The sequence below is a fragment of the Pantoea sp. S62 genome, from assembly GCF_016658625.1.
Classification (GTDB): domain Bacteria; phylum Pseudomonadota; class Gammaproteobacteria; order Enterobacterales; family Enterobacteriaceae; genus Pantoea; species Pantoea vagans.
On sequence record NZ_JACVVI010000001.1, the window covers coordinates 1 to 56,257 of the forward strand.

Annotated in this window: 55 protein-coding genes and 1 riboswitch (1 of these 56 cut by a window edge); of the genes, 30 read left to right on the top strand and 25 right to left on the bottom strand. The window is 52.6% G+C overall.

Features of this window, described 5'->3' with window-relative positions; all coding sequences use genetic code 11:
- Nucleotides 1-288 precede the first annotated feature (288 nt).
- On the top strand, nucleotides 289-603 hold the full coding sequence (locus IBT54_RS00005; RefSeq protein WP_095708039.1) for a glucose PTS transporter subunit EIIB: 315 nt from the start codon (nucleotides 289-291) through the stop codon (nucleotides 601-603).
- A gap of 106 nt (nucleotides 604-709) precedes the next feature.
- Here the strand turns inward: IBT54_RS00005 and IBT54_RS00010 are convergent, their stop codons facing one another.
- Entirely contained in the window at nucleotides 710-1,972 is a 1,263-nt protein-coding gene (locus IBT54_RS00010) for a maltoporin (RefSeq protein ID WP_095708040.1), read from the bottom strand.
- Between the two features lie 265 nt (nucleotides 1,973-2,237).
- Between IBT54_RS00010 and IBT54_RS00015 the strand changes: the two genes are divergently transcribed.
- Both IBT54_RS00015 and IBT54_RS00020 read left to right on the top strand, forming a co-directional pair.
- On the top strand, nucleotides 2,238-3,308 hold the full coding sequence (locus IBT54_RS00015; protein WP_095708041.1) for a LacI family DNA-binding transcriptional regulator: 1,071 nt from the start codon (nucleotides 2,238-2,240) through the stop codon (nucleotides 3,306-3,308).
- Between the two features lie 183 nt (nucleotides 3,309-3,491).
- Nucleotides 3,492-3,818, top strand: coding sequence for a hypothetical protein (locus tag IBT54_RS00020; RefSeq protein WP_013196093.1), 327 nt, complete (start codon nucleotides 3,492-3,494; stop codon nucleotides 3,816-3,818).
- A 113-nt stretch (nucleotides 3,819-3,931) separates the two neighbouring features.
- Here IBT54_RS00020 and IBT54_RS00025 read toward each other — a convergent pair whose 3' ends face one another.
- On the bottom strand, nucleotides 3,932-4,705 hold the full coding sequence (locus tag IBT54_RS00025; protein ID WP_095708042.1) for a hypothetical protein: 774 nt from the start codon (nucleotides 4,703-4,705) through the stop codon (nucleotides 3,932-3,934).
- Nucleotides 4,706-5,465: 760 nt separating this feature from the next.
- Here IBT54_RS00025 and IBT54_RS00030 point away from each other — a divergent pair.
- On the top strand, nucleotides 5,466-6,713 hold the full coding sequence (locus IBT54_RS00030) for a sensor domain-containing diguanylate cyclase (RefSeq protein WP_013196097.1): 1,248 nt from the start codon (nucleotides 5,466-5,468) through the stop codon (nucleotides 6,711-6,713).
- Between the two features lie 107 nt (nucleotides 6,714-6,820).
- On the opposite strand, the gene IBT54_RS00035 is transcribed toward IBT54_RS00030, so the two are convergent.
- Complete coding sequence (locus tag IBT54_RS00035; protein ID WP_033784966.1) at nucleotides 6,821-7,204, bottom strand: helix-turn-helix domain-containing protein; 384 nt, start codon at nucleotides 7,202-7,204, stop codon at nucleotides 6,821-6,823.
- Between the two features lie 98 nt (nucleotides 7,205-7,302).
- Here IBT54_RS00035 and IBT54_RS00040 point away from each other — a divergent pair, with 98 nt between their 5' ends.
- Entirely contained in the window at nucleotides 7,303-8,031 is a 729-nt protein-coding gene (locus IBT54_RS00040) for an SDR family NAD(P)-dependent oxidoreductase (RefSeq protein WP_013196099.1), read from the top strand.
- Between the two features lie 620 nt (nucleotides 8,032-8,651).
- Here the strand turns inward: IBT54_RS00040 and IBT54_RS00045 are convergent.
- From IBT54_RS00045 to IBT54_RS00065, 5 genes are all read right to left on the bottom strand, one after another.
- Nucleotides 8,652-9,038 carry a hypothetical protein gene (locus IBT54_RS00045; protein ID WP_201251245.1) on the bottom strand — a complete coding sequence of 129 codons (387 nt, stop codon included), beginning with the start codon at nucleotides 9,036-9,038 and terminating at the stop codon, nucleotides 8,652-8,654.
- Between the two features lie 210 nt (nucleotides 9,039-9,248).
- Nucleotides 9,249-9,470, bottom strand: coding sequence for a hypothetical protein (locus IBT54_RS00050; protein ID WP_201251246.1), 222 nt, complete (start codon nucleotides 9,468-9,470; stop codon nucleotides 9,249-9,251).
- A gap of 261 nt (nucleotides 9,471-9,731) precedes the next feature.
- Nucleotides 9,732-10,208, bottom strand: a complete 477-nt coding sequence (locus IBT54_RS00055) for a glutathione peroxidase (protein ID WP_033784969.1) — start codon at nucleotides 10,206-10,208, stop codon at nucleotides 9,732-9,734.
- Nucleotides 10,209-10,376: 168 nt separating this feature from the next.
- The gene (locus IBT54_RS00060; RefSeq protein WP_236262739.1) at nucleotides 10,377-11,399 is read right to left on the bottom strand and encodes an NADP-dependent oxidoreductase; all 1,023 of its coding nucleotides are present in this window, start codon (nucleotides 11,397-11,399) and stop codon (nucleotides 10,377-10,379) included.
- Between the two features lie 55 nt (nucleotides 11,400-11,454).
- Nucleotides 11,455-12,273, bottom strand: a complete 819-nt coding sequence (locus IBT54_RS00065) for an oxidoreductase (RefSeq protein WP_201251247.1) — start codon at nucleotides 12,271-12,273, stop codon at nucleotides 11,455-11,457.
- A 133-nt stretch (nucleotides 12,274-12,406) separates the two neighbouring features.
- Here IBT54_RS00065 and IBT54_RS00070 point away from each other — a divergent pair, with 133 nt between their 5' ends.
- On the top strand, nucleotides 12,407-12,955 hold the full coding sequence (locus IBT54_RS00070) for a TetR/AcrR family transcriptional regulator (protein ID WP_033784972.1): 549 nt from the start codon (nucleotides 12,407-12,409) through the stop codon (nucleotides 12,953-12,955).
- 178 nt (nucleotides 12,956-13,133) lie between these two features.
- Here the strand turns inward: IBT54_RS00070 and IBT54_RS00075 are convergent, their stop codons facing one another.
- Nucleotides 13,134-13,934: an SDR family oxidoreductase gene (locus IBT54_RS00075; RefSeq protein ID WP_013196107.1), complete on the bottom strand. Its 801-nt coding sequence runs from the start codon at nucleotides 13,932-13,934 to the stop codon at nucleotides 13,134-13,136.
- Nucleotides 13,935-14,089: 155 nt separating this feature from the next.
- Nucleotides 14,090-14,716 (bottom strand): LysE family translocator, encoded by a 627-nt coding sequence (locus tag IBT54_RS00080; protein WP_201251248.1) that lies wholly within the window; start codon nucleotides 14,714-14,716, stop codon nucleotides 14,090-14,092.
- Nucleotides 14,717-14,985: 269 nt separating this feature from the next.
- On the opposite strand from IBT54_RS00080, the gene IBT54_RS00085 reads away from it, so the two are divergent.
- On the top strand, nucleotides 14,986-15,459 hold the full coding sequence (locus IBT54_RS00085; protein ID WP_013196109.1) for an Lrp/AsnC family transcriptional regulator: 474 nt from the start codon (nucleotides 14,986-14,988) through the stop codon (nucleotides 15,457-15,459).
- Nucleotides 15,460-15,656: 197 nt separating this feature from the next.
- Entirely contained in the window at nucleotides 15,657-17,240 is a 1,584-nt protein-coding gene (locus IBT54_RS00090) for a methyl-accepting chemotaxis protein (RefSeq protein ID WP_201251249.1), read from the top strand.
- Between the two features lie 80 nt (nucleotides 17,241-17,320).
- On the opposite strand, the gene IBT54_RS00095 is transcribed toward IBT54_RS00090, so the two are convergent.
- Nucleotides 17,321-17,791, bottom strand: coding sequence for a DUF1203 domain-containing protein (locus tag IBT54_RS00095; protein WP_013196111.1), 471 nt, complete (start codon nucleotides 17,789-17,791; stop codon nucleotides 17,321-17,323).
- 471 nt (nucleotides 17,792-18,262) lie between these two features.
- On the opposite strand from IBT54_RS00095, the gene IBT54_RS00100 reads away from it, so the two are divergent.
- Complete coding sequence (locus IBT54_RS00100) at nucleotides 18,263-19,603, top strand: MFS transporter (RefSeq protein ID WP_095708052.1); 1,341 nt, start codon at nucleotides 18,263-18,265, stop codon at nucleotides 19,601-19,603.
- 1,223 nt (nucleotides 19,604-20,826) lie between these two features.
- Nucleotides 20,827-21,519, top strand: coding sequence for a LuxR family transcriptional regulator (locus tag IBT54_RS00105; RefSeq protein WP_013196114.1), 693 nt, complete (start codon nucleotides 20,827-20,829; stop codon nucleotides 21,517-21,519).
- Nucleotides 21,520-21,532: 13 nt separating this feature from the next.
- Here the strand turns inward: IBT54_RS00105 and IBT54_RS00110 are convergent, their stop codons facing one another.
- On the bottom strand, nucleotides 21,533-22,171 hold the full coding sequence (locus IBT54_RS00110) for an acyl-homoserine-lactone synthase (protein WP_013196115.1): 639 nt from the start codon (nucleotides 22,169-22,171) through the stop codon (nucleotides 21,533-21,535).
- 1,027 nt (nucleotides 22,172-23,198) lie between these two features.
- Between IBT54_RS00110 and IBT54_RS00115 the strand changes: the two genes are divergently transcribed.
- Nucleotides 23,199-23,435, top strand: coding sequence for a hypothetical protein (locus IBT54_RS00115; protein WP_201251522.1), 237 nt, complete (start codon nucleotides 23,199-23,201; stop codon nucleotides 23,433-23,435).
- Between the two features lie 219 nt (nucleotides 23,436-23,654).
- Here IBT54_RS00115 and IBT54_RS00120 read toward each other — a convergent pair whose 3' ends face one another.
- The gene (locus IBT54_RS00120; protein WP_201251250.1) at nucleotides 23,655-24,602 is read right to left on the bottom strand and encodes a hydroxyacid dehydrogenase; all 948 of its coding nucleotides are present in this window, start codon (nucleotides 24,600-24,602) and stop codon (nucleotides 23,655-23,657) included.
- Nucleotides 24,602-25,294 carry an RraA family protein gene (locus IBT54_RS00125; RefSeq protein ID WP_013196118.1) on the bottom strand — a complete coding sequence of 231 codons (693 nt, stop codon included), beginning with the start codon at nucleotides 25,292-25,294 and terminating at the stop codon, nucleotides 24,602-24,604. The genes IBT54_RS00120 and IBT54_RS00125 overlap by 1 nt, the downstream gene beginning before the upstream one ends.
- Nucleotides 25,295-25,467: 173 nt before the next feature.
- Here IBT54_RS00125 and IBT54_RS00130 point away from each other — a divergent pair, with 173 nt between their 5' ends.
- The 3 genes from IBT54_RS00130 to IBT54_RS00140 all read left to right on the top strand — a co-directional run bounded on the left by IBT54_RS00130 (nucleotide 25,468) and on the right by IBT54_RS00140 (nucleotide 28,674).
- Nucleotides 25,468-26,178, top strand: a complete 711-nt coding sequence (locus IBT54_RS00130; RefSeq protein WP_013196119.1) for an IclR family transcriptional regulator — start codon at nucleotides 25,468-25,470, stop codon at nucleotides 26,176-26,178.
- Nucleotides 26,179-26,634: 456 nt separating this feature from the next.
- On the top strand, nucleotides 26,635-27,615 hold the full coding sequence (locus IBT54_RS00135; RefSeq protein ID WP_201251251.1) for a DUF1852 domain-containing protein: 981 nt from the start codon (nucleotides 26,635-26,637) through the stop codon (nucleotides 27,613-27,615).
- Nucleotides 27,616-27,642: 27 nt separating this feature from the next.
- Entirely contained in the window at nucleotides 27,643-28,674 is a 1,032-nt protein-coding gene (locus IBT54_RS00140; RefSeq protein WP_033735535.1) for a methionine synthase, read from the top strand.
- 221 nt (nucleotides 28,675-28,895) lie between these two features.
- Here IBT54_RS00140 and IBT54_RS00145 read toward each other — a convergent pair whose 3' ends face one another.
- The gene (locus tag IBT54_RS00145; RefSeq protein ID WP_201251252.1) at nucleotides 28,896-31,982 is read right to left on the bottom strand and encodes an efflux RND transporter permease subunit; all 3,087 of its coding nucleotides are present in this window, start codon (nucleotides 31,980-31,982) and stop codon (nucleotides 28,896-28,898) included.
- On the bottom strand, nucleotides 31,979-33,088 hold the full coding sequence (locus tag IBT54_RS00150) for an efflux RND transporter periplasmic adaptor subunit (RefSeq protein ID WP_095708058.1): 1,110 nt from the start codon (nucleotides 33,086-33,088) through the stop codon (nucleotides 31,979-31,981). Before IBT54_RS00150 ends, IBT54_RS00145 begins: the two co-directional genes overlap by 4 nt.
- A gap of 557 nt (nucleotides 33,089-33,645) precedes the next feature.
- On the opposite strand from IBT54_RS00150, the gene IBT54_RS00155 reads away from it, so the two are divergent.
- Nucleotides 33,646-34,275, top strand: a complete 630-nt coding sequence (locus IBT54_RS00155; RefSeq protein WP_201251253.1) for a LysE family translocator — start codon at nucleotides 33,646-33,648, stop codon at nucleotides 34,273-34,275.
- A gap of 135 nt (nucleotides 34,276-34,410) precedes the next feature.
- Nucleotides 34,411-34,839, top strand: a complete 429-nt coding sequence (locus tag IBT54_RS00160) for a GFA family protein (RefSeq protein WP_095708060.1) — start codon at nucleotides 34,411-34,413, stop codon at nucleotides 34,837-34,839.
- 15 nt (nucleotides 34,840-34,854) lie between these two features.
- Here the strand turns inward: IBT54_RS00160 and IBT54_RS25050 are convergent, their stop codons facing one another.
- Nucleotides 34,855-35,403 (bottom strand): AAA family ATPase, encoded by a 549-nt coding sequence (locus tag IBT54_RS25050; protein ID WP_370585050.1) that lies wholly within the window; start codon nucleotides 35,401-35,403, stop codon nucleotides 34,855-34,857.
- 281 nt (nucleotides 35,404-35,684) lie between these two features.
- Between IBT54_RS25050 and IBT54_RS00170 the strand changes: the two genes are divergently transcribed.
- The 7 genes from IBT54_RS00170 (at nucleotide 35,685) to IBT54_RS00200 (ending at nucleotide 41,484) form a co-directional block, all read left to right on the top strand.
- On the top strand, nucleotides 35,685-36,569 hold the full coding sequence (locus IBT54_RS00170) for a hypothetical protein (protein WP_201251254.1): 885 nt from the start codon (nucleotides 35,685-35,687) through the stop codon (nucleotides 36,567-36,569).
- A 206-nt stretch (nucleotides 36,570-36,775) separates the two neighbouring features.
- Nucleotides 36,776-37,894: an alkene reductase gene (locus IBT54_RS00175; protein WP_201251255.1), complete on the top strand. Its 1,119-nt coding sequence runs from the start codon at nucleotides 36,776-36,778 to the stop codon at nucleotides 37,892-37,894.
- A 16-nt stretch (nucleotides 37,895-37,910) separates the two neighbouring features.
- Nucleotides 37,911-38,225, top strand: a complete 315-nt coding sequence (locus tag IBT54_RS00180; RefSeq protein WP_201251256.1) for a helix-turn-helix transcriptional regulator — start codon at nucleotides 37,911-37,913, stop codon at nucleotides 38,223-38,225.
- 146 nt (nucleotides 38,226-38,371) lie between these two features.
- Nucleotides 38,372-38,491, top strand: a riboswitch (TPP riboswitch).
- A 131-nt stretch (nucleotides 38,492-38,622) separates the two neighbouring features.
- On the top strand, nucleotides 38,623-39,567 hold the full coding sequence (locus IBT54_RS00185) for an FAD-dependent oxidoreductase (RefSeq protein ID WP_201251257.1): 945 nt from the start codon (nucleotides 38,623-38,625) through the stop codon (nucleotides 39,565-39,567).
- Nucleotides 39,551-39,748, top strand: coding sequence for a sulfur carrier protein ThiS (gene thiS, locus IBT54_RS00190; protein ID WP_061060877.1), 198 nt, complete (start codon nucleotides 39,551-39,553; stop codon nucleotides 39,746-39,748). Before IBT54_RS00185 ends, thiS begins: the two co-directional genes overlap by 17 nt.
- Nucleotides 39,749-39,750: 2 nt before the next feature.
- A complete protein-coding gene (locus IBT54_RS00195) occupies nucleotides 39,751-40,506 on the top strand; it encodes a thiazole synthase (protein WP_061060876.1) in 756 nt (251 codons plus the stop codon).
- A 9-nt stretch (nucleotides 40,507-40,515) separates the two neighbouring features.
- On the top strand, nucleotides 40,516-41,484 hold the full coding sequence (locus tag IBT54_RS00200; RefSeq protein ID WP_201251258.1) for a HesA/MoeB/ThiF family protein: 969 nt from the start codon (nucleotides 40,516-40,518) through the stop codon (nucleotides 41,482-41,484).
- 9 nt (nucleotides 41,485-41,493) lie between these two features.
- Here the strand turns inward: IBT54_RS00200 and IBT54_RS00205 are convergent, their stop codons facing one another.
- Both IBT54_RS00205 and IBT54_RS00210 read right to left on the bottom strand, forming a co-directional pair.
- The gene (locus tag IBT54_RS00205; protein ID WP_201251259.1) at nucleotides 41,494-41,907 is read right to left on the bottom strand and encodes an ASCH domain-containing protein; all 414 of its coding nucleotides are present in this window, start codon (nucleotides 41,905-41,907) and stop codon (nucleotides 41,494-41,496) included.
- A 223-nt stretch (nucleotides 41,908-42,130) separates the two neighbouring features.
- Entirely contained in the window at nucleotides 42,131-42,673 is a 543-nt protein-coding gene (locus tag IBT54_RS00210) for a thioredoxin domain-containing protein (RefSeq protein WP_013196136.1), read from the bottom strand.
- 317 nt (nucleotides 42,674-42,990) lie between these two features.
- Here IBT54_RS00210 and IBT54_RS00215 point away from each other — a divergent pair, with 317 nt between their 5' ends.
- From IBT54_RS00215 to IBT54_RS00240, 6 genes are all read left to right on the top strand, one after another.
- Nucleotides 42,991-43,260 (top strand): hypothetical protein, encoded by a 270-nt coding sequence (locus IBT54_RS00215; RefSeq protein ID WP_013196137.1) that lies wholly within the window; start codon nucleotides 42,991-42,993, stop codon nucleotides 43,258-43,260.
- A 463-nt stretch (nucleotides 43,261-43,723) separates the two neighbouring features.
- Nucleotides 43,724-44,317, top strand: a complete 594-nt coding sequence (locus IBT54_RS00220) for a fimbrial protein (protein ID WP_013196138.1) — start codon at nucleotides 43,724-43,726, stop codon at nucleotides 44,315-44,317.
- A gap of 55 nt (nucleotides 44,318-44,372) precedes the next feature.
- Nucleotides 44,373-45,041: a molecular chaperone gene (locus tag IBT54_RS00225; protein ID WP_041456560.1), complete on the top strand. Its 669-nt coding sequence runs from the start codon at nucleotides 44,373-44,375 to the stop codon at nucleotides 45,039-45,041.
- Nucleotides 45,042-45,074: 33 nt separating this feature from the next.
- Complete coding sequence (locus IBT54_RS00230; protein ID WP_370585051.1) at nucleotides 45,075-47,615, top strand: fimbria/pilus outer membrane usher protein; 2,541 nt, start codon at nucleotides 45,075-45,077, stop codon at nucleotides 47,613-47,615.
- Nucleotides 47,616-47,631: 16 nt separating this feature from the next.
- Nucleotides 47,632-48,741 carry a fimbrial protein gene (locus IBT54_RS00235; protein ID WP_201251260.1) on the top strand — a complete coding sequence of 370 codons (1,110 nt, stop codon included), beginning with the start codon at nucleotides 47,632-47,634 and terminating at the stop codon, nucleotides 48,739-48,741.
- A 209-nt stretch (nucleotides 48,742-48,950) separates the two neighbouring features.
- A complete protein-coding gene (locus IBT54_RS00240; protein ID WP_201251261.1) occupies nucleotides 48,951-49,478 on the top strand; it encodes a sterol desaturase family protein in 528 nt (175 codons plus the stop codon).
- Here the strand turns inward: IBT54_RS00240 and crtB are convergent.
- From crtB to IBT54_RS00270, 6 genes are all read right to left on the bottom strand, one after another.
- The gene (gene crtB / locus IBT54_RS00245) at nucleotides 49,417-50,346 is read right to left on the bottom strand and encodes a 15-cis-phytoene synthase CrtB (RefSeq protein WP_201251262.1); all 930 of its coding nucleotides are present in this window, start codon (nucleotides 50,344-50,346) and stop codon (nucleotides 49,417-49,419) included. The two genes, IBT54_RS00240 and crtB, sit on opposite strands and share 62 nt — an antisense overlap.
- Nucleotides 50,343-51,821, bottom strand: a complete 1,479-nt coding sequence (locus tag IBT54_RS00250; RefSeq protein ID WP_201251263.1) for a phytoene desaturase — start codon at nucleotides 51,819-51,821, stop codon at nucleotides 50,343-50,345. Before IBT54_RS00250 ends, crtB begins: the two co-directional genes overlap by 4 nt.
- On the bottom strand, nucleotides 51,818-52,978 hold the full coding sequence (crtY, locus tag IBT54_RS00255; protein WP_201251264.1) for a lycopene beta-cyclase CrtY: 1,161 nt from the start codon (nucleotides 52,976-52,978) through the stop codon (nucleotides 51,818-51,820). The genes IBT54_RS00250 and crtY overlap by 4 nt, the downstream gene beginning before the upstream one ends.
- A complete protein-coding gene (locus IBT54_RS00260; RefSeq protein WP_095708069.1) occupies nucleotides 52,965-54,260 on the bottom strand; it encodes a glycosyltransferase in 1,296 nt (431 codons plus the stop codon). The genes crtY and IBT54_RS00260 overlap by 14 nt, the downstream gene beginning before the upstream one ends.
- A 9-nt stretch (nucleotides 54,261-54,269) precedes the next feature.
- Complete coding sequence (locus tag IBT54_RS00265; protein WP_041456480.1) at nucleotides 54,270-55,178, bottom strand: polyprenyl synthetase family protein; 909 nt, start codon at nucleotides 55,176-55,178, stop codon at nucleotides 54,270-54,272.
- A 219-nt stretch (nucleotides 55,179-55,397) separates the two neighbouring features.
- Nucleotides 55,398-55,928: a YtfJ family protein gene (locus IBT54_RS00270; RefSeq protein ID WP_041456481.1), complete on the bottom strand. Its 531-nt coding sequence runs from the start codon at nucleotides 55,926-55,928 to the stop codon at nucleotides 55,398-55,400.
- A gap of 171 nt (nucleotides 55,929-56,099) precedes the next feature.
- On the opposite strand from IBT54_RS00270, the gene IBT54_RS00275 reads away from it, so the two are divergent.
- Nucleotides 56,100-56,257 carry the 5' portion of a hypothetical protein gene (locus IBT54_RS00275; protein ID WP_033735577.1) on the top strand. 70 nt of this gene lie beyond the right edge of the window, so only the first 158 of its 228 coding nucleotides appear in the window; the start codon lies at nucleotides 56,100-56,102; its stop codon lies off the right edge, out of view.

Below are 56,257 nucleotides of genomic sequence, written 5' to 3' on the forward strand. Positions count from 1 at the left end.
GGCCAACGCTTTGCGTTGTTCAAAAACGCTCCCGGCGTTTTTGTCCCTGGCCCGTGATGCTTTGCTACAGGCATATGCCCCCATCGCTTCTGAGACCGGGCATTGTCTGTAGGAATAGCTGGGTTTTACTGTTGATGTAGGGCAGGTTTTTTTTGAGCCTGATTGCAGGATGGGTGCAGGAAGCGTGTATATTCAGTGAGCAGTCCCGGGCATGTATCCCGCGTTTTCGTTTATCAGTGGTGAGTGGCGGGCAGCAGCCCGCCTTTTTATTATCTGAAGGAGAACAACATGGTGAGTCTGAAATCATTTAAGCAATATTTCAGTCGGCAGCCGCTGACGGTGGAAGAGCTTGAGGTAGACAGCGCGCTACTGGAGCGTCTGGTGAACTGTTTTGGCGGGCGTGACAATATTCAGCAGGTGGATGCCTGTTTAACGCGGCTGCGGGTAAAGGTGACGTCGCTGAAGGCGGTAGATACGGCGGGATTACAGAAGGCGGGCGCGATTGGCGTGGTGATCCTGGGGCATGAGGTGCATGCGATCTTTGGTAAGCAGTCTGACCAGCTGCGTCAGCTGCTGGAAGAACGTTTCTTTAAACCGGAGTAACAGCCGCCAGTGAAATACGAATAAAAAAATGGATAACCGTCGCCGGTTATCCAAGTAAGCCCCTGCATAAGAGCTTAGCAACGATCACAATGAGGAGACTGCTCGATTACCACCAGGCTTCGACCTGTACGCCGAAGTTCCAGGTGTTATTACTGGTGTTGTCTTTGAAGCTGTGTCCATCTTCTGAGTCATTCAGGTAAGAGGCAAACAGACGCAGTTCCGGACGTGACATAAATTCAGGACCGGCTGCCAGGCCCAGGGCCAGCGTATATTTCTGACCCGCCTGTTTGTAGTCGCTGCCCACCTTATTCTCATCTTTCTGCCAGAAGCTGCCGACTTCGCCGATGCCGCGAACATACTGCGTAAACTGATACTGACCACGACCCACCAGCGACAGCAGGGTGCTTTTGCTGGTCTGCGCGGTGATATCGTCCGCCGATCCCCAGGTAAAGACCTGATTCAGGGAGAACTTATCGGTGATTGGGAGCAGACCGGTGTTAATCACGCGGTAGCCAGTGGCGTTTTGAGTATCATTCCACATGTCATACCAGCCGCCGCCCTGCGAAATCATGTTCTGCGCCAGACCTTTGTTGGCGTACTGGAACACCAGCTTCTGGTAGCCGCCCCACATGTCCTGACTGATTTCACTGGTGAGCATGACGCCGTTATCTGCGTCATACAGGCCACCATATTCTTTCTGTTTGTTGGTGGTGTTTGGCATGGCGTAATCGATACCAAATTCGGTCCAGGCACCGTTCCAGGGTTTCCAGCCGGCATAGCGAAGATCGAGGTAGTTAATGTTGACGTCGTTGTCGCCATCGACACGGTAATCCACGTCATTCGCATCGCCACGAATCCAGGCAAAGGAGATAGCGCCCGGACCGAGCGTGTAGTTTTCGATACCGGCACCTGACCCCGAGATGTTCCAGTACTTGGTATCAATGATGTGCAGATCGTGACGCTGGTAGTAGCGTTTACCGCCCCAGATCACCGCATCTTTATCACCCGGCACCAGTCCTTTGATCTGCAGGTTGAGCTGACGCAGGCCAAACTGCGCATCATCGCCGAAGGTGGTTTCGTTATCGTTTGAGCCGTCGGAGAACATACTGACCATGGTGTCGACGTAAAAACTGACATCATCCTTTTTGTAGACTTCGCTGCCCAGCTCAACCTCGCCATAAGTGTCGGCTTCATTGCCGAGACGGCCAACCTTGTTCTTTTGATACTCCTCAATACCGCCATCCTGTGAGACGCCCACGCCACCACGCAGATAGCCATGGAAATCGATGTTGTCGATGGCGGCATAGAGCGTCGGGGAGGTCAGGGCCGCAGCAAGCGCCACAGCAGCAGTACGTAACCTTGTTTCCATGTTATCCTCAATTTTATTTGTAATACGTTCACATGACAGCGGCAGTAAACGCCTTTTGTCGGATGAGTGACAAATAAAATCGCGATAATGTGTGATGCACTGCAAATAAAGTGACGCAATATGTAACGATTAGTGAATCAGATCACCAAATTTCACAATGTGAAGGTATTACTTTTGCTTTTTATTCGCGCAATGTGACTGCAGTAGTCTGGCTGACATCAGGGCTGTGATAACATTCCGCCATCGGTAATCAGGGATGCGAATTATGAAATCAAAAAATGCCACCTTAGAGGATGTCGCCCGTCATGCTGGCGTGTCGTATCAGACGGTATCAAGGGTTCTGAATAAGTCGGCAAACGTCTCGGAATCAACGCGTCGCAAGGTGGAACACGCAATTGAGACGCTGCGCTACGTGCCTAACCGGCTGGCGCAGCAGCTGGTGGGCAAGCAGAGCACAACACTGGGTCTGGTAACGACGTCGCTGGCATTGCATGCGCCCTCCCAGGTGGCCGCTGCGGTTAAACGTTATGCGAATGCTGCGGACTACCAGGTGCTGATCGCGATGATTGATGAGAACGTCAATCAAAGTTTGCAGGATTGCATCAATGAGCTGAAGTCTCAGCGGGTGGATAAAGTGATCATCAATGTCCCGCTGGAGAGCAGCGCTGCTGAGCAGGTTGTGCAGGAGAACGACGATATTCTCTGTCTGTTCCTTGATGTTGATCCCTACAGCGCAGTGTTTAACGTTTCGTTTAACCCGGCTGATGGCACGCGTGCCAGCGTTAAATATCTCTATGAGCAGGGGCATCGCGAGTTTGCACTACTGGCGGGTCCTGAGCAGTCGGTCTCCGCCAGGCTGCGCTTAAAGAGCTGGCTCGACACGCTGGAAAGCTACCGTCTGAAGCCGGTCAGCATCAGCCACGGTAACTGGGATGCGCAGAGTGGTTATAATGGCGTGCTGCAACTGCTGCGTGAAGCGCCGGAGTTCAGTGCACTGCTGGTGGGCAACGATCAGATGGCGCTGGGTGTGCTGAGTGCGCTGCATCAGCGCGGTGTGGCGGTGCCTGGGCAGATTTCGGTGATTGGCTACGATGACACCTATGAAAGTGCCTTTTTCCATCCGGCGCTGACCACGGTGTCGCTGGATCTCGATTTGCAGGGCAAAGAGGCGGTTGCGCGTCTGTTACTGGCCAGTGAGCAGGATGAGCAGCGTTCCTCCTCAATTCTGCCGGCAAAGCTGGTGGTGCGCAGCTCGACCGGTATCGCCGGACAACAGCAGCGAGATTTAAAGCAGATTGCAGAACAACTACGGCTGATTGCCAGCCGGCTTGAGTAGCAGGGGCCAGACAAAGATAAAAAAGCATAACAACACACCGCTGCTATGCTCAGATCAGGATAACGCTTCTGAATGTCAGAAAAATTACCCATTGCCTGAGCTGGTCGGTAAACGGGCATTTTTATTACCTGTAAGCCAGCCGGCATGCTCAGCCCGATTCCTCTCCATCCAGGATGTGACACTATGCTGTGGCTTGAACAGGGACTTTACCTTAGGATCGAAGAATTAGCGCATGGCCCCCGGCCGCTGCCGCTTTCCAGTGGCTTTACCCCGCAGACCGCTTATCGCGCGCTGGGCTGCTTTAACCCCTCTGAAACCTCGGATGCTTATTACATTCTTTCAAATGACCGCGACGAAATCTGGTTTATCTGCAACCGGCATCTTAGAACCGTTTTTCTTGATGCCAGCAACACGGCATTTCGGGTGAAAATGCAGGAGCCAGCAGAAAGTCTGCCCGTCCTCTCTGCTGCACATGAAGGGCGTATCGTTTCCATCGAGCGGCCAGCCTGATTTAACAGCCTGCGCGGACGATGACAGATCAGATAATAAAAAAGCCGCCATCACTGGCGGCCCTGACTACGTTTAAAAAGAAGCGTGACCTGTAAATCTTCCGGTAGCGCTTTTTAATTCGCGGGGGCGGTCTTCATTGCCGGGCGCTGTGGCAGGACCACCAGAAAAGCGATGATGATCAGTGCCAGCGTCAGCGAGGCGCCATAGCGGCTCAGTGCGAGTCCGCCCGAAGCAAGGGGTTTATCCAGGAAGTCACCGACAACCGCACCCAGTGGCCGGGTCAGGATAAAGGCTGCCCAGAACAGCGCGGTGCGTGACAGGGAGGTAAAGCGACTTGCCGCCCAGATGATCGCCAGCGCGCCGACAAACAGCAGGATCCCGCCATCATAACCCAGGCCTTCGCTGTCTGCCGTCCAGTCACCCAATGCGGTGCCCAGTGTCTGAGAAAACATAATGGTGACCCAGTAAAAACTCTCAGTAACACCGTTGCTTACCGAACTCACTGCAACCGTTCCACAGGTCATTTTCCAGAGGAAAAGAGAGAGGATCAGCAGAGTGCTCAGCAGCAGCGTACCGCCCAGATAACCAATGTTCAGTGAGCGATCGGCAAAGTCTGCCATCGTTGTACCGACGGTGGTCGTTGCCACGACGGTGAACCAGTAGATCCATTTATTGAAGCTGTTGCGATTGATCTGCACCACGACAGCGACCAGAAAGATGATGGCGAAAATCAGTGTTCCGGTCAGGTAACCGAGATTCATCGACATCGTCACCGCATCGCCGCCGGTTTCACCCAGGGTAGTCGCAGCGATTTTGGTCAACCAGAACGCCGCGGTAACGGCCGGCACTTTACTCAGAGCGTGAGAAGCTGTGTTGTTATTTTGCATAGGGTGATACTCCGGAAAAGCCCAACATGGGCTAATACAGCGGGGATGTTATAGGATTATTCTTAAGGAAAGATTAAGCTGGAGGCGAGTCGAGAGAAATTTTTGATGGGCTTTTTACTGCTGCTCTGAGAATAGAAATGCGCCACGATGTGCAGTTTTTTTACAGGCTAAGCGCCATTATTATTCTGTTTTAAAGGCGTTTTTATACATCTTTCCTGCTATTAAATCGTCACAGCCCTGAAGGAATTTTCAGAATGGCTCAGATGGCTCTCTCTGTCAGCACATCATCTATGAGTAAAAAAATTAACAAATTGTGAGGCGCAATTAATTGCCAGCATCATAGCCTTTTTCGGCCCGGCTATCTTTTCCCCCGTCATTCAGCCAGCGGGAATGTTATCACTGAGCGCCCCCCAAAACCCGCAGGGCTTTACTGAAGCAGCGATGTTCAGCCGGTTTCATGGTTCACAGCCCTCAGACAATATGCTGTGATTAAAGATTATGCCCCGATGAGCCGATATAAACAGGCTAATACTTCTGATACTGCAGCCTGATAGCTTTGCGTAATGTCACAGGAGAGGGCACCTCAGAAACCGCTGCCGGAAAGGCCTCAGTTTCCGCCAGCATTTATCACGGCCCGCAATACTGAACCTTTATGCATAGCCTCACTCAGCTACAGGCAGGCATTAACGGTTATAATCAGGTCTGTAGCGACGTGTATTGAACTTATTTAAAATCGTCAGCAACGTCGGAGCCGGCCGCCATGAACCCAATGATCAAACCTTCTTTTACCGCTGTTTGGTCTACGGATGCCCAGGGGATCTGCATCGCCAGTCAGGAAACTCCTGCGGGTCTGATGCCTGAACTTAAGGGCGTGACGCTGAGTTCATGGCTAAGTCTGGCGCAGGCTGACGACGATGCAAAGATCGCGCTGCAGCTGACTGCAGCCCTGGAATTGCTGACGCCTTTCCATATTGAAGTGCCGATCCATTGTCTGGATGGCAAGACGCGTCGGGTCCTTGTTTCCGGCCTGCCGGATTGCCAGCCTGGCACCTCCCATCTGCAGTACAACGGCTTTATTCTGGATGTGACCGGGCAGCGTAAAGCCCTGGAAGATGCGCTGCGCACGGCGGCGGAATATCGCCTTCTGATTGAAAACAGTACCGATCTGATTGCCCATTGTGACGCGGAAGGCAGATACGTATCAATTTCTCCCTCTTACAGCGAAATCATAGGCTGGACCACCGAAGAGGTTGTGGGGCAACTGGTGGTGGATTTCCTGCACCCGGATGACCGCGAATTAGCCACCGAAGCGCTGGGATGTATCTTCAGCGGCGGGGTACTGCCGGATGTTGTTGAGGTGCGCAAACTGCATCGCGACGGCCATTACATCTCACTGGGTACCAAAGCCTGTGGCGTCATCAATCCTAATTCAGGAAAAAATATTGGTGCCGTGCTGGTATCGCGCGATATCACGCGGGACAAAGAACGGATGCGTAATCTTGAGAAGCTGGCAACCCTGGACACGCTGACCGGGCTGCACAATCGTGCCTGGATTAACGAGAAGGTGGGATTCATGCTGGCGCAGGCAGACGATCAGGCCTATACCACTGTGATGTTTATCGATTTGAATGGGTTCAAGGCGGTGAACGATTTGATGGGTCACGCGACCGGCGATGCCCTGCTGCAACAGGTCAGTGAACGGCTGCGACACTGTATGCGTCCGGGCGATTCAGTGGCGCGTCTGGGTGGCGATGAGTTTGTCGTGGCTGCTAAATGCAGCAATCACGAAGCCGCATCCGCGATTGCCCTGCGGATTATTGACAGTCTGCAGGCACCTTTCGCCATCGATAATATGGATGTTCGTATTGGTGCGGCGATTGGTATCAGCCTTGCCCGCTTCGGGACAGCAACGGCCAAAATGTTATTCGAAAACGCAGATAAGGCGATGTACCAGGCTAAAGCACGACGTGATGGTTCTTATCAGTTTTTTGAGCCAGCAGCGGAGTAGCCGTTGTATATGATGGCGGGTCTCCGCTTTCACTCCTGTCAGGCTTATCCTGAACTTATCTGCTCATCACTCTGCGCTATCATGCAGGAACGGTGCTCAGGCTAAGTTCATGCAGATTCTTCGTCATCCCGCCCTTCATCATAACCCGCCTGTGCCTGTTCCATGGCGCCTCCATGTTGCTTTGCCCAGTTCACCAGCGCGACAAAAGGCTCCTGCAATGTCCGGCCCAGCGGCGTAATCGCATATTCGACCGCCACTGGCGATGAAGCAATCACGCGGCGGCTCACCAGTCCGTTGCGTTCCAGCCGGCGTAATGCCTCTGTCAGAGATTTATGGGTGATGGGGTCGAGCCTGCGCTTGATGGCATTAAAACGCGAGGGCTGAGAGCACAATACGGTGAGGATTAAAACCGACCACTTATTCGCTACCTGTTCCAGGACAGGGCGGGTGCTGTTGATCTCGGCCAGTAGCTGAGTGATGTCAGTAGCCATGAGGTTTCCTTGAGGATATCTGGTGTACATCAGGTGCGTAATTGACACTAAATATAATAAATATACCATCAGGTGTCTAACCTCTATCCGGAGTCGCAATGATGAAACTGAGTGGAAAAGTCGCCCTTGTCACCGGGGGTAATAGCGGTATCGGCCTTGCTGTCGCTCGTCGTTTTGCAGAGGAAGGTGCACGCGTGTTTATCACCGGCCGGCGGGAAGCACAGCTGGCTGAGGCAGTCGCACTGATCGGCGGTCAGGTCGAGGCCATTCAGGGCGATATCACCCGCACAGACGACCTTGCGCGTCTGTTCGAAACCCTTGGCACCCAAGCGGGTCGCCTCGATATCCTCGTTAACTCTTCAGGTGTGTCTGAACCGGCCAGCCTGGAGGAAACCACGGAAGAACACATCGATCGCGCTTTTAATCTGAATGTGCGAGCCATGGTGCTGACGGTGCAGCATGCGGTGCGATTGATGGGTGAGGGCGGCAGTATCGTGCTGGTGGGTTCCGTTGCAGGCGCGATAGCGAATCCCGGTTATGGCAGCTATTCCGCCAGCAAGGCTGCGGTACGGTCTTATGCACGCACCTGGAATAGCGAGCTGGCACCGCGCGGCATCAGGGTTAATACGCTGAGTCCTGGTCCTACCAACACGCCGATGTTTGACCGGGCCAGCGATGAAGTCAGGCAGACGCTGACCGCCCGGATCCCGGCAAAGCGGCTGGGACACCCTGAGGAAGTAGCGGCTGCGGCACTGTTTCTGGCTTCAGATGAAAGCAGCTATATCAGTGGCACCGAGCTGGTCATTGATGGCGGGATGATTGCTTAGGAGATTTTCGTCGAGTGATGGGGGATGGCTTAATGGCATGGCAGGGAGGGTTTGGACTCATTAAGACGCTCCCCCGATAAGAATGTGTCTAAGACTGATATTTATACCCTTAGATTTGTTCTGGTCCGTCTTTACTGTTCAGAGTCAGAAGTCAGTCCGCAGCGTAAAATCATATTGCGTCAGTTTATTATTTCTGCAGGTTTTTCACTTTCGGGAGACCAGTAACCCCCACTGCCATGATAGGTTTCAGCTCCCAGCACGAACGTGGTTCCGCAATGATTACAGGCGAAATGGTAATCAACGATATCCCCCCAAATCATCTGTTCAGCACATTCTGTAAAGGTAAACTGATTACAGTTTTTGGTGGTTGTAACTTCGGAAATTATCTCCTCTTTAAGCGCGTTATGTGCAATACGTATAGCTCGGCTCAACTGGCGAGGTTCTCGAATAATGTATTTAACACAGAGATCCTGACAGTACTTACAACTCATTCTGTAAAACCTCCTTTTTACCTGAATGTTCAGGTGAAGCGCTATCGCCGGGCGCTGACTATCTCTTCTGAAGAGGCAGTCGCTATCTCTTCGGAAAACTATAAATGTGTTCTATGCAATGATGTGTATTCATTGTGAAGCAGAACGTCGGTCCATAATCTCTTTCACGTAATGCTCAATACCAATGTGATGTTCACGGTTTATTGCAGAAATAAATGTCTGCAGGAAATCTGATGCTGAGTGAAGTGTATTTACAATCAGTTTATCGAAGTCTTTCTGGGTAAATCGGTCATAGCCTTTGAGCGTCGAGCGCTGAAGCAAGGTATGCGCAGTAATTTCGAAAACCGCGCGTCTGTAATCATCGGAAAGCAGAATATCAAGATCGTCCCGGCTGATCTCAAAGTCAAAGTTATAGCTCATAAAACCAGAATCGACAGGCAGTGAGTAGGTCAGCTTCCCATCCTCCCGTGTCACATGAGGCTCATATCCCTCACCCATAATGTGTACTGACTGCATATTCATCTCCTATATTTTACTGGCGCTGGTTATTGCTAAAACGATTTCATTAATTGAAATCATTAATCAGACAGATTGAAGAGGGTTCTTAATCCCTGATGACTGCATGAATATCTCAGCCTTCCCTGACAGTTATCGAACCCGTTCCCCAGAACAGCATGACTGACTTAAACGACTAAGCGCTGCTTATCCCCTGACTTCCGTCCTGGCCTACGCGACCACCCAGACCACCAGACCCGCCAGGGCCCGCGTTTCCGCCGTTTCCGCCTTTCCCACCTGGTGAGTTGTCGGACGATCCGCCGTTACCACCATTTCCTCCGTTAGCATCCCTGTTCGTATTTTTATAGTGATTATGGTGATGGTGTTGAGTGCCGGGTTCTGCACCAGCACCGTCGCCACCATTCCCGCCACGGCCTCCATTTGAAGCTCCATTGCCGCCGTTGCCGCCATTCAGACAATCGGTGCCAGAAACGCCATTCCTGCCATTCTGACCATCAGGGGAACCGCTTTGACCATCCAGACCATTCTGGCTTTCGCAGGCAGTGAGTTGCGTAGTGAGTAGGATCTGAGTATTCGCTGATACCGGCAGGCAAAATATCCCGAGCGAGAAGGAGACGAGGGATAATAAATGTCGGAACCTGAACATTGTTAATTCATCCTCCTGGTTGATGGTCACCCGCCACAGCCATGCCCTCAAAGGGCAGCAAGAATGGCGGCTTCCATTTTCTCCGGTGTGGTGGTTGGGGCAAATCGTTTAATCGGTTTACCGTCGCGCCCGATCAGAAACTTAGTGAAATTCCACTTAATACGACCACCCAAAACGCCGGGTAATTCATCTTTCAGGTAATGAAAAATCGGGTGCGTTGAGGTGCCATTGACATTCACTTTGCCAAACATCGGAAAACTTACCCCGTAGTTAATGTGGCATGTCTGCGCAATTTCGTCGGCTCCGCCAGGTTCCTGATTCCCAAACTGATTGCAGGGAAAACCCAGTACCACCAGCCCCTGATCGGCATATTTTTTGTAGAGGGTTTCGAGGCCGGCGTATTGTGGCGTGAATCCACAGTGACTGGCGGTGTTAACGACCAGCACGATCTTGCCAGCGAAGTCGGACATCGGTACAGGCTGGCCGTTCAGGCTGGTGGCTGTGAGTTTATAAAAGGCAGACATGTTGTAATCCTCAGTGCGGAAACTGTTTTACGCCAACATTAGCACAGAGCACATGAGGAAAGTGGAACATGGAGAGCAGGTACTGAGTGAGAAGGCCCGGCATCCGGATTTCAGACGTTATCGCCAGGCGCTGATGATTATTTCCGCTTCTGATGTAAATCCTGGTTGTTATTCATGATGAATTTTAACCACGACCTTACCCTTTGCATGTCCCTGTTGAAGCCAGTTAAGAGCATCCTGAGTTTCTGCAAAAGGGAACACACGGTCGATCACTGGCCTGATTTTTCCAGCTTCAATTAAATTGCTCATCTGCCCCAGCTGGTTGCCATCAGGACGAACAAAAAGAAAGGAATAATCCAGACCGCGCTTTTTTGACAGTCGCAAAATCCTGCGGCTCATCAGGCCAAATATCATCCGCAGAACGATATTGAGTTGTCTGGTACGCGCAAAATTAACGTCTAAAGGCCCTATCAGAGAGACTATTTTTCCGCCTGGCTTGAGGATGTTCATAGATTTCTCAATCGAATCACCCCGAAGCGTGCCGAGGACAAGATCAAAGCCACTCAGCACGTTTTCGAATTCCTGCTTTTTATAGTCAACGACTTGATCTGCGCCCAGCTGACTGACCCACTCCACATTAGCTGAACTGGTCGTCGTCGCGACCTTTGCGCCAAGATATTTCGCCAGCTGAATCGCAAAGCTGCCAATTCCTCCCGAACCTGCCGGAATGAACACCTTCTGCCCTGGCCGCAGACGGGCTCTCTCTGTGAAAGCCTGCCAGGCGGTGAGGCTGACCATCGGGAGCGAAGCAGCCTGAACGAAATCCAGATTTTCAGGTTTGATGGCCGCGAGACTTTCAGGGACCAGGGCAAACTCGGCCAGTGAGCCGTTGCCCCTGTCGAAAATGCTGGCGAACACTTCATCACCCGGACTAAAACGCGTTACCTGACTTCCTGTTGCAATAACCACACCCGCCAGATCACTGCCCAGAGTCGCTGGAAGTTTAAAATGTAAAACCGGTTTGAATATTCCCGTAGGGATCATGTTGTCTATGGGATTCAGACCCACAGCATAAACTTTCACCAGGATTTCATTGGGACCGGGGCTAGGGTAATCCACATTATCAAATCCCAGCTCAGGTGATTTTCCGTAGCGTTTAAACGTAAAGGCTTTCATCATGCTGGTTTTCATTTATTCATGCTCTCCAATAACACCCAGACCGTAGCCCGTTCCGAAAATTTCATTTTCAGATTCTCGTATCGAGCTGAAGGCTGTTCCGCACGACCTTATCCAGCAGGGTTGCAGGCGCAAAGCGGAGGACGAAATTCAGTTTTGCTGCGAGCGTTCCCGCCGTGTAGCGTATTTTTGGCCGTGAGGACTGGGCCGCTTTAAGCACCACCGCAGCCACGACCTCCGGACTTTCCGCTTCAGCCATTGCCTTACCGACCACTTTCTTCAACTTAGCCCGGATGAGTTCATACTCTTCAAGCTTCGCATCCGGTTCGATATTGTGGACTTCAAACTGCGTTTTTATGTATGCCGGCTCAATGACAGAAACCCTGATGCCCTGGGTGCGCAGTTCATGATCAAGTGCGCCTGTATACCCCTCGACCGCATGTTTACTGGCCGCATAGAGTGCGACATAGGGCAGTGGCACGACCCCCAGAATGGAACCGATATTGATGATGCGCCCGCTGCCCTGGCGACGCATGTAAGGCAGTACGGCGCGTGTCAGCCTGACGATACCCATGAAGTTTGTGTCGAAGATATGCTGCGCCTGTTCGACAGAACTCTCTTCCGCCGCTGCCGGAGCGACGCCAAAGCCTGCGTTGTTCACCAGCAGGTCTATTCGACCCTCAAGCTGCATCAATTCGTAAATAACACCCTCTACCGAAACGTCGTCAGTCACATCAAGAGCGAGTAATGGAAAGGGCTGTTTACTCGCCTGTGGGCCACGACGGCTGGTGCCATACACTTTATAACCCGCTGCTAAAAGTTTGTTCGCAGAGGCTTCACCAATGCCAGAAGAGGCGCCGGTCACCAGTGCTACACGTTTTTGGCTCATTCTGAGTACGCTCTTGTAATGGGGTTCGGAGGAATAACTGATTTAATGATGATGATCATAATCAATAAAGTCAACTTGTTTGATTATGATCATCATCAATGTATGCTTGGGTTCTGTTTCAGGAGGAAAAAACATGAAAGTGTCTAAAGAGCAGGTTCGCGAAAACCGGTTGCGGATCGTTGAAACGGCGTCAGAGCTTTTTCGTGAGCGTGGTTACGATGGGGTAGGCGTCGCTGAACTGATGTCAGCCGCCGGGTTAACACATGGCGGTTTTTACAAGCATTTTGGGTCGAAAGCGGATTTGTTAGCTGAAGCGATGAGTTGTGGTTTCACGCAGTCGGCAGAAAAAACCGAAGGGGTAAGTCGGGAAGCGTTTATTGAGTACTACCTTTCCCGTCAGCATCGCGATGACATGGGAAAGGGGTGCGTGATGTCGGCTCTGGGCACCGATGCAGCCCGGCAGTCTGAATCAATCCGCGAGACATTTGCGGCCGGGATTGAACGACAGATTGCCATCCTGAAATCCCAAAATGTCACGCGGGCAGAGCTGATAAATACCATTGCGCAGCTTGTTGGTGCATTGATGCTTTCGCGAGCCTGTCCGGATGGTTCCGGACTCGCTGATGAGATTCTGGAGGTCTGCCGGGCGCGTTTGCTCCGTCCTGATGCCAGTGGGATTTGAGCGGTGCTTTTCCGTTTAACTGGAACGAAGCCAATGTGACACAGGCTAGACTGCCCAGCCTGCTGGCGTCTCATTTGCGGCAGCGGGAGCGCGTAATCCGGACTTCCCGTTCCGGATAGAGGTTCCACCAACAGGTTTCCAATCAGTCGATCACCCACCTGGTACAGTGACTTATGACTCAGCCATTATCGCGGAATCCGGGATAAAGACTCATTCCGCCATCAATAAACAGTGTGGTGCCGTGAACATAGTCGGAAAGGTCACTGGCCAGCCAGACCACCGCATTCGCCACATCTTCCGCCGCACCGATGCGTCCGTAAGGGATGAGTTTTAACAGCGCTTTGCCCGCTTCGCCCTGAGTGGTTTCTTCGTTAATAGCGGTTGCGATAGCGCCAGGTGCGACTGAGTTTACGCGTATACGGTCTTCACCCACTTCCTGTGCCAGGCTTTTCATCAGTAAATCAACCCCGCCTTTTGAGGCAGCGTAGTTAACATGTCCGGCCCAGGGAATGAGCTGATGCACCGAGCTCATGTGAATGATCTTACCTACAGCCCGGCTGATCTCCGGGCGGTGCGCCTGGTCACGAAACTGACGCAGCGCAGCCCGAGCGCAAAGGAACTGTCCGGTGAGATTCACATCCAGGACGGTATTCCAGTCTGCAAGCGACATCTCAATGGAAGGCGCATCTTTCTGCAGCCCTGAGTTCGCCACCAGAATATCCAGCCTGCCAAATTCAGCAATCGTCTGAGCAAAGAGATTTTCTACGTCAGCTTCCTTTGAGACATCACCCTTTACCGCAATGGCGCGTCCACCGTCTGCACGGATTTTGTCAACCAGTTCTTCGGCAGGTTCCGCCTGGCTGTGGTAGTTAACCACCACACCGGCACCAGCTTTGGCGAGTGCTTCTGCACAGGCATAGCCGAGACCTGAGCTGGCGCCGGTAACCAGCGCAACCTGATTTTCGAGTGATAAGATCATGAGGCTTCCTTAATTCTGTTAATGATGAGCGTCTTAACATGGACGAGTGCATAGGCCTGAGTCACTGAATTATAGATGCGAAGTGCAGGGTTGCCCGTGGTTTCGCCTGACATGCAGGGTCGGAAGGAGTTGATCCATAACAGCCGGTAATGAACTTAAAGCGTCTTTACCACCATCCCAGCCGCAGCCAGCATCATAATGGCTCCGGCTGAACGGAAAACGAGTCTCTGCGCTTTTGCACTGGTCAGAAGATGACGAATTCTGAGCGCGGCCAGAATAAAAACCGCACCAACACTTAACAGCACGAACACGGTAAGTGGAACCAGAATTCCTCCCCAAATCTGTAGCGAGACATTATCCAGAGAGATAACCAGAGGCAGTATCGCCAGATAGAAAGCGATGGTTTTAGGGTTGCCAAGCGTGATGCTCAGCCCTGAAAACCAGGCTGACGCCAGTTCTCGTTTTGTCGCTTTCTGGTCAATATTTATTGCCCGAGGCTGGTGGCACCAGAATTGCCATGCAAGCATGAATAAATAGAGTGAGGCAGCCCAGTTAATCATCGTGAAGACGGCGGTATAGCTATGAGACATCACTGCCAGGCCAAACACCGCAACAGATAAATAAATTAAATCCCCGAGAATAAGGCCAGCCAGCATGGTAAAGCCAGCTACCGCACCACCACTCACGCTGCGAGCGACTAATGCGGTCATTCCCGGCCCCGGAATTGCGGCGGCTAAACCGAGTGCAGTCATATAAGATATTATCAGAGCAATATCTGACATAATTCTTCCTTCCATAATATTATTTGAAGAGAGAGGAGGTTTAATGCTTTAAAAAAATGGTCTGTCCGTGATTTATTTAAAATAAGATCACGATATACACTCAATCTGAATTCAGTTTTCCACTTTTGCTATTCGTAATAACACGTTGAAAAAGTAAATATATTATGTCGCAATAAGCGGGAAAATTGTTACCTATATCATTTACTCAATACTGATTTTGAGGTAATAATTACCCTTTATCAGTGCTATAACGAAAGGAATTTCCGACTATGACCCTAAGTCCGACAGATATGAAAATCCTCGAGATTTTACAGGACGATGCTCGCGTCACTAACCAGGTTCTGGCAGAAAAGATAAACCTCTCAGCTTCTCCCTGCTGGCGCAAAGTGCGCAGGCTTGAGGAAGAAGAAGTGATTCAGGGCTATCGTGCTGTTCTCGACCGCAAGAAAATCGGTCTGGGCGTGATGGTTTTCATTCGGGTCGTCATTGACAGTCATAGTGAGGCCGAGGCCAGAAAGTTCGAAGAAGAAGTGACTGCGCTGGAGGACGTGGTGGCCTGCTATAGCATCGGTGGAGATGCCGACTTTCTGCTACAGGTTGTAGCATCGGATCTGGACTCCTATGCTGATTTCGCAATGTCAGTGGTACGCAGATTGCCAGGCATTAAAGAAATGCAGAGCATGTTTGTGCTTAAAGAGATCAAACCCCTCGTTTCTTATCCTATTAAGAAAATCGCTGAGTAGACTAACGCCGCCGGGACAGCCCGCGACAGAATTTTTAGTTAACAGTCCAGATGTCAGTTACATCAGCATTAGAAGAATTTTACTGCATAAAAAAAGCCCTCAGGACTTGCTCAGCCATAAAGTCCATGCTTTACCGCGTCGATAACTGTTGTACCGGGATCTGCCGGGGCATTGATTGTTTTCACCACGGAAAAAATATGAAACTTAATCATTTTACGATAGGGCAAAGACTCAGTGTGATGGCCGCCATCCTGCTACTGGCGACCCTGCTTGTCGGTTTGCGAGGCATTACCCTGAATACTCAGGCTTTGCAGAAAAATACCGACATCATGGCAAGCGAAACGCGTGTCGCGGAGAGCATTGATACTGCACGTAATGCACAGGTTCAGTTTAAAATTCAGGTACAGGAGTGGAAAAACACCCTGTTACGCGGCACACAAGGCATGCGTGTTTTCGAAAAATACAAAGCGGCCTTCCTGGCGCAGAGTGATAAAACTCAGGCGCTACTCCATCAATTGCTGATACTGCAACCCGAACTGGGGATGGATACGACCCAGGTGAAACAGACGATCGAGCTACACGCTCAGCTCAGACAAAAATACCTGGTTGCGTTGCAAAACTACGACATCCAAAACCTCGCCAGCGCCCAGCTGGTTGATGGTCAGGTCAATGGCATCGATCGTGAGCCGACCAAAATGATTGATGACGTGGTTCATCGTATGCTGGCACATGCCCAGAAGCTCAATGAACAGATGACAACGCAAAATCTCGCCCAGTATCAGGAAACCCGCATGACCTTATGGATCGCGATGGCGGGTATTTTGCTTTCCGGCGTATTAATCACTGCCTGGTTAATCCGCAGCATTACCCATCCATTGCGCGAAGCTGTCAACATTGCGCGCACAGTGGCTTCAGGCGATCTGCAGACCGTGATTCGCCCCAGCGGACGCGACGAAACCGCAGAGCTGATGACGGCGTTGCGAGAAATGAATATCAGCCTGACTTCCATCGTCTCTGGCGTTCGCACCGGCACGGAGAACATCGCCTCAGCCTCTGTTCAGATTGCCCAGGGCAGCCAGGAACTCTCCTCGCGTAATGAAGCGCAGGCAGGCGCGCTTGAAGAAACTGCAGCCTCCATGGAGGAACTGACTTCGGTGGTGAAAAATAACGCGCAGAACGCCTCTCATGCCAGCAGCATTGCACATGATGCCCGCTCCATTGCGGGTCAGGGCGGCAACGTGGTGGAAAAAGTCGTCCACACCATGAGCGAAATCCAGCAGTTCTCAAACGAAATTAACCAGATCATTACAGTCATTGATGGTATCGCTTTCCAGACCAATATTCTGGCCCTGAATGCTGCGGTCGAAGCGGCGCGTGCGGGTGCCGAAGGTCGTGGTTTTGCAGTAGTCGCGGCGGAAGTCCGTGCTCTGGCACAGCGCTCAGCAAAAGCGGCGAAAGATGTGCGTATTCTGATCGAACGTTCTGTGAATTCAATCGGGCAGGGCAACGAACTGGTTCAACATGCCGGTACGACAATGGAAGAGATTATTTTACGCATTCATCAGGTCAGTGAGCTGATTGAAAACGTTTCGTCGGCCAGTAACGAGCAAAGTGTCGGTATCGATCAGGTTAATCTGGCGGTCACCCATATGGACGCAGCCACGCAGCAAAACGCCGCGCTTTCTCAGCAGTCCACTGCTGCGGCGCAGGCTTTACAAGCGCAGGCTGAAATGCTGCTTGCCAGCGTAAGCGTGTTTAAAATTAATCCTGCACGTGCTTAATCTTTGATGTCAGGGCAGGGTACTTCACGATATCTTGCCCTGACAGTTTTCAGCGTAGATTGAAGCCCGGTTCTGAACATTCATTCACAACGCTCAGCGCAACAGGAATAGCAACCCCGCTTCGCATTATGTATCTGAACATAACTCACTTTCGGATCGGCAAAAAAACGGCGCAGCAGAACTTCAGCAAAATTTCCTTCAGCTATGTCTGCCGCTATTAAAAAGTGTTTTTCATCATAAGCACGTAATGACAGCACTCTGTTGTGCAGGACTTCAGGTAATTCATTGTGGTAAATGCCTTGTTGGGTGCATCCCTCCCAGACATAAATCGCGTGCGTGCCAAAATAGGGTGTGTCTGCAGCCTGATAAATATGATTGATCAGAAGGGCGGTTTCACCTGCAGGAATATCACACAATGAGATTCTGTCGGGATAACCAGGATAGCACTCCACCTTTTGACGTATTGCGTTGTGTTCTTTCAGATAGCTATCGCTCTGTCCAAAAAGATGAGTAAATGGCCCGGCATCCAGACCTGAGATTTTAAAATTCATGATATCGCCTGTCGTTTTCAGCAGTGAAGAATGACGTTATCGGATATCGTTTGGTGAGACTCGCCGTTTTCGGTCAGGGATTTTTGGGAACGAGACTGTCAGGGAATTGCACTAGATGTGTCCCCCCCTCAGCCAGCTTTGACAACCTTACTCATGACAAACTTTTACGGATGTTAATACCTTTCCATCCGCGATAAGCCATCAAATTGCCTTCACCTTTCTGCCCATCGCGCATCTCTGGTAACTTGTAAAAAATTCCCTGAACGCTACCCCGCTAACGACATATCCGTCACATAAAACAAAACTGCCATGTACTTTTTTGTGACAAATAACACAACCTCATTACATCCTCAGGCAGGGGCAAGATTTTATCGTGATAATGGTTTTACTCAGTACATTACTGTTTTACAGAGTACAACAAGCCGCTTTCTCCACTGCCCTTAAGCCGATGACAAAATTGTGAGGATCATCATGTCTGAAAAACAGCACATCACGACATTCTCTGCTGATATTGAGCAGCAGACCGTTAAGAAGGTGGTCTGGCGCATTTTGCCCTTTCTGATTGTCTGTTATCTGATTGCCATCATCGATCGCGGCAACATCGGAATGGCTTCGTTACAGATGAACGAAGATTTAGGGTTGTCGAAAGCCGTATTTGGTTTTGCAAGCAGCCTGTTTTTCGTGGGTTACTTCCTGTTTGAAGTTCCCAGTAACCTCGCCATGCAGAAAATTGGGGCAAAGATCTGGATCTCTCGCATCATGGTGTCGTGGGGCATTATTTCGGTCTGCACTGCTTTTGTTGAAAGTGCCAATACGCTCTACGTATTGCGCTTTTTACTGGGTGCAGCTGAAGCAGGATTTTTCCCTGGCGTAATTCTTTATCTGACGTACTGGATCCCGGGCAAGTACCGTGCGCGTGTGATTGCAACGTTCATGGTGGCAATCCCGGCGGCAAACTTTATAGGATCGCCTATCTCCGGTCTGATTTTGTCGCTCGACGGCTGGTTAGGCATGCGCGGCTGGCACTGGTTATTCATCCTGGAAGGTATTCCGGCGGTGATTCTGGGGATTGCCGCTTTCTTCTTACTCAGTAATCGTCCGACCGATGCCAGCTGGCTAAATCAGGAACAAAAAGCGTGGCTGAGCACGACTATTCAGGCAGAAAACGAGAAGAAAAAAGCGATTGGTCATATCTCGCTATGGCAGTTACTGCGTCATAAGCATATCTGGGTGATGGCACTGATTTATGCGGGGGCTTCTGCGGCGGGATCAACTCTGAGCGTCTGGTCTCCGCAACTGCTGAAATCGTTCGGGCTGGATAACTTCACAACCGGTTTAGTCAATGCGATTCCTTACGGTCTGGCATCCATTCTGATGATTGTATGGGGCAGAAGTTCTGACCGGAGCGGCGAGCGTCGCTGGCATACCGCGTTAACGCTGTTCCTGATTGCAGGTGGTCTGCTCTCCGCCTTTATCACCAACAGCCTGACCGGCAGTGTTGTCATCCTGTCACTGGTATTAATTGGTGCCTACTCAATGAAAGGACCTTTCTGGGCGCTGGCGTCGGGATGGATGTCTTCCACTACCGCTGCTGCGGGTCTGGCTGCTATCGGTGCGATGGCGAACCTGATTGGCGGAGGGTTAATGGTCAACGTTTACGGCATCATTAATCAGGCGACCGGCAGCCATACGCTGGCAATGATGCCACTGGCTATTCTCTGCGGCATCGGCGGTATTGCGGTGCTGGTTATGGGGCGCAAAAAAGAGTTAAACATCGAAGTTGACACTCACGCTTCGCCAGTCAGTAAATAACGTAGCATCACCTGCAGATGCTGAGCATTGCGTCTGCAGGTGAGTCCTTTCAGCTTTTACTGCCACAAGAACACTGTTTTAACTGCCAGAAAACTCAAGGCACATCCTGTGAACGTTCTTCCAAAGATATTAAGTCGTCGATAGACTCATTCAGCAGATACCAGATTAGGTTTTGTGTTTCAGGTTCTAACTTTAAATAGTGATTTGACCCTACAAGTGAATTTAAATCCTCGCACATTAAAGTGATTGCTCAAAGCCTGCATCAGGCTGGAGCGAAGAAACAATTCCCTGTGGGCTGAAGCGTTAATATTATTGCCCTCAGAAAGTAGATATATCTGATGGGGCAATTTATATAATTCTTGTTTTACAAAGTTGGTGAGGGTTAATAAGAAAGTTCAGCAGTTGCTCAGGATCAGAAAAACAGGATGCAATCCAGGAAGCACTTCGTTTAAAAGGCGTGTGTCAGGCGTCAATACCTGCTGGAAAATCCATGATCCTAATCCCCGCCTGTTGAAGACAGAGCCATACCCGAACATAAGAGAACCGGTCTGATACAACGCACTGAAAAATATCATTTTATCAGTCTGGCAGAATAACACGCCTGCTTAGTCATGTTCGCCACAATCAGGCATAACAAAACCACAATTTTAATGGCTCTGTTCATCCAGACCAGCCGGGCGCTGGTTAATATGCGGGCTATAGGTATTAACGTCCTGAAGCATGTATACAAGCCATGAAACAGATCAACACAGCATCTACTACCTTCAACTGACTTTAACAAGCGTTTACACCCTACGGGGAATGCCTGAAACCAGCGATGGAATGATAATGTGTACAGCAAGGCTGCATCTGCAACAAGCAATTGCTGATTATCAAACGGTTACGGTTCTTATAATCTAATGTCCGTACACTATCCTGCGACATTTCATTACTTAGGATTTACCAGTAAAGTTGCTGTTGTCGCTTCAGACAGGCCTGCATTATCCCGAACTCTCAACACTTATTCGGCTATTCCCATCGATCAGGGTGTTCTGTCAACGTCTCGATAACCGTCAGCAATCCCATGAACCCATCCTGTCCTCACTGTCTTAAGGCAGAAATGAGTGGAATATTGCTGTATGATGTCGTCACTTCGATAAGTGAGTTGGGTAAACATACGATTCAATGTAGTTTATGAACCCGATTATACTTGTAAGCCACTAAACCTGAAGGTAGCAACTGACGTGAAGGATACCTACTACAACGACCAAAAGATAAATTCGTTAATCAAGGATGAACTGGATGCGTTCTTTGAGGATTACCAGGGTGTTATCTATGCATACGCTATTATGAATAAAAAAGACCCTTCGCAGATGCAAATTATTAACAACAACCCGGCGTGGTTTGATGTTTACCTTGAAAGGAAATATCAGTTTATCGATCCCGTCATTATCCGTGGTTTGCGCTGCGTTGAAGACTACTTTTGGGAGAATGAAGTTATTTTGTCAGAAGGTTACAACCTTACCAGGATTTTCAACGAAAGTTTTCAATATAACATTTATCGGGGACAGACATTTCCTCTGCATGACTACCTGAATAATCTGGTTGTGTTATCTGTTATTGGGAAAAAGGAATTTGATTTTGATATTGATAAACATCGTGCAAAATTCATGAGTTTCCTTATTCATCTGCATCAGAAGACGCTCAATCTGTATAGTCAACATCAGCAGAAAAAGAATGCCTTTTTATCACCGCGTGAGCGACAGATTCTTAAGTGGGTCAGCGACGGCAAAACATATGCTGAGATTGCTATTATTTTATCTATTGCGGAGCGTACGGTAAAATTCCATATGGGTAATGTAATGAAAAAACTCGGTGTTAATAACGCAAGACACGCGATAAAACTTGGCGCAGAACTCCGCTTACTGGAAAACTGAGCCAGATACTCATTCAAAGATGGCATAAGTGCTGTAGCTTTTCACGAAGCCAGTCAGAGTGTTTGTCCTTGATGATGATATCCTCAATGACGTTACTGTTAGCAGGCATAAAAATGTAGTAGATATCTTCTCCCTTTTCGGAGAACCCTTTTTGAATTACCTCTGTTTTCCAGTTGGCGTGACGGAATATGGCATACATGCCGCGACTGACCACTGCGTACATCCCTGTATATTTCTTCTTCATGCAAAAAATAATCATTGCAAGAAATAATGCTTTACTGGCGGGTAAACCATCCAGTTTTGCAGCGTCACGTCGTTCTTTGTCTAAAAACAGGCGAGTAATTTCACAGCAGGGCATATCGGTAGGGAGACGACACACTGCTGAAAAGTACTTATGGAAAATTTCGCTCATCATCGTCGGCTGGGTAGAGTCTATGAATCGTGCACCGCATAGCAACTGTCCGTCGTGCACACCCAGTAAGTAAGTGGTGTTTTTATTGTCAAAAAAGTCCTTTTCCATGCCGTCAATGCATTCGACTTCCCAGTCGAGTCGATCCCGAAATGTTTTTCTTCTGAGCCGGTATAACTCATTCGCTTCTTCAACCGATAGTTGATCATAATCACGCAAAAAAAAATCAATAGCAGAACTCATTAACTCGCCCTCAATAATCACATGATGAAACTATTGCCCCTGCCCTTTAGGACAGCTTTTATTATATCGTACAGGTCTTATAATAAAAATGTGCCTGACCACTAAGCACTTTCATTGCCCGGCGGTCAGGTTATCAAAGACCAATGCAACACCAGGGAAAACCAGACGAGATTATGTAATATTCAAAGTCTCGCGTACAGAGTGCAAAAAGCATTCAAATAATAAAAATACCAGAATACGAAAAAAGTCAAATAACCATCATTAATTTATTGCCCCTTATTGTTTTAAGGGGCAAAATTTCCTGTTCAGTTAATCCAGTCAAATAATGAATGTAAAATTACGCATTGATCGAGCAACATTGCTGTTCATTTGATAGCCAATGCAGTCAGTCTGCCTGGAAGTACTTCAGCAGTTAGCCAGCCAGCGGTATCATAAGGAATGATCAGTTGGTAATATCGAATTGTTTAACTTCTGATTTTCAATTTACCTAATTTGCCAGATTTTAAGAACGCTTCCGGCGATTCTGAGATCACCCGGCTCTGCAAAAATTATCAGCCTGCTGACAGTTATTCATTATTTTTCGCGCATGAAAAATATCTCTTAACCTATTTTTTCCGGGTATTAATCCTCGATACCGCCATCGACGTTCCCATCAAATCTATACTGCGTTGGCTCACCAGCTAAATTAAGCGTAACTTAATATCATGCTTAAAGGCCATGGCTCGTTAACGTGGCAAATAATTCAGGCTCTGATCGTTATCCGTCATGAGGCGGTTTATTGTTTTTCATCTGGATGTGGCATTCTCTTATCGTTATTGCCGGCAGTGACTCGTACTGAGGTTATCCTGCCCTGAGCGAATGGCTCGCGGCAGGATCGTATTTAATAGCTAAGTCTCAGTTTCAACAGGCATTCTCGTTAAAACTGTCACGTGCCCTAAAATCAGGGCATCGCGCTGGTGTGAGGCTTAATTTCCCCAATGAGGTTATTCGCTTAAGACCTGATTTTGTTGGGGTGTACAGCGTAAACATGGCAAAGGTTCTGACACAAAAAAATCCTTCAGGGCAACCAAAAAAGCTCTCTTTTCCGGTCACAATTCTGCTTGCTGAACAGGATGAGCTATTTGATGTGAAACGAATGACTGAATTTTTCAACAGCTGCGGCAATTCACATTTAAGCAGTCAGATCGTGAGAAACTGCAGGCATCTAGATTGCATTTTTGAGCTGACCGACAGCATGAAAAAGCATTTCGCACGCCTGTCTTAAGGAATATGAGGCCGATAACGGATGTGATGATTTAAACAATGAGAAAGCCTTTCTCATCAGTCTGACTTCAGCTGCTCACTTAAAGCAGACACGCATTATTTATAACCTATGTGCCTCTATGATAGCCTCTTCAGCGCCTTTAGCGATTGCAGAGACTCAAACCTGAAAAAATGCCGACTACATAGCGTTACAGCCTGTTCAGTCGGCTACAGAGATGGCTCAGGATACCGCGCTTTCGTTTTTCAGGGACTTCAGGACGTTCAGAATATTAGTGGCCGCCACCGTACCCATCTTCACGTAGGAGTTATCACTGACGCCGCCAATGTGTGGCGACAGAATCACATTCTCAACATGCTGCCAGATATGCGGCGCCGTCAGAGGTTCAGTGGGGAAACTGTCCAGTGCGGCCCAGGCGACGGTGCCATCATTCAGCGCCGCTAAAAGCGCATCATCATCAATAAGACCGCCGCGTGCCGTGTTTACCAGAATGGCGCCTTTTTTAAACAACGCCAGTTTCTCTGCATTGATCATCTGGCGGGTCTGTTCGGTCAGCGGACAGTGCAGAGAAATGATGTCTGCCTGTTGCAGCAGGTCGTCAAGTGAAGCGGACTCACACTCATCAGGAAAGGTTTTTGCAAAAGGATCATAGGCAATTACCTTCATGCCAAACGCCCGCCCAATACGGGCAACGCGACCGCCAATTGCACCAAGCCCCACCAGACCCAGCGTTCTGCCTTCCAGCTCCACAGATTTATGGGTGGATTTGTCCCAGTGCCCCTGACGCATGCGCTGATCCAGCGTTATCACAGATTTGGCGCATGCCAAAATCATCGCCCAGGTATGCTCGGCTACAGCGGCTGCGTTGGCACCCGGCGCAGACTGAACGCGGATATCGCGTGCCGCGGCTGCCTGTTGATCGATAACGTCAATGCCGCTGCCGTGTTTGGAAATCACGCGCAGGGCAGGCGCAGCATCCATGATGCGGGCATTAATTTTTCCGTAACGGACAATTATCGCCACCGGATTATGCTGCTGGCAGAGTCTGAACAGGGTATCTTCGTCGGGCTGTTTACCTGCATAAACCAGGCTAAACGCGTTCAGCAGGCTGACCGCCTGCGGAGCCAGATCGCTGGCCGTGACCAGAATGACGGGAAGCTGAGTTGTCATCAGAGCGTCTCCCCATCCGTCAGCATGCCAGCGGTTTGCAGGGCTTTCTCCAGCCACGGCGCGCGAAGGTCGCCATCACGAATGGCCGCAATACGCCCGGTCTCGAAATCCAGTTTTTTCTGCGCCAGTTCGAGCAGGGCAGGGATCTCTTCACGCGGCAGAATCACCACGCCATCAATATCACCGATGACCAGATCGCCCGGCTGAATGGCTGCGCCCGCGACAGAAACCGGGTAGTTTACCCGTCCCGCAACAGATTTGGTCGGGCCACAGGGATTCAGGCCCGCGGCAAACACCGGGAAGCCGTTCGCGCTCAGTGCATCGGCGTCACGAACCGCGCCATCAATGATGATCCCCGCGATGCCGGAGGCTTCAGCCTGGGTCGACATAATCTCTCCGATTAAGGCACAGCTGATATCGCCTTTGCCATCAACCACAATCACGTCGCCTGGCTGGGCGATTGCCAGTGCGGCATGGATCGCCAGATTATCGCCAGGCCGGACCTCGACGGTGATAGCGGGACCAGCGACTTTCATCGTGGAGGCTACCGGTTTAACGCGACCATGCAGCGTTCCGCGTCGACCGGCGACATCCGCCAGTATCGCGGCCTGGAACTGAGCCGCCTGTTTAACAAGTTCTGGCGCGACACGGATAATGTCGCGATTGATGAAGGTATTCTCTGCATGTGGCATAGATCATTCCTCTTTCGTTTTACCAGGTACAACTTAGTTGTACAATATAAAACTACTATATCGATGTTAATTCGCATCGCACCAGTGTTAAGCACTCATTTGTGATGTAAATACGATGTGAATCACAAATTGCGCGGTAAACTGCCTGCCGTCGCATACAGGAGGACGTACCAATGGGGAATGAAGGCGTAATTGCCGTAGAAAAAGCGCTGGCGCTGCTGGATTGTTTCAAACCTGGCGAGGAGTCGCTGACGCTTACCGCGCTGGCGCAGCTATCGGGTTATCACAAAACGACGGTCTATCGCCTGATGAACTCACTTGAGCGCATGAATTATGTGATTCGCCGCGACAATGGCGTCTATACCCTAGGGCCGAGGCTGCTCTATCTGGGCAAGCTCTATGAGCAATCCTTTCATCTGGCCAGCATTGTTCAGCCTGAGCTTCACGCTCTGGCGACCGCGACGGGCGAAAGCGCCTCATGGTATGTGATAGAAAACGATCAGCGACTCTGTCTGTTCAGAGCTGAGCCTTCTGAAGGACTGCGTGAAACGCGTCTGCCCGGCACCTTTCTGCCGCTGGATAACTCTGCCATAGGACAGGTGCTTCGCTACTGGGGAAAGAACGAACCCCTGTTTGAGGCTGTACCTGAACTACCGCTGTTTACCTCCGGGATGCGCGATCCACACATTGCGGCATTTTCCGTACCGGTGTTTGGAGAAGGCGACAGGCTGCTCGCTGCGCTGGCACTGACCGGGCCATCGTCACGTCTGACGCAGGCGAAGTGTGAAAGCGGACTGGGGAAACTGATGAAAGAAGCGGCCAGCCGACTTTCGGTTAAATCAGGCGCGCATAAAGTGACATGCGATAATTTTTACAAGATTTAGCAGACGTGAAGGGCATAGGTGATTCCATGTCAGCGCTGTGCTCTTCCAGAGCGGCAAGATTTTCTGGCTGGAGTCGGTCGATTTAAGCCAGGTGAATTAAGGGATGTCTGGCTTGCCTGAGTACTTAACTCTCAAAAGACCCGCTGCTGTGATGGAGTGATATTAAGTCATTGATATTTGTTAAAATAATTTACTTCCGGTGCGCCTTTAAACATTCTGATTTAACGTCAGATGTTTAATGGCACGCTGGCCGCATGAAAAATCCCCCACTTTCCCGCCTCAACATGAATTTCCTTCATGTTCGTTGAAATTTAATCACTTTTTTTCAACCGGATGTTGAGGCATAAAGTAAGAATTGTTAATAACTTTGAGTCATATGACTGGGTGTTAAGGGATAGCAAAGCTGCATAACCCTGAAGCAACAAATCATATCAGCGACCAGGATACCCGATAGCGATGAACAACTTAGCCTTTACCCTCAAGCGCATTCGTTTCGACGAAAACTATAACCCTTCGAAAAATACGCGGGCGACGACTAACTTCGCGAATCTGGCGCGTGGCGAAAAACGCCAGGAAAACCTGCATAACGCCCTGGCGATGATCGACAACCGGTTCAACGCGCTGGCGCACTGGGATAACCCAAAAAGCGACCGTTACGCTGTCGAACTTGAGATTATTTCTGCTGAGCTGAATCTTCAGCCAGGCAGCAACGACGAATCGTTCCCGGCGATTGAGATTCTGAAGACCCATATCGTCGATCACAAAACCGGTGAACGTTTCGACGGGATTGTCGGCAATAACTTCTCCTCCTACGTGCGTGATTATGATTTCAGCGTAGTGCTGACAGAGCACAATAAAAGCCAGACTGAATTCAGTCTGCCGGATGATTTTGGCCAGCTGCATGGCAACATTTTTAAAAGCTTCGTCAACTCAGCGGCCTATAAAGAAAACTTCAATAAGTCGCCGGTCATCTGCCTGAGTGTGTCGAGCAAAAATACCTATGTGCGTACCGGTAATGTGCATCCGGTGCTGGGCATCGAATACCAGCAGGATGCGCCTTCGCTGACGGATTTTTATTTTGGAAAAATGGGCCTGAAAGTGCGTTTCTTTATGCCGCAGGGCAGTGTTGCGCCGCTGGCCTTCTACTTTCACGGTGACCTGCTCAGCGATTACACCAATCTTGAGCTGATCAGCACCATCAGCACCATGGAAACGTTCCAGAAAATCTATCGCCCGGAAATTTACAACGCGAATTCTGCAGCCGGACAGTGCTATCAGCCAACGCTGCAGCATCAGGATTATTCATTAACCCGCATCGTTTACGATCGCGAAGAGCGCAGCCGTCTGGCCGTTGAGCAGGGTAAGTTTACTGAGGCGCATTTCATCAAGCCGAATCAGACACTTCTCGCACAATGGTCTGCTGAATCCGTTCTTTGATTAATTAAAAACAAAAGGTCACCTGCTATGAAAACTTTATTACCGACATCCACTGCGGGCAGCCTGCCTAAACCGTCCTGGATCGCGCAGCCAGAGGTGCTCTGGTCACCCTGGAAACTGCAGGATGAAGAGTTAGTTGACGGTAAAAGAGATGCACTGCGTCTCTGTCTGGACGACCAGGTTCGCGCCGGCATTGATATCGTCAGTGATGGTGAGCAGACCCGTCAGCACTTTGTGACGACCTTTATTGAACACCTCAGCGGCGTGGATTTTGAGAAGCGTGAAGTGGTCCGCATCCGTAATCGTTATGACGCCAGCGTGCCGACCGTGGTGGGTGAAGTCTCACGTCAGAAGCCGGTATTTGTTGAAGATGCAAAAATCCTGCGCAAGCTGACCGATCGTCCTATTAAATGGGCGTTGCCGGGTCCGATGACGATGATCGACACCCTCTATGACAATCATTATAAAAGTCGTGAAAAGCTGGCCTGGGAATTTGCAAAAATCCTCAACCAGGAAGCGAAAGAGTTAGAAGCCGCGGGCGTTGATATTATTCAGTTCGACGAACCAGCCTTTAACGTCTTCTTTGATGAAGTGAATGACTGGGGTATCGCCGCGTTAGAGCGAGCTATTGAAGGGCTGAAGTGTGAAACCGCCGTTCACATCTGCTACGGCTACGGCATTAAAGCGAATACCGACTGGAAGAAAACGCTGGGTACAGAGTGGCGTCAGTACGAAGAGGTCTTCCCGAAACTGCAGCGTTCAGCTATCGACATCGTTTCACTGGAGTGCCAGAACTCGCGCGTGCCGATGGATCTGATCGAGCTGATTCGCGGTAAAAAAGTCATGGTTGGTGCTATCGACGTGGCTACTCATGAAATTGAGACACCGGAAGCAGTCGCAAACACGCTGCGCAAAGCGCTGCAGTTCGTGGATGCTGAAAATCTCTATCCTTCGACTAACTGTGGCATGATTCCTCTGCCGCGTCAGGTTGCCAATGGCAAACTGCATGCGTTGAGTGCGGGTGCCGAGATTGTCCGCAGAGAAATTCTGGGAAAATAATCTTTTCCTGAGCAGTTCAGTCCGGCTTCAGATGCCTGAAAGCCGGACTGAACTGCCCTTACTTTTGCTTTATCTGTCCCGCTATCCATCTCTGTATGCTCTTCATTCCACTCCTCTTAAATCACGTTGAGATTCCCTGCTATGAAACCTCAGTAACGTAATCCGCTATGCTGTCGGTCGTGAATCACCTGGTCAGCGATCACGCCCGTTGCAGATTACGTTCAGCTCAGCGTTTCGTCAGCGGAGCGGGGGTGATCCGGGCGGATTCTGAACCAGATCGCGTACATCGCTGGCAGGAATACCAGCGTAATCAGGGTACCGCCTAACGTACCGCCAATCAGGGTATAGGCCAGCGTTCCCCAGAATACGGAGTGCGTCAGCGGAATGAAGGCCAGAATGGCAGCCATTGCCGTCAGCAGCACCGGACGCGCACGTTGTACCGTTGCTTCCACCACCGCATCAAAAGGCGAGAGTCCTTCATGTTCATTATGGTGAATCTGGCCTATCAGGATGAGCGTGTTACGCATCAGGATGCCCGATAGCGCTATCAGTCCAACCAGTGCATTGATGCCAAACGGCTGGTTAAAGAGAAGTAGCGTCGGCACCACACCAATCAGTCCCAGAGGCGACGTCAGAAAGACCATCACCATCGCCGACATCGAACGCACCTGCAGAATGATAATCAGCAGCGTCATGGCGATCATAATCGGGAACAGCGGTGCCATTGCTTTGGTCGCTTTACCAGATTCTTCAATCGAGCCCGCCTGTTCAATGCGGTAGCCCGCTGGCAGTGAATCGATGATGGGCTGCAACGCGTTGAGCATCTGCTTTGAGACATCCGGCGGCTGCAGATGCTCAGCAATATCACCGCGCACCGTCAGCGTCGGAGTGCGATCGCGGCGACGCAGAATCGGATCTTCCATGCGTACGTCAACGTCGCCAATCTGAGAGAGCGGAATACGCTGACCTGAGGAACCGACTAAGGTAAAGCCCGCTATTCTGGCCGGATCGAGGCGGATGTTACCCGCTGCGCGTCCCATAACCTGCACGGAGCGGATATCTTCACGCACTGAGGTAATCGGAATGCCAGAGAGCAGGAACTGAAGCTGCTCTGCCACCGCATTCGATGTCAGCCCCACGGCCTGCAGGCGATCCTGATTAAGCGTGAAATGCAGCGTCGGCACCTTTGGACCCCAATCTGTATTAACTGTTCTCATCAGCGGACTGGCCTGTAGCACTGCCTCTACGTCGGCTGCGATGGTGCGCAACGTGTCGGCATCCGGCCCCATGATGCGATATGCTACCGGATAGGGCGAGTAGGGACCAAACACCAGTTGAGTCACGCGGATGCGCGCCTCTGCTGCAAGTCCATCAGCCGCCGCCTCGCGTAACCGCTGCTTAAGTGCTTCGCGCGCTTCCTGGCTGTCCGTCAGCACAACTATTTTTGCAAACGAGGGGTCAGGCAACTCGGGAGCCATGGCCAGATAAAAACGCGGTGACCCTTGTCCGATATACGATGTGACGATTTTTGCCTCCGGCTGCTTCTGCAGCCAGGCTTCGATTTTTGCCGTCGCGTTGCTGGTCTCCTCAATAGCGGTACCATAAGGCATCTGGACTTCCACCAGCACTTCCGGGCGGTCAGAGGTGGGAAAAAATTGTGCGTTAACCATCCCCATGCCGAGCACGGCAAGCGTAAAAAGGGCCACCACCGAACCGGCTACCAGCCATTTACCTGCGATGACGCGGCCCAGAATATAACGGAAGCGGTTGTAATGGCGGGTGTTATAAATCGCGGTATGTCCTCCCGCCACCGTTTTGATCTCCGGCAGCATTTTCACGCCAAGATAAGGCGTAAACACCACCGCGACGATCCACGAGGCGATCAGGGCGATACCGACAATCCAGAACATATTGCTGGTGTACTCACCGGCAGTAGACTGTGCAAAACCGTTGGGCATAAAGCCCACAGCGGTAACCAGCGTACCCGCCAGCATCGGTGCCGCCGTATGACTCCATGCATAAGCAGAGGCTTTGATGCGGTCATAACCTTCTTCCATTTTGACCACCATCATTTCAATCGCGATGATGGCGTCATCGACCAGCAAACCCAGGGCAAGGATCAGCGAACCCAGCGTGATGCGATCGAAATTTTTGCCGGAAGCCTCCATCACAACAAACACGATAGCCAGCGTCAGTGGCACGGCTGCGGCGACCACCACACCAACCCGCCAGCCCATACTGACAAAGCAGACCACCATGACCACCAGCAGGGCGACAAAAAACTTGATCATGAATTCGTCTACGGCTGAACTGATGTTGACGGCCTGATCGGTGACCTTCGTCAGCGTCATACCCAGCGGCATGCCGTCATTAATTCTGGCCGTTTCCTCATCCAGTGCCTTACCGAGATCAAGGCCATTCCAGCCGTCGCACATAACGACGCCTAACAACAGCGCCTGTTCGCCCTGATTACGCACGATAAAGGTCGCCGGATCTTCATAGCCTCGCTCCACAGTCGCGACATCTGAAAGGCGCAGTGTTCGGCCCCCGGCAACGACAGGCGTCTGGCGAATCTTCTCCAGGGTGTCGAAGGCGCCATCAAGACGGATAAAAATCTGGGGACCGCTGGCATCTATTGAACCGGCCGGGGTCAGCACGTTCTGACTGTTCAGGGCAGAAAAGATATCCTGGGGAGAAATGCCGAGCGTGGCCAGCCTGTCATGAGAGAACGAGATAAAGATTCGCTCACTCTGTTCACCAATAATGTTGACCTTTTTTACGCCGGGTACATGCAGAAGCTGCTGGCGCAGCGATTCAGCATCCCTTGCCAGCAGACGCTGCGGCTCCCCCCTGGCCTTAAGCGCAAATAAGGCAAAAGTCACATCAGAGAACTCGTCATTAACCATCGGTCCGATAACGCCCGCGGGCAGGCTGCTGGCTTCATCACCGACTTTCTTGCGCGCCTGATAGAACTCTTCCTGTACCTGTGAAGGCGGCGTGCTGTCCTGCAGTGACAGCAGGGTAAACGCCAGACCCGGACGGGTATAGGTCTCACTGCGGTCGTACCACTTAAGCTCCTGCAGACGCTTCTCCAGCGGCTCAGCAACCTGATCCTGCATCTCCTGCGCTGTAGCACCCGGCCAGGCCGTGATAAGGGTCATCTGCTTGACGGTAAAAGGCGGGTCTTCCGCTCGCCCCAGTTCGAGGAACGACAGGATACCGGCGACAGTAATCAGAATGATCAGGAAGAGGGTAATCGAGCGCTCGCGCACAGCCAGCGACGAGAGATTGAAACGTTCCTTGCTCATGGATGACTCCCCGCGCTGCGCTCGTTGCCTTGCGGTGCCGTGCGCACTTTTTCACCCTCATGAAGCAGGTGCGCGCCAAGCGCAACGACCTGCTCACCCGGCTTGAGGTTTCCGACAACGCCGGCATTGTCATCCCCAAGGTTGATCACCTGCACCGGTCGCCATGAGACGGTTGTGGGCTGACCTGAAATGCCCCAGACGCCCGGCCCTTTCCCCGGATCGTAGAGCGCGGCTAAGGGCACGTTCATGACCGAAGCTTTGCTGGCGTTTTCCGCGATGTTAAGCGTGACGGTCGAGCCGAGCGGTGCATTAGCCAGTGAACCTTCCAGGACATATCTCGCTTCAAAGGTTCGCGTCACCGGATCAGCGGCATCGGATAGCAGGCGTAACCTGGCGGGCACCTGTTTATCGCCGGAGCCATAAAGCGTGGCCTGAGCATCGCTGTCCGGCGCAGGCCTGAGCGTCTCCGGTAATTGCACAATGGCCTCGCGCTGACCGGCTCTGGCGAGGCGGATAACGGCCTGTCCGGCACTGACCACCTGACCCGGTTCTGCCAGCGTATCCACGACAACGCCATCGGCGTCGGCCAGCAGCACCGCATAACCGGTTGCATTCTGCGCGACGCTGGCCTGGGCCTGTGCAGCTCTGAGATCGGCTCTTGCCGTATCGGCGGCGGCCTTTATCTGGTCGTAGGCTGATGCCGACACGGCACCCGTCGCGACAAGGCCGCGATAGCGCGCTTCATCCTGCGTGGCTTGCTTAGCCCGTGCCCGTGCTGCCTCCACAACCTGTTGCTGAGCCTGAGACTGCAGTGTCAGGTCAATCGGATCCAGACGCATCAGCGGCTGACCGCGTTTGACCGCCTGACCGGTATCCACCAGACGTTCAAGGATTTTGCCTTGTACTCTGAAACTGAGATCGCTTTGAATCCGGGCGACCACAACGCCGGTAAAGGCGTGGGTTCGTTCTATCGCGCTTACCACGATTGCAGTCCGCACCAGAGGAGCCTGGGTACGGGGATCGTCGCGGGTGGAAGGTTCACCGCAGGCCACCAGGGCCAGCGGCAACACGTAAACAGCAAGGGTGGCGGATTTAAGCCTGAGCATGAGTTCCCTTAAAGCGGTAACAGGATAGTTTGCGCATTTTCATTCCTGTGACCAAATAAGTCAATGGTCACAAATGACTGAATTTTCGTCATGAACAGATCAAGATATGTCACCGTGAAGGGGTTATTAAAAGGGTCATGGCAGCTGAAGAGGGGTGATATCAGGGGATGAGGGCAAAGAGAGCGGTTCCTGGACGCCTTGCATTTTTTGGGCGGCCCGCACAGTGCATTTGTGAATGCTCAGGAGATCGGCATCGGCAAAGTTTGCACCCTAACGTCAGTGATCCTGATTGACAGGAAGTGACCATTGTTTGATTAGGTCACTGAGTGTGAGTGATGTCAGGCATAACGATGTTGCTCCAGCATTAGCGGAAAGCGACGTCTGAGTAGCGATTAACGCACACCTGCCACTCTGTAAGGACAGCCCATCGCCGCCGTACCTGCTGCCTGCCGGTTCTTATTAAGCCGCATCCGTAAAACCTGCAATATGTGAACGATTAGTAAATTTCTTTGCCAGCGGATATAACATATTGATAACCCCGCATCGCAGAGAAAAATATGGCGCTTTCACACGAGTTAATCATGATCTTTACGACCTATTTTGTCGCTACGGCCAGCCCTGGGCCGAGCAATATGGCGATAATGGGGACAGCGATGAAAAAGGGCAGAGGTGCCGCGCTGGCGCTGGCTGCGGGTGTCGTGAGTGGTTCGATGATCTGGGCGCTGCTCGCAGCCTGCGGTGTGCTGACCGTGCTGACAACCTTTGCTCAACTACTGATTGCGTTAAAAATTGGCGGCGGAATATATCTGCTCTGGCTGGCGTTTAAAGCCGGTAAATCTGCATTACGCCGCACGGAAGCCGGTGAATTTAAAACCAGCGATACCCGGGTCGCTTATGGCAGCCTGTTCCGTCAGGGTATCCTGATGCATATCGGCAACCCCAAAGCGATTCTGACCTGGGTGGCGATTATGTCATTTGCCCTTAAACCGGATGCGGTCGCCTCGACGTTACCGATGATCATCTGCGGCTGTGCGGCGATCTGCATGGTTGTATTCGGTGGCTATGCTTTGCTGTTCTCGACAGCTGTAATGAGCGCTTTTTACCGCCGCATTCGTCGCGGGCTGGATGCACTGTTAGCCTGTTGCTTTGCGCTGGCAGGATTGAAACTGGTCTTCAGCCGCAACTAATTACAGCTAATGATGGCGGAACGTCATCCGTTTTGACTCATCACCCGGAACGATCAGGTGATGAGCCGAAGCGGCAGAGGCGATGCAATCCGATAGCCCGCGCACAACCCCGAATCCTGATTCAAAAGGCGAAAAATGAAAGGCTCATGTCTGTGTGAAACCGTTGTTTTTGAGATTTCGGTAACCCCCACGCTCTATTACCGCTGTCACTGTTCTCTGTGCAGAAAGCAGACCGGAACCGGTTATAACCTGGCAACGCTGATAAAAGAGCGTGATTTTGCCTGGATAGCAGGCGAAAGCCAGATCGCGTCGTGGCGTAAACCGACAGGTTATCGCACTGACTTTTGCGTCAGCTGTGGTTCTGCCGTTCCAAACCGATTGCGCGACCGGTCTTACATCTGGCTTCCGATCGGCTTACTGAATACTCCAGTCGCGATGCACTGCATAGGGGATTATTGTACCGATGACGCCATGCCGTGGGACCATACCCGCTCAGAGACTAATCATGCGGGGCCAGTAACGTCGCTGAATGCACTGCTGACGAGCTTAAAGATTGTTGATTAATCACAGCGGTGTGGGTTACTTATTTTTTAACTTTAAGCCCCAGTATTCTGAACAGGCTTTAATCTCGTGTGGAGAATGAAGCAGAACTTTTGGCAATCTGACCTGGTCGTAAAGCGTCTGATGATACTTACGATTCTGCGGGGCAGTACGGATAATATATTTCAGCATCTCCAGGGTTACGGACTCTCTGCTCATCCCGAGCCCCCCTATTCGCGGTGTCGATGAATAACACCTGCGAATATAACGCAGCAGTGCTACGGTCACTTTTACATCCAGAAGAATCAATCCCGTGGCATGAGCAAAGCGTTCCTCAATGCATTTTGTATAATTCCCCTCCATCACCCAATTTTTCTGACTCACTGCATCTGCATGCAAATGGTGAAATGCTTCCAGTGCTCTGGGAATCCATTGACTATTCGGAAGATGGTAAAGTTGATCAAGATGAACAACAGGTAAATTCGTTTTGCGGGAAATAGCCTCAGCTAAGGTAGATTTACCACTGTTTGAAGGACCCATAATACAAATGCGTGGTCCCAGCGCCTCTAAAGTGAGTGCACTATTCACTATATCTCCTTTGAATTTTCCCTTCTTAAATGAATAACGGCCTGCTGACATGATGCTTTTCTATGCAACTTGCAAGGTTTAAATCTCAACTGGAATGTGTTGACCTGCGAGAGGCGTAAATAAAGGCTGCTGAAGGCATTATGAATCAAAATCATGTCAAAGCGTATCTGATGATCTGGTTTTCAAATAATCCACCCTCCTCACGGATTGTATTTTTTTCGGTAAAGATTTGTTACATCCTGCCGATTAATTACTCAATCAATCAAACCGTAGAGGGCATTATGGTACTAATCAATGGACTTACAGACGGCGTGGCAAATAGCTATGTCGCTTCCGGCGCAATCAAATCATCTTCAGGCGACAATACCGAGTCTATTACCGGAAAAAGGCTTCCCGACACTGTAGTTATCATCTCTCAGGAGGCAAGAGACCGCCTGATGCAGGTCGTTACTGAACCTGTCTCCGCTGAACAGCAGGATAAAACCCTGAACGATCTGCTGGCAAGCCGATCAGCTCATCAGGGACCCACGTTTAATCTCGGTTATGCGCTTTTCAACGATCCCTATACAAACTGGGATGCAAGGACATTCCGTCCGCTACTGGATATGACGACAGATAACACCCAGGCCAGTATGGATGAATTTGCGGGTGCGCTTCATCAGGTGCTCGCTGAAGGTCAGGTGGGACAAAATCAGTACGATAACAGTGATACCTCTGAAGCGATGGCAATAACGTTGATGCAGGTGAAACTGCACAAACTTATTGAGAAATATGTTCCGGATGACAAGCGGAAGCAGGCGACGGGCATTGTTGATGAAATGATCGACGGTAAAGTGGCATTCCGCGAAGAGCGCACGCTGCTGGGGGCACAGCAAAGGCTGGATATCGCGCATCAATATGGCACCCGTGAAATCGTGGCGGATGCGCGTGATTATCTCACCCAGGTAAAGAGCGGCTCCGCGCGGCCACAGAATGAACTGGCCAGAATGTTTGAAGCGACAAAATCGGGCAGTGACATGAACGCCATTTTCAGCGTGTTTGCCGATGTGATTCGTTCCACGCCGAATCCAGACAACAAAGCGCAACCCTCAATCGATGACGCACTTAAACAGCTGGAGATTTATCGCCAGCAGTGGCAGGCGTTCGCTGATAAATACATCGCTTAAACAGTGTTGATCCTGCGGCTGGGGGCTCTTTCGTGGCAATAAAGCCATCCTGAGAGCCGCGTCTGCAGGATGGCTACGATGAGGCTGTTTAGTCAGATGAAATACTCTGATAAACCCGGCTTAAAACAAAAAGCACTGATTACACATTTACAAATTTAAATGTGTAAATATAATGGCGCCTCTTACACATCAGAGGAATTTTTGTCATGCCGTCACTGTTTACCCCCCTGAACCTGGGCGATCTCACACTTCGTAACCGCATTGTATTGCCGCCACTGACGCGTTGTCGCAGTGAACAGCCGGGCAATATTCCCGGCGAGTTGATGGTGGAGTATTACCGCCAGCGTGCCAGCGCGGGACTGATGATCACCGAAGGCACCCAGATTGAACCTCGCGGGCAGGGCTATGCATGGACGCCGGGGATCCACAGCGACGCTCAGATCGCTGGCTGGAAAAAGGTCACAGAGGCGGTACATCAGGAAGGCGCCACGATTTTTTGCCAGCTCTGGCACGTTGGTCGCGTCTCTCACAATGAACTTCAGCCAGGCAAGCAGGCTCCCGTTGCGCCTTCAGCCATCGCCGCCGATAACGTTCGGGTATTCATTGAAACCGGACCAGGCGCGGGGATACTGACCGCACCCAGTAAACCACGGGCACTGACCAACGCGGAAGTCAAAGAGATCGTGGCGCTTTACCGACGCGCGGCGGAAAATGCAAAAGAGGCCGGTTTTGACGGTGTGGAACTGCATTCTGCCAACGGTTATCTGATTAACCAGTTTATTTCGGAGCACACTAACTTCCGCACGGATGAATATGGCGGCTCAGCAGAGAATCGTCTGCGTTTCCTGCGTGAAGTTGTTGAGGCGGTCAGCGCGGTATTTGGCAGCCACCGTGTTGGCGTGCGGTTTGCGCCATTGTTTTCGAGTACTGACGAAGAGCGCGTCTATCTTGGCCTGGTTGAACGCGATCCCCATGCGACCTATATCCGCGCCGCGGAGTTGCTGAATGAGCTGGAAGTTGGCTATCTCTCTATTGCCGAAGCGGACTGGGATAATAGCCCGGATATGCCAGAGAGTTTCCGGGTTGCGCTGCGGGAAACATTCCGTTCTCCGATCATCTATTCTGGTCGCTACACGGCGGAAAAAGCACAACATATGCTTGATAAAGGCTGGGGCGATCTGGCGGGTTTTGGCCGCTCGTTTATTGCGAATCCCGATTTGCCGGCACGCATTAAAGCAGGTTATCCGCTGAATCCTGTCGATCACGCTTCCCTGTATGGCGGCACTGAGAAAGGCTATACTGACTATCCTGTTTTTCAATCCTGATCTTATGTGAGGCGGCATGTCCCCCGAAAATGCCCTGAAGTTACTGTCCAACCCGACCCGGGTGGCAGTACTAAAGTGGCTTAAAAATCCTGACGAAGCGTTTGCGGGCTATTCTCAGCTCTATCCCTTCGCTCAGTATGGCGTCTGTGCCACCCTCATCCAGGATAAGGCGGGCTTATCACAGCCCGCTACTTCGTTATGCCTGAAAGCCCTGCACAATGCGGGACTGGTCGAAGCCAGCAAAGTCGGGAAGTGGACCTATTATCGCCGCGCTGAACCACGTATTCGTGAAATAACCGACGTGGTGACACAATCGGTGCAGGCGCTTTAGGGCGCCTGCCGTTTCAGCACTTCTCTGTTATCTTATCTGCGAATGCTGAGTCTTTGCACTTACAGTAAACGCCTGCACCTATCCCTCGGATTTCTGACTCGTCTTCACGCACGCGGCTTGACGAAGCTGCCCGCTTAACTTACAACTAAAGCCGTCAGGGGAGTCTCGCCAGAGAGACTGAGAGGCTAATAGCGCAGTGCGCGGCTTAGCGACCCTTAGAACCTGACCCAGTTGATACTGGCGTAGGAAGACGGGTATCGCATCCGATACTTGCCGCAGGCGCGCGTTCGCGACGTCTTTGCCTATTCCCTCTGTATCACGGGTCTTCGTTAACCGATAACGAGGCCAAAGTGAAACATCTCATTCTTAATCACTCTCTTCCTCTCCGGTGGGCACCATGAGCCGCTGGTCGGTGCTGGGCAGCGGCGTTGCCGGGCTGTGTGTCGCCACGCTACTGCTGGAACGGGGAGAAGCCGTTGAAGTCATTACGCAGCCTGACTGTCGTGCCGCCTCGCACTGGGCGGGGGGCATGCTTGCGCCCTGGTGCGAAGCAGAAAGCGCGCCACACCAGGTCATCGAATGGGGCCAGCACGCTGCCGGATGGTGGGCGAAACGCGTCGACGGCGTGGAGCAGCAGGGCACGCTGGTGGTTGCGCCACCGCGTGACAGCCGCGAACTGACGCGCTTCGCCAGCATAACGGAGCAGCATCAGTGGGTCGTCCCCGGTGACATCGAACCGGCGCTGGAAAATCGCTTTGCGCGTGGCCTGTTCTTTGCCGCAGAGGCGCATCTTGATCCGCGCAGCGCACTGCAGCAACTGCGCGTCACACTGCAGGAGGCGGGCATACCCTTTCACAGCGGCAAACCCGGCGGCAAAATCATCGACTGCCGCGGCATCCACGCTCTTGATCAGCAGCCCGCTCTGCGCGCCGTGCGGGGCGAAATGTTGATCCTGCATACGCATGACGTTCAGCTCTCCCGTCCGGTCCGTTTGCTGCATCCGCGCTTTCCCTGCTATCTGGTGCCGCGTGCCGGAGGCCACTTCATGCTCGGCGCCACCATGGTTGAAAGTCACGACAGCAGCCCGATCAGCGCCAGGGCGATGATGGAGCTGATGAGCGCGGCTTACAGTCTGCATCCGGCGCTGGCTGAAGCACGGATCGTAGAGAGCGGCACCGGTCTGCGTCCCGCCTACCGCCAGAACCTGCCGGAAGTCCGCTATGAAAATGGGCGCTTCTCGTTAAACGGGCTGTACCGCCACGGCTTTTTACTGGCCCCGATTATGGCTGAAAAACTCATGCTGCAACTCACTCAGGAGATGACTCATGCGAGTTCAACTTAATGGACGCACGATTGAAACCAGCGCAACAACGCTGGCGGAACTTATGGCGGAGCAGCAGATCGACCCGCGCACCGTCGCCACCGCACTGAACGGTGAGTTTGTGCCGCGCAGCCGTTATGTCAGCCAGCAGCTTGAAGCGGGCAGCCAGCTGGAAATCCTGTCACCGATGCAGGGAGGTTAACCATGTTCTATCAATTCACTCCGCAATCCCGTTTTCTGCTTGGCACCGCCGGATATCCGTCACCCGACATTCTGCATCAGGCTATCGATGCATCAGGTGCGGAGATCATTACCGTCAGCCTGCGTCGTGAAGGCAGCGAAGGCGGTGCCTTTCGCACGCTGTTGCAGCAGCTCAACAAACGGATTCTGCCGAATACCGCGGGCTGCCATACGGTAAAAGAGGCGGTGACGACGGCACAGATGGCGCGTGAACTGTTCGACACGCCGTGGATCAAGCTGGAAGTGATTGGTCATGCCGACACGCTGCAGCCCGATCCCTTTGCGCTGGTTGAAGCGGCCCGGATCCTCTGCGCTGATGGCTTCCAGGTATTTCCCTACACCACCGAAGATCTGATTGTCGGCGAGAAGCTGCTGGAAGCGGGTTGTGAAGTGCTGATGCCCTGGGGCGCGCCAATTGGTTCCGGCCAGGGGCTGCGCAACATCGAGGGACTCCGCGCCATGCGTGCGTGGTTTAAAGATGTGCCGCTGATAATTGATGCGGGCATCGGTGCGCCAGGCCAGGCGGCGCAGGCGATGGAGATGGGTTTTGATGGCGTGCTGCTTAACACGGCGGTGGCAAAAGCGCGCGATCCGGTGCGGATGGCGGGTGCCTTTGCCGCCGCGATCCACGGCGGGCATGAGGCGTTTCAGGCGGGATTGATGGAGCAGCGCGACATGGCGTCAGCTTCAACACCCATTTTTGGTCTGGCACAGTTCTGAGGAGCAGCAATGGATCGTTATCAGCGACAGACCATATTGCCGGAGATTGGTGAAGCGGGGCAACAGCGCCTGAGCGGGGCAAGCGTGCTGGTGGTGGGCGCGGGCGGACTCAGCGCCACACTGCTGCCATTGCTGGCCGGCGCGGGCGTGGGGTTTATTCGGCTTTACGATGGCGATCGGGTTGAGCTGCACAACCTTCACCGGCAGACATTGTTTGGCATTGGGGATGTGGGCCAGCCCAAAGCAATCTGCGCGCAGCGCGCGCTGGCGCAGCGAAATCCTGACTGCCACGTTGAGGCGCATCCCCGGATGTTGAGCGCCAGTCAACTGCCGCAGGCGCTGGAGGGGATCGTTCTGGTGGTGGATGCGGCGGATAACTTCGCCATTACCTATCAACTCTCTGACGCCTGCTCTCCGCGTGGTCTGCCGCTGATCTGCGCCTCGGTACTGGGTCGTAAAGGTTACGTCGGTGGATTCTGCGGCGGTGCGCCCGGTTATCGTGCGCTGTTTCCTCAGTTGCCGATGGCTTCGGGTAATTGCAACACGGCTGGCGTAATGGGGCCTGCGGTAGCAACACTGGGCGCGATGCAGGCGCAGATGGTGCTGAGCGTATTGCTGAAACTGACGCCGTCGCCGCTCGGCTGCATGATCCACTGCGACTTTGTGGACTGGCACGTCAGGCAATTCCGCTTTGATGACGCGCCTGAATCCGACGCGCCGGATATCCCGTTTATCGATAAGCCGATGCTCAGTGAGGACGATTGCATTGTGGAACTGCGCAGTCCCGAAGAAGCGCCGGTCAGTGTGGCCGAACGGGTGCTACGCATTCTGCCGCAGCAGATAGCGGCCTGGCAGCCGCCGTCCGATCGGCGCGTGGTGCTGGTGTGTGCCAGTGGCATGCGTGCAGCTCAGGCAGCAGAGAACCTTGCCGCACGGGGGATCACGCGGCTGGCGCTGATGGCGGCAAACACGCTGTAGCCTGCCGGTCTACACAACCTCGACCAACTGGAACGTCTCGAAAATCAGCTCCATTTCCTTATGGAAATAGCCTTCACACTCAAAGTAACGCTGATGCTCCTGGCGCCAGTGGTCGAGGCTGAGATCGCCTTCACCTTCCAGCATCGCCATCTCTGGCGTGACGCGGTCAAAACGCGTCAGGAACAGTCCGGTGGTACGGATCACGCAGACGGGCTGCTTTTCGCCGTTCAGCACAATGCTGTAACCACCTGGCTGCGGCAGTGCTTCCTGCTCCTGCCAGCTCTGCAACGAACCGCAGCTTGCTACCTTCTTTCCGGCAATAATCAGCGTTGCCAGCGCGCTGGCTAATTCCGGGGAATCACCGAATGCATCTGTGAAGGCACCCGGATATTTGTCCTGCAGTTGTTCCAGCGTCATCGACATCCGAAAATCCTCAATAAAATAAGCGCCTGACCGGCATAAATACAGGTCAGCGTCGCTGTTAAGATGATGGTGCAGCAGTGTAGATGCTGCTGATAGCGCTACAGCTTACCCGGCCTGCTCATGGGAAAACAGGCTTAATTTTCAGGAGATTGGGTTTGCGTGCGTGCGGGATTGCAGAGGAGAGATACAGTCTGACGCGGCCAGCTACAGCCGCGCACAATAACTAACGCATCAGGAAGCTCGCCCAGTGTTCAATGTCGTCACCGCTGCTGATGTCGGGTTGCACCAGACCGTTCACCATAAAGGTGGGTGAAACGTGAATACCATTCTGACGGGCATATTTGCAGTGCCATTTAATTGCATTCTGCAGATCGGGCTGATCAAATGCGGCGCTGGCATCCACGCCGCTGTACTCTTTCAGGCGCGCCAGAATCTGGTTCGGCGTTGCATCCCGATTCGGGCCGGTACAGTGATCGGTAAACTCAAACTCTTCGCGATGATCGGCGACGGCCTGCATCACCGTCTTCGCCGCCTCTTTACTGTCGCTGGCGGCGGCAAGGATATAACGCACAATCACGCCGGAATAGAGGTGCCACGGCTGTGATTGCAGGCGAATCTTCAGGGTCATCTTCTCTTCACCCACGTGCGCCAGTAACGCGTCAAATTTATTGAACGCGCGTACCGAAAAAGGGCAGGTGGGTTCCAGAAAGACTTCAAAGATTGCGGGACCGTGGCCCCAGACCAAGACATCAGCATGCTGACTCATCGTAAACTCCTTAAAGATAAACGGAACGGGAAGTGTCCTTACCCTGGCAAATTCGCATCACATCAGCCAGTTAAGAATCAGCTGCAATTGTTACAAAAAACAGCAATCAGCGGCTGACCTGCGCGTAACAGGCGACAGCCAGGGCCATTAATCGTTAGAATTATCGGCTTTGGCATTCTCAACAGCTGGCCCTGCATCGTCACTTGCGAGCAGCTATAGTTATCTGCAGAATTTGCTCGACCGAATGATGAAGCCATTTCTGCTTTTTGCCTGCTGATCGTCTGCCTGGGACCGATAAGCGTTAGAAGAGGTTGATTTTGTATACCGATCTTACCTGGAAAATTCTCCATCGCGTCATCAACAAGACGATCTCTGACATGCTGGATGAGCAGCAGAGTATTGACGTGTTATCACTGCGCGCACGGCTGCATGAGCTGGCTGAAAAAGAGGAGGATGAGGTCATGGTGCTCTGTTACTGGCAGGCGAGTAAAATTCTGCTTCGACTCCCCACCACCGTGACAGCCAGTCAGTTGATGGTTGCCGCACGTCACGCTTTTCGCACGCCGATGGATCATGATCGGCTTTAAGTTCTCCTGCCCGGCGACGGGCGAGCCAGACATTCATCTCAGATTATTTTCGGAGCAGGGATCTGAGCCTCGTAATGATCGTGGCGGGCAACTATTCAGGACGTCCATCCATGGCTTTATTGTGATTAATTTCTAAGTATATTCTCATTCTGGAGTCTTTATTTTTTCAATGTAAATAGAATGCGCTACAGAAGTGAATATAATAGCTGATGAGTGCAGTGAAAAGGTCAGTTAATACTTTTCTTAAATTGTCACAGGTTGATCCAGAACAATAAAAGAGGTTGTTATATTTCCTGAAGGGAAAAGGGAAACGTCTGTTTATCTTTTATATAGTTATGCGCCATTAATATGCTGGCAACATAATAAACTCCGGGTTGTTATGTTGGCGCATTTAATAAATGCATATCTATCCATCAGGTGGTGACCCCAGCCACTTTGTATGTATTGAAAAGAGACAGGTTTGATGAATATCAGAAAACGTATTCTGCCAGTGGCACTGGCTGGACTTATGATTTCCGGATCGGCATTAGCAGCAGCAACTGACGGCCCATCACCGATGAATACTAATCCGGGAGCATCAGCCGGCACTCAGGGTGCAGGTGGCGAAGTGAAATTTACCGGTGAAATTACCGATGTTTCATGTGACGTTTCAACTGCCAGTAAAAAACAGAGCGTTGATTTAGGTAAATGGGCAAAATCCTATTTCGAGAGCCGCACCGAAACCACCCAAACCCCCTTCACTATTTCAGTCAAGGACTGCCCGGCATCGGTTACTAAAGTGGCTGTATTGTTCGATGGCGATAAAGACGCTGGGGATAATACCCTGCTGAAAGTGGCCGATGGAGGCGCTACCGGCGTGGGCATTAAACTTTACGAAGGGGACCGCAGCACGCCGATCGCAATTGGCTCCATCTCTAAAGGGGTCGATAAAATGGTGGAGACCGAAGAGGGCGGTTCTGCTGACCTGATTTTCTATGCCGATTATAAAAGTGATGGTGCTGAAATCGCAGTCGGTCCGGCCAACGCAGTTTCAAACTTCGTGATGGTTTATAACTGATAAATAGCAGGGGCAACCCTGCTTTTCCTTCTGAAGATTAATGGCGTAAATGGCTATGTTTAAGGTAATAAGACTTATTTCGCTTTTCTCTGCGTGTATGCTGAGCATGGCTGCTCATGCAGGTGTTGTGATGGGAGGGACGCGTATTATCTTTGTGGAAGGAAAAAAGGAGGCAACGCTTTCGGTCACGAATCAGGATAAAAATATGCCCTATCTGGTGGAGTCGTGGATAGAGAATTTCAATCCAGATAATCATTCCCGGGTGCCGTTTATTGTCACGCCACCGCTTTTTCGTCTCGATGCGGGAAAAGAGAATCTGTTAAGGATTAATTATCTGGGAATGCCGCTGCCGAAAGATCGTGAATCGGTGTTCTGGCTCAATGTGAAATCTATTTCACCCACACCACGCGATAAAAGTAATCAGCTGCAGGTCAATATTAAATCGAAATTCAAGCTCTTTTATCGACCAAAAGGACTGGAGGGAAATCCGGCTGACGCCTGGCAACAACTCTCTTTTCGCCATGAAGGCAGGCAGCTTATTGCGCATAACCCAACCCCTTACTTTGTCTCTTTTTATTCACTCAGCGTTAATCATCACACCATTCAGGACCCAGGCATGATTGGCCCGGGTGAGGATCGTCAGTGGACCGTCGCCGATTCCGGCGCAGTGACCTGGTCTGCGATTAACGACTACGGCGGCATCACCGAACAACGTACGCGCTAACTGTTTTTTTGATTTGAATCCGGGGCACTAACAGTGAAAGTCACTCCACAGGCTGAGACAGGCAAGAAAAGGCACGCGAAAACGTTTCACGCCTCTCCCTGGCTTGCAGGCGTTCCGGGTCTGATGCTGCTCATGTTCTGCCCGTTGCGTGGTGCTCGTGCGGATGACTACTTTAATCCTGCGGCGCTGGAATTTTCATCCGATCAACATAATGCCACCGATCTCCACTATTTCGCCCGTGAAGGCGGTCAGCAACCCGGTACCTATCATGTCACGCTGTTACTCAACAACCGGGTGATTGATAGCAGCGATGTCACTTTTGTGCAGGGCAGAAACGGGCTGGTTCCGCAACTGACGGTTGCAGAGCTTTCCGCAATGGGCGTCAACGTTGATGGCTTTTCCGCCTTCAGTCGCTTAAAGAACGGTGAGACCATTGACGAGCTGAGTGAATTCATACCCGATGCTGCGGCCGACTTTGATTTCGCGCATCAGCAGTTAAATCTTTCCATTCCTCAGATCGCCCTGAAAATAAAAGATCGCGATTATGTCGATCCTTCGCGCTGGGATGAGGGCGTATCGGCTGCTTTTGTAAACTATAACCTCACCGGAAGCAGCAGTCGTAATGAGAGCGACCGGTGGAATTCAACGCTGCTCAGCCTGCGCAGTGGAGCCAATTTTGGCGCATGGCGACTGCGTAACACCGCCACCTGGCGCTACGATCTGGTCAGCCACTGGCAATCCCAGACCACTTATCTGGAGCGGGATCTTAAGACACTGAAAAGCCAGTTTCGGGTCGGGGATACTTATACCTCTGGCGACGTTTTTGACAGCGTGCAGTTTCGCGGTGTGCAGATCATGTCTGATGACACCATGCTCCCGGAAAGTCAGCGCGGCTTTGCACCGGTGATACACGGCATCGCCCACAGCAATGCGCGGGTCACGGTGAGTCAGCATGGCTATGTGATTTATGAAACCGTGGTTGCACCGGGCGCATTCGAAATCAAAGATCTCTATCCCACCGCACAGAGCGGTGACCTCGACATCACTATCCATGAAAGCGATGGCTCGGTACGCACCTTCACTCAACCTTACTCTGCAGTGCCTTACATGCTGCGTCAGGGTCATCTGAAATACAGTGTCAGTGGTGGTCGTTACCATTATTCAGGCAGTAACAATCTGCGTTCACCTGAGTTTGTGCAGTCCACGCTGTTTTACGGACTGCCGCATGACTTTACCGCCTTTGGCGGCGTTCAGATGGCGCAGAATTATCACGCTGTAGCGATCGGTCTGGGTAAAAGTCTGGGCGATTTTGGCTCGCTGGGAACCGATGTGACCGTAGCCAAAACCCGTTTACCGGAGGGCCAGAGCAGCAGTGGTCAGTCAGTCCGCGCACAGTATCAGAAAAATTTCGTCTCGACGAATACCACCTTCAGCATGGCAAGCTATCGCTACTCCTCCAGCGGCTTCTATGCCTTCAGCGAAGCCAACGCGATGACCAGCCCGGCAAGCTACGTGGCTAACAAGCGCAGTCGCTCGGAGATTTCGATCTCGCAGGGTATCGGCGACTATGGCAGCCTTAGCGCTTCTGCCTATGTGCAACGCTACTGGCGATCAAATAGTGAAGATCGCACCCTGCATCTGGGTTTTTTCAGCAACTACAAAGCCATTTCCTGGGGCGTTGCCTGGTTTTACACCGACTCGACCAGCGCCCGTAAGGCTGACCGCGCGGTCTCGTTTAATGTCTCTGTTCCCTTCAGCGCCCTGCTGCCAGACAGCTCTGTCAGCTACAGCATGAACTCCAGCAACGATGGGGATGTCTCGCAGCAGGTCAGCCTGTCGGGCAGTGCGTTGCAGGACAACAACCTGCACTACAACCTGCAACAGGGCTATGACAGCCAGGGACAAAATCTGAACAGCAACGGCTCGCTGGACTATCGCGGCAGTCGCGGCAGCGTCAGTGCCGGGGTCAGTCATGATCGCCACAGCTCTCAGTTTAGCTATGGTCTTTCAGGCGGCATCGTCGCGCATGCACACGGCATTACGCTGAGCCAGCCGCTGGGCGATACCTTCGCGATCGTTCGTGTGCCCGATACGGCCGATGTGGGTATTGAGAGCAGCAGCAATGTGGTCACCGATGGTCGCGGCTATGCGATTGTGCCATCTCTCTCGCCCTACCATGAAAATGCTATCGAACTGGCAACTGACACGCTGCCTGACAACGTTGATGTGGAACTGGATGGACAAACGGCCATCCCGACCCGCGGAGCGATTGTGATGGCCGACTACGCCACCCATGTGGGTAACCGGGTGCTGTTCACGCTGACCTGGCAGGATGCCTTCCCGCCATTTGGTGCGGCAGGTCAGATTGCCCGCGCCGCAGAGGGTAAAGAGGGCAGTACGAGCGGCATCGTCGCTGAAAAAGGCGAACTTTATCTGAGTGGGGTACCCGCTCAGGGTGTTATCGAAGTGAAATGGCAGGAAGAGGGGGTGGAGAAAAGCTGCCGCGCGCCGTTCCGCCTGCCTGCCGCCAGCGGCACGAACCCGGTCAGACTGGTCTCGGCCGTTTGCCAGTAATTCACAGGAGTTTAAGATGAAATCAGTTCTGCGTTTAGTGAAAGGGCTAATGCTAATCATCCCGACATTGTGTGCTTTACCTGCACTGGGGCAGGAGTCCTGTCAGGGCGTCAGCCAGGTGGTCGTTCAGGTGCATAACGTCAACTATGTGCCAGGCGCAGCTGATGGCACACCCATTTCTGCGCAGATGCCGCTGCAGAGTGCCAATGCCTTTACCTGTAACAAAAACAGTGGCGAGCAGGGCTATAACTACAAAGATATGGGGTTTGAAATTAATGCTGAAGAGTCCGGCTTGCAGACCAATATTGCGGGCGGGCACAATACGCCGATATACCGTGTTCCGGGGGTCGAGAGCATCGGGTTCGCGATTGGTTTCAAGGAGCCGTCTTATTGCGGTGGCAGTTTCGCTGATACCACCGGTAAGGGCAAAACCAGCTCGATCTGTAACTCTCAGACCAGCCCACAGTTCAATTCTGCCCACGACATAACCCTTCAGTCCTATGTGGTGTTCTATAAAATTCCCGGACAGAGTTCGCCGCTTAATCCTGGCGAGCAACCCGCCTCTGTCGGTGAGGTGAACGTTGGCAATGCCAGCTTAAAGGTCGGGGACAGCGCAGCAAGCAGCCAGCCAATCAATGACAAGCCGCAAATTTTCCTCTCCAGCTTTACCGTGCAGTATGGCAGCTGTTCTGTGGTCACCTCCCAGTCCGCCATTAATGTGGACATGGGAAAAGTGAGTAAGGCGGAATTCAGCGGTATTGGCAGCCGGGCAGGAAGCGAAAAAGGCTTTCAGATTCAGGTGATGTGTGAGCACAGCGCAGCCGTCAAAGTCGGCTTCTTTGGGATGGCTACATCAGGCGATAAAGATGCCATCAGCCTGACGCCGCAGAGCAACTCAGCGTCCGGCGTGGGCATTGCGCTGACCTATGGACCCGGTCTGCAGGTCCCGGAAGGTCAGCGCGTGCCGCTGAATGTTTCAACCGACCAACTGCCGGTGCTGACGACGGTCTCTTCTCCCTACCAGGCGGCGTCGATGGCGTTTAACGCACAATATATTCAGACTGACGGGCAGGTGATGGCGGGAAAAGCGGACGGCACAGTGACGTTCAATCTCGTTTATAATTAACAGGCACAGGCTGTGCATCACTGGCGAATGTCGCGTGATGCTGGCTGTAGGTGTTTCTGCCTGGAACATTGCGTCCGCTCAGCATCGCTGTATGGTGCGTCTCCTGCAGCAATCGTTAAAACCCGCTAACCCCGACCCGCGGTTTTCCCTAATCTCTGTTAAGATAATTCCTCTGCGCCACTTTGCAGGATGCATGTTCGGGAGAAGCTATGTTGTGGATTTGGAATGCCCTGATTGTTCTGGTCACCGTTATCGGCATGGAGATAACGGCGGCGCTGGCGCACAAATATATTATGCATGGCTGGGGGTGGGGCTGGCATCTGTCACATCATGAACCACATAAGGGCTGGTTCGAGGTTAACGACCTCTATGCGGTGGTGTTTGCAGGCCTGTCGATTTTACTTATTTATCTGGGCAGCACGGGCATCTGGCCGTTGCAGTGGATCGGCGCAGGGATGACGCTCTATGGCCTGCTCTATTTTATCGTCCATGACGGTCTGGTCCATCAGCGCTGGCCTTTCCGCTATGTGCCACGCCGGGGTTATCTGCGCCGGCTTTATATGGCACACCGCCTGCATCATGCCGTACGCGGCAAAGAGGACTGTGTTTCGTTTGGTTTTCTCTACGCGCCGCCGCTGTCAAAACTGCAGGCGACGCTCAGGGAACGTCACGGCGTTAAACGGGGCGCTGCCAGAGATAAGCCGGGCGCGGAGCAGGACTCGCCATCCGGGAAGTAACCGCCTGACCGGATGCCGCCACCAGCATGACCAATTTCTCTGGCGTGCTGGTGGACTGACGTTGATCCCACGCCTGTGCACCCGCCTCAACCACTTTCATCCCAATCTTACGATAGACCTGTTTTGCTGTCGCAATGGCCCACGCTGAACGCAGCGGTAAACCGGGTAACCCAGCCGATGCCGATCGATAATAGGGCTCTGCCGTCTCCACCAGCCGGCGGGCAACGCGGCTGAGTGCCTTGCGATTGCGCGGGTCCGCCAGCGTCTCCCGTGTCAGCCCCTCTTCAGCCAGCCACTCTGCGGGCAGATAGCAGCGTCCCGTTTCGGCATCTTCAACGATATCGCGGGCAATATTGGTCAGCTGAAACGCCAGACCGAGATCGCAGGCGCGATCCAGCGTCGCGTTGTCGCGCACGCCCATAATCTGCGCCATCATCAGGCCCACCACGCCCGCCACGTGATAGCAGTAGCGCAGCGTATCATCCAGCGTCTGATAGCGGGTCTCATGGACATCCATCGCAAAGCCTGCCAGATGATCAAAAGCGTAAGCTGGCAGAATATCGTGCGCCATCGCGACCTCCTGAAAGGCGGCAAAGGCAGGCTCATGCATCTGCGAACCGGCGTAGGCCTGGCGGGTTTTCATCTCCAGCTGCGCCAGGCGCTGTTCGGCGGATTGCAGTGACGGCGTATCGTTGCTGAATCCCAGCACCTGATCGTCAATCACATCATCACAGTGACGACACCACGAGTAGAGCATCAGCACACTGCGTCGGGTTTTGGCATCAAACAGTTTTGATGCCGTGGCAAAGCTTTTCGAGCCCACTTCCATGGTTTCTACGGCATGATCGAGCAGTGACGGACTATTCAAGCCAGATCCTCCAGCATCAATCCTGCGGTGGCCTTGGCCGAACCAATCACCCCTGGAATGCCCGCGCCAGGATGGGTGCCCGCGCCGACCAGATAGAGATTGTTAATATTTTTATCGCGGTTGTGGGGCCGGAACCAGGCGCTTTGCGTCAGAATCGGCTCGACCGAAAACGCCGAGCCCTGATACGCATTCAGTTCATCGCGGAAATCAAACGGCGTGAACATGCGGTGCGTCACCAGCTGACTGCGCAGGCCCGGCATGTAGTGCTGTTCCAGATAGTCGAAGATGCGATCGCGCAGGCGCGGTCCTTCCACGGCCCAGTCGATATCGGCGGTGCCGAGGTGCGGCACCGGTGCCAGCACGTAATAACTGCCGCAGCCAGCGGGTGCCAGTGACGGATCGGTCACGCAGGGCGCGTGTAGGTAAAGCGAGAAGTCCTCTGCCAGGGCATCTTTGTTAAAGATCTCATCAATCAATTCACGGTAGCGCGGGCCAAAGCAGACCGTATGATGCGCGAGCTGATCGTGATGATGATTCAGACCAAAATAGAGCACAAACAGCGAGTTGCTCATGCGCTTGTTCTGCAGGGATTTTCCCCTGGCCACCGCGGCGGGATGCTGACTCAGCAGTTCACGGTAGGTATGAACCACGTCCGCATTAGAGGCCACCGCGCGGGTCGGGAATACGCGGCCATCTTTCAGGTGCACAGCGGTAATTTTATTTTCCTGCGTCTCCAGCCGGGCAACGCTGGCATTCAGCTCCACTTCGCCGCCCAGATCTTCAAACAGCTTCACCATGCCCTGCACCAGGGCACCCGTGCCGCCACGCGGGAACCAGACGCCCCATTCACGTTCCAGCGCATGAATCAGGGTATAGATTGACGAGGTGGCAAACGGGTTTCCGCCTACCAGCAGCGAATGGAAAGAGAACGCCTGACGCAGATGCTCATCTTCAATATAGCTCGCCACTTTGCTGTAGACGCTGCGCCACGCCTGCAGTTTAGCCAGCTGAGGCGCGGCACGTAGCATGTCGCGGAACGACAGAAACGGCACGGTCCCAAGCTTCAGATAACCTTCCGCAAACACCGCTCGGGAATAGGCCAGAAAGCGACGATAGCCTTCAACGTCGCGCGAATTAAATGCGCTGATCTGCGCCTCCAGCGCGGGCTGATCGTTGTCATAACTGAATACCTTGCCGGACTCCCAGCAGAGGCGATAAAACGGCTTCACCGGCAGGAGTTCGACATAGTCATAAAGCTTCTTACCTGCGAGGTTGAACAGCTCTTCAATAGCGCTGGGATCGGTAATCACCGTGGGGCCAGCATCAAAGGTAAAGCCCTGATCCTCGTAGACATAAGCGCGGCCGCCAGGCTTGTCACGCTGCTCCAGCAGTCGCGTAGGGATCCCTGACGCCTGAAGGCGAATGGCCAGCGCCAGACCACCAAAGCCTGCACCAATTACTGTCGTTCTGTTCATTGCATCGCCTGTTGACGGTGAGGAGTCATAATAGCCTGTAGCGCAGCCAGTACGGGAACCGGCGGCTTGCCGCTTAAGATGCGCAGCCGATCAGACACAGTGAGTTTTCCCGCATAAAAACGGGCAATCAGACCTTCGGGAAGGCCGTAAAAACGTTGCATAACCTGCCAGCGCTGGTCAGCCGGACCCGCCAGAAACAACATCCGGTTCAGCATCCGGAAGAAGCGCTGCTGCTGCCAGGTGTGACCGGCAAATTGCGCAATGGTGGCGTGCAGGGTCTCTGAGGTGAACGACTGCATCTGCGCAAGCCGGTCAGCCAGAGCGACCGCCAGCGGCAGCGAGTAGCCGGTGGTGGGATGGAATAACCCGGCACGCAGACCGCTGCAGGGCTGATCGCGTGTCTGCCAGAAAGCGTCCACGTCGCCGGTCAGCGTAATCGGCAACGCACCCTGTTCTTCACGCAATAGCTGTTTTAACTGCCAGCCCTGCTGAGCGGCATAGTCACGGATATTCTGACGGGCACGATCGCCTTCCAGCGTGGCGTTATCAATATAGTGGGTATCTTCAATCAGCAGCGTATCCGCCGAAAAGGGCAGGCTGTAGACAAAGCGATAGCCTGACTGCTGATCCACGGTCGCGTCCATGATGATCGGTGCGGTCAGGCCATGAGGTGAACTGAGCTGCCACTCCTGACCCACAAACGCCTGGAAGCCCATGCGCAGCGCACCATCGGGCTGATAGCCGCGTCCATCGATCACTGCGTCAGTTTCCAGCACCCGGTCATCCGCCAGCGTGACCGAGCGTGAAGCAATGCTCGCCACGCGGGTGTTCAGCAGCAGATCCGGCGCAAACCGGTCGCGGATAACCTGCGCGAAGCGCTCTGCGGTGACGCAAAAATAGCCGCTGTTAAGGGTACGGTTTCGTTGCGGAAAGCGCACCTCATAACCGGGCCAGTGATGAACCACCAGCGGAGCAATCCAGTGATGCTGCGTGTCGGTGAGATCGTCCGCATGAAACGACCAGGTATGATGCGCGCCAGGCTCACTTTCTGCATCAATCAGCAAAATGCGCAGTGAAGGGCGCTGCTGGCGTAAACGCAGGGCGATTAAGCCATTAGCCAGCCCTGCGCCCACCAGAATCAGATCATACCGCGGCATAATCTCTCCTGGTGATGACCGGTTTGCGGGTCTGCATCGCCTGCTCGACGATATCCGCCGCCAACGTTGTGCCGCCCGCCTGACAGAGCGCAGTGCGCAGTGTTTTCATCTGCTGGCCGTAGCTTTCATCAGCCAGCAGGGTCTGAAGCTGACGGGCCATCGCGTGGCTGGTGGTGAAGCGTGAAGCGCGACGTCCGATACCGTGCCAGACCACTCTGGCCGCGACGCCTGGCTGATCAAAGGCCAGCGGAATCGCCAGCAGTGGCGTCAGATGGTTAACGGCATCCAGCACGGTATTCATGCCACCGTGGGTAATCGCCAGATCGGCCTGCGCCAGTGCGGCAGCCTGATCGGCAAAATCGACCACCTGTACATGGCTGGACTGCGCCAGTTTTTCCGCCTGAAACGGTGACAGGCGACCGCAGTGCGCCAGCAGCAACTGCGCGTCGATCTCCTGGCAGGCGCGAACGATGGTTTTAAACAGGCCGTAGCGATGTCCCTGCAGCGTACCGAGTGATGCGAAAATGCGCGGTCTGTCGCCGTGCGGGAAGTAGCGTGGCTGCGACGCGGCAGGCGCTGTTACCGCTGCACGCAGCGGGCCGACCGAATGAAAATGGTCGGGCAACGCCTGGCGGGGGAAATCGAGTTCCGGCATCAGCTGGCTGATCTGCGCCAGGGGTGAAAAGCAGTGATGCAGCTTTTCCCGTGGTGTTAATCCCATCGCATGGGCATTGCGGGCGATAACGCGATCGTGACGGCGCATCAGCCAGTCATAGATCTTTTCACTGGCGCGATAGCGTTCGCGTGCCTGATCGGTGTTTGCATAGTCAAACGGCATCACGGCCAGCGGAAAATCGGGTTCGCGGTTAAGTGGCAGCGCACAGGCCACAGAGACGTAGGGCAGGTTCAGAGACTCTGCTGCCAATGCACCGGCTGGCTCCATCTGATCGACGATCACGCCATCAATCGCCAGCGTCTTCATCGCCACCGGTAGTTCACGGCAGAGCATCTCTGTGCTGCGGGCCATCTCATTGATTAACTTAAGCATCGACGGGCCAAGAGGATGCGCCGCCAGCTGCAGGGTATGCGCCAGACTGCCTGCCGGATGCGAAGCGAGACCCAGCGGGAAAAAGCCGATCCTGCTGTCAGTCAGTAGTGCGCTGACATCCGTCTGCTGGAGAAAGGTAATCTGGTGTCCGCGTGCGATTAAGGCCTGGCTCAGATGCGTGAGCGCCTGCACATGGCTATAGAAGGGCGGTGCAATGACCGCAAAGTGGCTCATGCAGCATCCTTAACTGACGGCAGCGAGTTTTTTCTCAAACCAGGCCTGAACAAAATGATGAGTGGCATAACCGTCCTGGCAGGCCGAAAGCAGATGCTCGCTGGCACAGCGCAGGTGATCGCGCAGTCGCGTTTCTACCGCCTGAGGCCCCAGCAGATTGACCAGCGTCGATTTCCCGTCATCCTGATGGGCATCTTTGCCGGTATCCGCCATGCCGTCGGTGAGATCGTCCAGCAGCTGAAAGGCCTGACCGAGATTCAACGAGAAGCGGTGTAACTGCTCGCGCGCCTCTTTTGGGGTTTCTGCCACAATAGAGGCCATCTGCATCGAGGCGCAGAACAGGGTGCTGGTTTTGTAATGATTGGTCATCAGAATCGCGTCGGCACTGCGTGGCTTGTCGCCTTCTGAAAGATCCTTAAACTGACCCTGAACCAGACCCTGCATGCCGACCGCGTGGGATAGCTCCGCGACCGCATCGGCTCTGGCGGCCGCCGTTAAGCCTTCAGCCATTGCCACCACGCCAAACGCCTTACTCAGCAGCGCCACTGCGGCCAGAATCGCGACATGTTCACCATACTGGCAGTGAATGGTTGGTCGTCCGCGACGCAGCTGTGCATCATCCATGCAGGGCATGTCATCCAGAATCAGGGAGGCGGCATGCACCATCTCAACCGCGCAGGCGAGATCCAGCAGCCCGGCAGGGGTGGCGCTACAGCCTAGATCGCGCGCGGCCAGCAGCAGCAGCAGCGGGCGAATACGCTTTCCCGGTGCCAGCGCACCCTCGCGCATTGCCGCGCCGACTAAATCACGTTCACTCTCAACCGGTAAAAGCTGATCAAGCCGATGCTCAATGTCGTTCAACAGGCTGGCTGCATCACTGTGGCTGAAATTGACGTGTTGTTCTGCACAGACCGTCATCATGGCTGTCCTTATCTACAGAGGAAGTCACAGCAGGTCGAAATGATTCGATGCCATCTTCAATAATCGTCCCCGACTGCCACAGCATAGTTGGCAGGTTTTCAAAGAACGGCGGGTAAATCCATTACAACTAAGCGTAGCTTACAGCGATAAAAATGTCGGCGAATTCAGCAGCATTCCGCGTTTAGATGCGCCATCCTGACCACTATATTGCCTGAATCAGCCCAGCAATGCGCGCAGCTGTTTCATCACGCTGGCGACATCCTCATCTGATAATGCGCCATCTTTAGCGAAGCGCACAATCCCTTCCGGATCAATCACTACGACGGACGCGCTTTCCGGCTGAAGATGCCAGCTATGGGCAGTGACGCCACTGCTGTCGATGATAAATTGCTGCCAGGGTGCCGCTTTTTTGCTGGAGGCGATGCTGCGCACCACAAAAATGGCACTGCCGGGCAGGGCATCGTCGGTATTTACGATGGTGGTGGTCTGGAAGCGGTCACGCGGCAGACTTGCCTGCTGAATGGCCTTGATTAAGGGTGCGCTCTGGTCTTTTGCAGAAAGCCGGCCCGCTACATGAATCACCAGACGCACTTTTCCGGTCAGTGTCTGACTGTTCCAGCGCTGATAATTTATATCGCCCTCATTGAGGAGCATTTCCCCTTTATCGGCAACATAGACGGGCGGGACTGGCTGGCCTGTGGTCAGCGTGTGAGCCGTGGCAAAACCGGAAAACAGCAGAGCAATCATCAATCCATAATGGCGCACGGGTTCCTCACTTCTTTTCGTTTTACGGCAGGCGAGGCGAGCTATCTCATCAGCAGGCAGAAGATTAGTACCACATCTATGTTTCAGATCAATAAAAGCATTAAAGATTTGGGCTGAAAATGCAGGGAATATTTTGTTAACAGGAGGTGGAAAATGAGTACAGCACTGATGACCTTGCCAGAGTTTGCCCGCTACATTGGCATCGCTACACCGACGCTGGCGCGTGCCTTTTGCTGCCGTGGATCGCTGGCGGGTGTACCGCTGCCGCAGGCGCTGGATGATGCACCGCTGACACAGCGCCACTGGCTGCG

What these genes read in the sequence shown, in the direction of transcription:
- IBT54_RS00145 (WP_201251252.1), bottom strand. Translation starts at nt 31,982, where the DNA reads ATGAGCAAGGAACGTTTCAATCTCTCGTCGCTGGCTGTGCGCGAGCGC.
- IBT54_RS00160 (WP_095708060.1), top strand. Translation starts at nt 34,411, where the DNA reads ATGAAAGGCTCATGTCTGTGTGAAACCGTTGTTTTTGAGATTTCGGTA.
- IBT54_RS00035 (WP_033784966.1), bottom strand. Translation starts at nt 7,204, where the DNA reads ATGGCTACTGACATCACTCAGCTACTGGCCGAGATCAACAGCACCCGC.
- IBT54_RS00010 (WP_095708040.1), bottom strand. Translation starts at nt 1,972, where the DNA reads ATGGAAACAAGGTTACGTACTGCTGCTGTGGCGCTTGCTGCGGCCCTG.
- IBT54_RS00125 (WP_013196118.1), bottom strand. Translation starts at nt 25,294, where the DNA reads ATGCCACATGCAGAGAATACCTTCATCAATCGCGACATTATCCGTGTC.
- IBT54_RS00080 (WP_201251248.1), bottom strand. Translation starts at nt 14,716, where the DNA reads ATGTCAGATATTGCTCTGATAATATCTTATATGACTGCACTCGGTTTA.
- IBT54_RS00070 (WP_033784972.1), top strand. Translation starts at nt 12,407, where the DNA reads ATGAAAGTGTCTAAAGAGCAGGTTCGCGAAAACCGGTTGCGGATCGTT.
- thiS (WP_061060877.1), top strand. Translation starts at nt 39,551, where the DNA reads ATGCGAGTTCAACTTAATGGACGCACGATTGAAACCAGCGCAACAACG.
- IBT54_RS00225 (WP_041456560.1), top strand. Translation starts at nt 44,373, where the DNA reads ATGTTTAAGGTAATAAGACTTATTTCGCTTTTCTCTGCGTGTATGCTG.
- IBT54_RS00265 (WP_041456480.1), bottom strand. Translation starts at nt 55,178, where the DNA reads ATGACGGTCTGTGCAGAACAACACGTCAATTTCAGCCACAGTGATGCA.
- IBT54_RS00040 (WP_013196099.1), top strand. Translation starts at nt 7,303, where the DNA reads ATGATGAAACTGAGTGGAAAAGTCGCCCTTGTCACCGGGGGTAATAGC.
- IBT54_RS00170 (WP_201251254.1), top strand. Translation starts at nt 35,685, where the DNA reads ATGGTACTAATCAATGGACTTACAGACGGCGTGGCAAATAGCTATGTC.
- IBT54_RS00240 (WP_201251261.1), top strand. Translation starts at nt 48,951, where the DNA reads ATGTTGTGGATTTGGAATGCCCTGATTGTTCTGGTCACCGTTATCGGC.
- IBT54_RS00020 (WP_013196093.1), top strand. Translation starts at nt 3,492, where the DNA reads ATGCTGTGGCTTGAACAGGGACTTTACCTTAGGATCGAAGAATTAGCG.
- IBT54_RS00045 (WP_201251245.1), bottom strand. Translation starts at nt 9,038, where the DNA reads ATGCAGTCAGTACACATTATGGGTGAGGGATATGAGCCTCATGTGACA.
- IBT54_RS00110 (WP_013196115.1), bottom strand. Translation starts at nt 22,171, where the DNA reads ATGAGTTCTGCTATTGATTTTTTTTTGCGTGATTATGATCAACTATCG.
- IBT54_RS00205 (WP_201251259.1), bottom strand. Translation starts at nt 41,907, where the DNA reads ATGTCGATGACGCTGGAACAACTGCAGGACAAATATCCGGGTGCCTTC.
- IBT54_RS00250 (WP_201251263.1), bottom strand. Translation starts at nt 51,821, where the DNA reads ATGAACAGAACGACAGTAATTGGTGCAGGCTTTGGTGGTCTGGCGCTG.
- IBT54_RS00140 (WP_033735535.1), top strand. Translation starts at nt 27,643, where the DNA reads ATGAAAACTTTATTACCGACATCCACTGCGGGCAGCCTGCCTAAACCG.
- IBT54_RS00270 (WP_041456481.1), bottom strand. Translation starts at nt 55,928, where the DNA reads ATGATTGCTCTGCTGTTTTCCGGTTTTGCCACGGCTCACACGCTGACC.
- IBT54_RS00185 (WP_201251257.1), top strand. Translation starts at nt 38,623, where the DNA reads ATGAGCCGCTGGTCGGTGCTGGGCAGCGGCGTTGCCGGGCTGTGTGTC.
- crtY (WP_201251264.1), bottom strand. Translation starts at nt 52,978, where the DNA reads ATGCCGCGGTATGATCTGATTCTGGTGGGCGCAGGGCTGGCTAATGGC.
- IBT54_RS00005 (WP_095708039.1), top strand. Translation starts at nt 289, where the DNA reads ATGGTGAGTCTGAAATCATTTAAGCAATATTTCAGTCGGCAGCCGCTG.
- IBT54_RS00085 (WP_013196109.1), top strand. Translation starts at nt 14,986, where the DNA reads ATGACCCTAAGTCCGACAGATATGAAAATCCTCGAGATTTTACAGGAC.
- IBT54_RS00065 (WP_201251247.1), bottom strand. Translation starts at nt 12,273, where the DNA reads ATGAGCCAAAAACGTGTAGCACTGGTGACCGGCGCCTCTTCTGGCATT.
- IBT54_RS00150 (WP_095708058.1), bottom strand. Translation starts at nt 33,088, where the DNA reads ATGCTCAGGCTTAAATCCGCCACCCTTGCTGTTTACGTGTTGCCGCTG.
- IBT54_RS00195 (WP_061060876.1), top strand. Translation starts at nt 39,751, where the DNA reads ATGTTCTATCAATTCACTCCGCAATCCCGTTTTCTGCTTGGCACCGCC.
- IBT54_RS00100 (WP_095708052.1), top strand. Translation starts at nt 18,263, where the DNA reads ATGTCTGAAAAACAGCACATCACGACATTCTCTGCTGATATTGAGCAG.
- IBT54_RS00180 (WP_201251256.1), top strand. Translation starts at nt 37,911, where the DNA reads ATGTCCCCCGAAAATGCCCTGAAGTTACTGTCCAACCCGACCCGGGTG.
- IBT54_RS00060 (WP_236262739.1), bottom strand. Translation starts at nt 11,399, where the DNA reads ATGAAAACCAGCATGATGAAAGCCTTTACGTTTAAACGCTACGGAAAA.
- IBT54_RS00130 (WP_013196119.1), top strand. Translation starts at nt 25,468, where the DNA reads ATGGGGAATGAAGGCGTAATTGCCGTAGAAAAAGCGCTGGCGCTGCTG.
- IBT54_RS00120 (WP_201251250.1), bottom strand. Translation starts at nt 24,602, where the DNA reads ATGACAACTCAGCTTCCCGTCATTCTGGTCACGGCCAGCGATCTGGCT.
- IBT54_RS00220 (WP_013196138.1), top strand. Translation starts at nt 43,724, where the DNA reads ATGAATATCAGAAAACGTATTCTGCCAGTGGCACTGGCTGGACTTATG.
- IBT54_RS00260 (WP_095708069.1), bottom strand. Translation starts at nt 54,260, where the DNA reads ATGAGCCACTTTGCGGTCATTGCACCGCCCTTCTATAGCCATGTGCAG.
- IBT54_RS00155 (WP_201251253.1), top strand. Translation starts at nt 33,646, where the DNA reads ATGGCGCTTTCACACGAGTTAATCATGATCTTTACGACCTATTTTGTC.
- IBT54_RS00030 (WP_013196097.1), top strand. Translation starts at nt 5,466, where the DNA reads ATGAACCCAATGATCAAACCTTCTTTTACCGCTGTTTGGTCTACGGAT.
- IBT54_RS00115 (WP_201251522.1), top strand. Translation starts at nt 23,199, where the DNA reads ATGGCAAAGGTTCTGACACAAAAAAATCCTTCAGGGCAACCAAAAAAG.
- IBT54_RS00175 (WP_201251255.1), top strand. Translation starts at nt 36,776, where the DNA reads ATGCCGTCACTGTTTACCCCCCTGAACCTGGGCGATCTCACACTTCGT.
- IBT54_RS00135 (WP_201251251.1), top strand. Translation starts at nt 26,635, where the DNA reads ATGAACAACTTAGCCTTTACCCTCAAGCGCATTCGTTTCGACGAAAAC.
- IBT54_RS00015 (WP_095708041.1), top strand. Translation starts at nt 2,238, where the DNA reads ATGAAATCAAAAAATGCCACCTTAGAGGATGTCGCCCGTCATGCTGGC.
- IBT54_RS00235 (WP_201251260.1), top strand. Translation starts at nt 47,632, where the DNA reads ATGAAATCAGTTCTGCGTTTAGTGAAAGGGCTAATGCTAATCATCCCG.
- IBT54_RS00050 (WP_201251246.1), bottom strand. Translation starts at nt 9,470, where the DNA reads ATGGAGCTTCAAATGGAGGCCGTGGCGGGAATGGTGGCGACGGTGCTG.
- IBT54_RS00075 (WP_013196107.1), bottom strand. Translation starts at nt 13,934, where the DNA reads ATGATCTTATCACTCGAAAATCAGGTTGCGCTGGTTACCGGCGCCAGC.
- IBT54_RS00095 (WP_013196111.1), bottom strand. Translation starts at nt 17,791, where the DNA reads ATGAATTTTAAAATCTCAGGTCTGGATGCCGGGCCATTTACTCATCTT.
- IBT54_RS00055 (WP_033784969.1), bottom strand. Translation starts at nt 10,208, where the DNA reads ATGTCTGCCTTTTATAAACTCACAGCCACCAGCCTGAACGGCCAGCCT.
- IBT54_RS00210 (WP_013196136.1), bottom strand. Translation starts at nt 42,673, where the DNA reads ATGAGTCAGCATGCTGATGTCTTGGTCTGGGGCCACGGTCCCGCAATC.
- IBT54_RS00090 (WP_201251249.1), top strand. Translation starts at nt 15,657, where the DNA reads ATGAAACTTAATCATTTTACGATAGGGCAAAGACTCAGTGTGATGGCC.
- IBT54_RS00200 (WP_201251258.1), top strand. Translation starts at nt 40,516, where the DNA reads ATGGATCGTTATCAGCGACAGACCATATTGCCGGAGATTGGTGAAGCG.
- IBT54_RS00025 (WP_095708042.1), bottom strand. Translation starts at nt 4,705, where the DNA reads ATGCAAAATAACAACACAGCTTCTCACGCTCTGAGTAAAGTGCCGGCC.